This is a genomic window from Massilia sp. UYP34 (assembly GCF_056279385.1).
Genome location: NZ_JBWBRF010000001.1, coordinates 1 through 56,224, shown reverse-complemented (window position 1 = coordinate 56,224; position 56,224 = coordinate 1). Strand labels below are relative to the sequence as shown.

52 protein-coding genes and 1 pseudogene (1 of these 53 cut by a window edge) are annotated in these 56,224 nt (G+C 65.0%); 38 read left to right on the top strand and 15 right to left on the bottom strand.

Translation table 11 applies throughout. The features are described from left to right. The 3 genes from ACZ9AQ_RS00265 to ACZ9AQ_RS00255 all read left to right on the top strand — a co-directional run. Positions 1-1,797, top strand: partial view of a DEAD/DEAH box helicase gene (locus tag ACZ9AQ_RS00265; protein ID WP_429201681.1) — the 3' portion only. The gene continues 1,311 nt to the left of window position 1, outside the view; the window shows 1,797 of its 3,108 coding nt (coding positions 1,312-3,108); its start codon lies beyond the left edge, outside the window; its stop codon occupies positions 1,795-1,797. 103 nt (positions 1,798-1,900) lie between these two features. After that, positions 1,901-2,746 (top strand): MOSC domain-containing protein, encoded by an 846-nt coding sequence (locus ACZ9AQ_RS00260; protein ID WP_429201683.1) that lies wholly within the window; start codon positions 1,901-1,903, stop codon positions 2,744-2,746. Between the two features lie 152 nt (positions 2,747-2,898). Beyond that, positions 2,899-4,041, top strand: a complete 1,143-nt coding sequence (locus tag ACZ9AQ_RS00255) for a DUF484 family protein (protein ID WP_429201685.1) — start codon at positions 2,899-2,901, stop codon at positions 4,039-4,041. 57 nt (positions 4,042-4,098) lie between these two features. Here the strand turns inward: ACZ9AQ_RS00255 and ACZ9AQ_RS00250 are convergent, their stop codons facing one another. Beyond that, complete coding sequence (locus ACZ9AQ_RS00250) at positions 4,099-6,078, bottom strand: monovalent cation:proton antiporter family protein (RefSeq protein WP_429201687.1); 1,980 nt, start codon at positions 6,076-6,078, stop codon at positions 4,099-4,101. Positions 6,079-6,207: 129 nt separating this feature from the next. Here ACZ9AQ_RS00250 and ACZ9AQ_RS00245 point away from each other — a divergent pair, with 129 nt between their 5' ends. The 9 genes from ACZ9AQ_RS00245 to ACZ9AQ_RS00205 all read left to right on the top strand — a co-directional run bounded on the left by ACZ9AQ_RS00245 (position 6,208) and on the right by ACZ9AQ_RS00205 (position 14,045). Beyond that, positions 6,208-7,230, top strand: a complete 1,023-nt coding sequence (locus tag ACZ9AQ_RS00245) for a KpsF/GutQ family sugar-phosphate isomerase (RefSeq protein ID WP_429201689.1) — start codon at positions 6,208-6,210, stop codon at positions 7,228-7,230. Continuing rightward, the gene (locus ACZ9AQ_RS00240) at positions 7,230-7,784 is read left to right on the top strand and encodes a KdsC family phosphatase (RefSeq protein ID WP_429201691.1); all 555 of its coding nucleotides are present in this window, start codon (positions 7,230-7,232) and stop codon (positions 7,782-7,784) included. Before ACZ9AQ_RS00245 ends, ACZ9AQ_RS00240 begins: the two co-directional genes overlap by 1 nt. Before the next feature lie 11 nt (positions 7,785-7,795). Continuing rightward, on the top strand, positions 7,796-8,401 hold the full coding sequence (gene lptC / locus ACZ9AQ_RS00235; RefSeq protein WP_429201693.1) for an LPS export ABC transporter periplasmic protein LptC: 606 nt from the start codon (positions 7,796-7,798) through the stop codon (positions 8,399-8,401). Between the two features lie 46 nt (positions 8,402-8,447). After that, the gene (lptA, locus tag ACZ9AQ_RS00230; RefSeq protein WP_429201695.1) at positions 8,448-8,996 is read left to right on the top strand and encodes a lipopolysaccharide transport periplasmic protein LptA; all 549 of its coding nucleotides are present in this window, start codon (positions 8,448-8,450) and stop codon (positions 8,994-8,996) included. A gap of 11 nt (positions 8,997-9,007) precedes the next feature. Next, positions 9,008-9,760, top strand: coding sequence for an LPS export ABC transporter ATP-binding protein (gene lptB, locus ACZ9AQ_RS00225; protein WP_429201798.1), 753 nt, complete (start codon positions 9,008-9,010; stop codon positions 9,758-9,760). 11 nt (positions 9,761-9,771) lie between these two features. After that, positions 9,772-11,247, top strand: coding sequence for an RNA polymerase factor sigma-54 (locus ACZ9AQ_RS00220; RefSeq protein ID WP_429201697.1), 1,476 nt, complete (start codon positions 9,772-9,774; stop codon positions 11,245-11,247). A gap of 75 nt (positions 11,248-11,322) precedes the next feature. After that, positions 11,323-11,682 (top strand): ribosome hibernation-promoting factor, HPF/YfiA family, encoded by a 360-nt coding sequence (hpf, locus tag ACZ9AQ_RS00215; protein WP_429201699.1) that lies wholly within the window; start codon positions 11,323-11,325, stop codon positions 11,680-11,682. A gap of 123 nt (positions 11,683-11,805) precedes the next feature. Then, positions 11,806-12,891 (top strand): enoyl-CoA hydratase/isomerase family protein, encoded by a 1,086-nt coding sequence (locus tag ACZ9AQ_RS00210; protein ID WP_429201701.1) that lies wholly within the window; start codon positions 11,806-11,808, stop codon positions 12,889-12,891. A gap of 83 nt (positions 12,892-12,974) precedes the next feature. Continuing rightward, complete coding sequence (locus ACZ9AQ_RS00205) at positions 12,975-14,045, top strand: DUF5694 domain-containing protein (protein WP_429201703.1); 1,071 nt, start codon at positions 12,975-12,977, stop codon at positions 14,043-14,045. A gap of 161 nt (positions 14,046-14,206) precedes the next feature. Here the strand turns inward: ACZ9AQ_RS00205 and rapZ are convergent, their stop codons facing one another. From rapZ to ilvA, 5 genes are all read right to left on the bottom strand, one after another. Beyond that, positions 14,207-15,085 carry an RNase adapter RapZ gene (gene rapZ / locus ACZ9AQ_RS00200; protein WP_429201705.1) on the bottom strand — a complete coding sequence of 293 codons (879 nt, stop codon included), beginning with the start codon at positions 15,083-15,085 and terminating at the stop codon, positions 14,207-14,209. Positions 15,086-15,143: 58 nt separating this feature from the next. Beyond that, entirely contained in the window at positions 15,144-16,079 is a 936-nt protein-coding gene (gene hprK / locus ACZ9AQ_RS00195) for an HPr(Ser) kinase/phosphatase (protein ID WP_005663306.1), read from the bottom strand. A 226-nt stretch (positions 16,080-16,305) separates the two neighbouring features. Beyond that, entirely contained in the window at positions 16,306-16,788 is a 483-nt protein-coding gene (locus ACZ9AQ_RS00190; protein ID WP_429201708.1) for a PTS sugar transporter subunit IIA, read from the bottom strand. 366 nt (positions 16,789-17,154) lie between these two features. Next, positions 17,155-17,982, bottom strand: coding sequence for an NADPH-dependent 7-cyano-7-deazaguanine reductase QueF (queF, locus tag ACZ9AQ_RS00185; protein ID WP_429201709.1), 828 nt, complete (start codon positions 17,980-17,982; stop codon positions 17,155-17,157). Positions 17,983-17,994: 12 nt separating this feature from the next. After that, the gene (gene ilvA / locus ACZ9AQ_RS00180) at positions 17,995-19,533 is read right to left on the bottom strand and encodes a threonine ammonia-lyase, biosynthetic (RefSeq protein WP_429201711.1); all 1,539 of its coding nucleotides are present in this window, start codon (positions 19,531-19,533) and stop codon (positions 17,995-17,997) included. A gap of 205 nt (positions 19,534-19,738) precedes the next feature. Between ilvA and ACZ9AQ_RS00175 the strand changes: the two genes are divergently transcribed. The 6 genes from ACZ9AQ_RS00175 to ACZ9AQ_RS00150 all read left to right on the top strand — a co-directional run bounded on the left by ACZ9AQ_RS00175 (position 19,739) and on the right by ACZ9AQ_RS00150 (position 26,353). Continuing rightward, on the top strand, positions 19,739-20,242 hold the full coding sequence (locus ACZ9AQ_RS00175; RefSeq protein ID WP_429201713.1) for a YqaA family protein: 504 nt from the start codon (positions 19,739-19,741) through the stop codon (positions 20,240-20,242). Positions 20,243-20,285: 43 nt separating this feature from the next. Then, positions 20,286-20,594: a DUF1272 domain-containing protein gene (locus tag ACZ9AQ_RS00170; protein ID WP_429201715.1), complete on the top strand. Its 309-nt coding sequence runs from the start codon at positions 20,286-20,288 to the stop codon at positions 20,592-20,594. 64 nt (positions 20,595-20,658) lie between these two features. Beyond that, positions 20,659-21,252, top strand: a complete 594-nt coding sequence (locus tag ACZ9AQ_RS00165) for a flavin reductase family protein (protein ID WP_429201717.1) — start codon at positions 20,659-20,661, stop codon at positions 21,250-21,252. Positions 21,253-21,450: 198 nt separating this feature from the next. Continuing rightward, positions 21,451-25,473 (top strand): DUF3683 domain-containing protein, encoded by a 4,023-nt coding sequence (locus ACZ9AQ_RS00160; protein WP_429201719.1) that lies wholly within the window; start codon positions 21,451-21,453, stop codon positions 25,471-25,473. After that, positions 25,470-25,898 carry an HIT family protein gene (locus tag ACZ9AQ_RS00155; protein WP_429201720.1) on the top strand — a complete coding sequence of 143 codons (429 nt, stop codon included), beginning with the start codon at positions 25,470-25,472 and terminating at the stop codon, positions 25,896-25,898. Before ACZ9AQ_RS00160 ends, ACZ9AQ_RS00155 begins: the two co-directional genes overlap by 4 nt. Positions 25,899-25,912: 14 nt before the next feature. After that, the gene (locus ACZ9AQ_RS00150; RefSeq protein WP_429201722.1) at positions 25,913-26,353 is read left to right on the top strand and encodes a gamma-butyrobetaine hydroxylase family protein; all 441 of its coding nucleotides are present in this window, start codon (positions 25,913-25,915) and stop codon (positions 26,351-26,353) included. Between the two features lie 191 nt (positions 26,354-26,544). Here ACZ9AQ_RS00150 and ACZ9AQ_RS00145 read toward each other — a convergent pair whose 3' ends face one another. The 7 genes from ACZ9AQ_RS00145 to ACZ9AQ_RS00115 all read right to left on the bottom strand — a co-directional run bounded on the left by ACZ9AQ_RS00145 (position 26,545) and on the right by ACZ9AQ_RS00115 (position 34,198). Next, complete coding sequence (locus tag ACZ9AQ_RS00145; RefSeq protein ID WP_109345346.1) at positions 26,545-26,751, bottom strand: cold-shock protein; 207 nt, start codon at positions 26,749-26,751, stop codon at positions 26,545-26,547. 195 nt (positions 26,752-26,946) lie between these two features. Further along, positions 26,947-28,494, bottom strand: coding sequence for a coiled-coil domain-containing protein (locus tag ACZ9AQ_RS00140; RefSeq protein WP_429201724.1), 1,548 nt, complete (start codon positions 28,492-28,494; stop codon positions 26,947-26,949). A gap of 32 nt (positions 28,495-28,526) precedes the next feature. Continuing rightward, complete coding sequence (locus tag ACZ9AQ_RS00135; protein WP_429201726.1) at positions 28,527-29,063, bottom strand: hypothetical protein; 537 nt, start codon at positions 29,061-29,063, stop codon at positions 28,527-28,529. A gap of 15 nt (positions 29,064-29,078) precedes the next feature. Next, positions 29,079-29,753 (bottom strand): C39 family peptidase, encoded by a 675-nt coding sequence (locus tag ACZ9AQ_RS00130; RefSeq protein WP_429201728.1) that lies wholly within the window; start codon positions 29,751-29,753, stop codon positions 29,079-29,081. Positions 29,754-29,760: 7 nt separating this feature from the next. After that, positions 29,761-30,162, bottom strand: coding sequence for a hypothetical protein (locus ACZ9AQ_RS00125; RefSeq protein WP_429201730.1), 402 nt, complete (start codon positions 30,160-30,162; stop codon positions 29,761-29,763). Positions 30,163-30,264: 102 nt separating this feature from the next. Further along, positions 30,265-32,484 carry a hypothetical protein gene (locus ACZ9AQ_RS00120; RefSeq protein WP_429201731.1) on the bottom strand — a complete coding sequence of 740 codons (2,220 nt, stop codon included), beginning with the start codon at positions 32,482-32,484 and terminating at the stop codon, positions 30,265-30,267. A gap of 373 nt (positions 32,485-32,857) precedes the next feature. Beyond that, positions 32,858-34,198 (bottom strand): sigma-54 dependent transcriptional regulator, encoded by a 1,341-nt coding sequence (locus tag ACZ9AQ_RS00115; RefSeq protein ID WP_429201733.1) that lies wholly within the window; start codon positions 34,196-34,198, stop codon positions 32,858-32,860. Positions 34,199-34,680: 482 nt separating this feature from the next. Between ACZ9AQ_RS00115 and ubiE the strand changes: the two genes are divergently transcribed. From ubiE to ACZ9AQ_RS00025, 18 genes are all read left to right on the top strand, one after another. Next, positions 34,681-35,415 (top strand): bifunctional demethylmenaquinone methyltransferase/2-methoxy-6-polyprenyl-1,4-benzoquinol methylase UbiE, encoded by a 735-nt coding sequence (gene ubiE, locus ACZ9AQ_RS00110; protein WP_429201735.1) that lies wholly within the window; start codon positions 34,681-34,683, stop codon positions 35,413-35,415. An 11-nt stretch (positions 35,416-35,426) separates the two neighbouring features. Next, entirely contained in the window at positions 35,427-36,419 is a 993-nt protein-coding gene (locus ACZ9AQ_RS00105) for a Tim44 domain-containing protein (RefSeq protein ID WP_429201737.1), read from the top strand. A 143-nt stretch (positions 36,420-36,562) separates the two neighbouring features. Further along, complete coding sequence (locus tag ACZ9AQ_RS00100; RefSeq protein WP_429201739.1) at positions 36,563-37,264, top strand: ubiquinone biosynthesis accessory factor UbiJ; 702 nt, start codon at positions 36,563-36,565, stop codon at positions 37,262-37,264. Continuing rightward, a complete protein-coding gene (ubiB, locus tag ACZ9AQ_RS00095; protein WP_429201741.1) occupies positions 37,261-38,820 on the top strand; it encodes a ubiquinone biosynthesis regulatory protein kinase UbiB in 1,560 nt (519 codons plus the stop codon). Before ACZ9AQ_RS00100 ends, ubiB begins: the two co-directional genes overlap by 4 nt. 336 nt (positions 38,821-39,156) lie before the next feature. Further along, positions 39,157-39,537 (top strand): FmdB family zinc ribbon protein, encoded by a 381-nt coding sequence (locus ACZ9AQ_RS00090; RefSeq protein WP_429201743.1) that lies wholly within the window; start codon positions 39,157-39,159, stop codon positions 39,535-39,537. Positions 39,538-39,583: 46 nt separating this feature from the next. Then, positions 39,584-40,207: a DUF502 domain-containing protein gene (locus tag ACZ9AQ_RS00085; RefSeq protein ID WP_429201745.1), complete on the top strand. Its 624-nt coding sequence runs from the start codon at positions 39,584-39,586 to the stop codon at positions 40,205-40,207. Between the two features lie 69 nt (positions 40,208-40,276). Then, a complete protein-coding gene (gene aspS, locus ACZ9AQ_RS00080; protein WP_429201746.1) occupies positions 40,277-42,079 on the top strand; it encodes an aspartate--tRNA ligase in 1,803 nt (600 codons plus the stop codon). A gap of 134 nt (positions 42,080-42,213) precedes the next feature. After that, positions 42,214-42,666: a dihydroneopterin triphosphate diphosphatase gene (nudB, locus tag ACZ9AQ_RS00075; protein WP_429201748.1), complete on the top strand. Its 453-nt coding sequence runs from the start codon at positions 42,214-42,216 to the stop codon at positions 42,664-42,666. 360 nt (positions 42,667-43,026) lie between these two features. After that, positions 43,027-43,236, top strand: coding sequence for a hypothetical protein (locus tag ACZ9AQ_RS00070; protein WP_429201750.1), 210 nt, complete (start codon positions 43,027-43,029; stop codon positions 43,234-43,236). A gap of 136 nt (positions 43,237-43,372) precedes the next feature. Beyond that, the gene (locus ACZ9AQ_RS00065; RefSeq protein ID WP_429201751.1) at positions 43,373-44,203 is read left to right on the top strand and encodes an endonuclease/exonuclease/phosphatase family protein; all 831 of its coding nucleotides are present in this window, start codon (positions 43,373-43,375) and stop codon (positions 44,201-44,203) included. Continuing rightward, positions 44,191-45,351 carry a cardiolipin synthase ClsB gene (gene clsB, locus ACZ9AQ_RS00060; RefSeq protein ID WP_429201752.1) on the top strand — a complete coding sequence of 387 codons (1,161 nt, stop codon included), beginning with the start codon at positions 44,191-44,193 and terminating at the stop codon, positions 45,349-45,351. Before ACZ9AQ_RS00065 ends, clsB begins: the two co-directional genes overlap by 13 nt. An 18-nt stretch (positions 45,352-45,369) precedes the next feature. Beyond that, positions 45,370-45,753, top strand: coding sequence for an RNA-binding S4 domain-containing protein (locus tag ACZ9AQ_RS00055; RefSeq protein ID WP_429201754.1), 384 nt, complete (start codon positions 45,370-45,372; stop codon positions 45,751-45,753). A gap of 267 nt (positions 45,754-46,020) precedes the next feature. Then, on the top strand, positions 46,021-46,638 hold the full coding sequence (locus tag ACZ9AQ_RS00050) for a TetR/AcrR family transcriptional regulator (protein WP_429201756.1): 618 nt from the start codon (positions 46,021-46,023) through the stop codon (positions 46,636-46,638). A 47-nt stretch (positions 46,639-46,685) separates the two neighbouring features. Continuing rightward, positions 46,686-48,476 carry an acyl-CoA dehydrogenase C-terminal domain-containing protein gene (locus ACZ9AQ_RS00045; protein ID WP_429201758.1) on the top strand — a complete coding sequence of 597 codons (1,791 nt, stop codon included), beginning with the start codon at positions 46,686-46,688 and terminating at the stop codon, positions 48,474-48,476. A gap of 140 nt (positions 48,477-48,616) precedes the next feature. Then, a complete protein-coding gene (locus ACZ9AQ_RS00040) occupies positions 48,617-51,013 on the top strand; it encodes a 3-hydroxyacyl-CoA dehydrogenase/enoyl-CoA hydratase family protein (protein WP_429201760.1) in 2,397 nt (798 codons plus the stop codon). A gap of 24 nt (positions 51,014-51,037) precedes the next feature. Beyond that, positions 51,038-52,234, top strand: coding sequence for an acetyl-CoA C-acyltransferase (locus ACZ9AQ_RS00035; RefSeq protein ID WP_429201762.1), 1,197 nt, complete (start codon positions 51,038-51,040; stop codon positions 52,232-52,234). A 237-nt stretch (positions 52,235-52,471) separates the two neighbouring features. Then, positions 52,472-53,245 (top strand): enoyl-CoA hydratase, encoded by a 774-nt coding sequence (locus ACZ9AQ_RS00030; protein WP_429201764.1) that lies wholly within the window; start codon positions 52,472-52,474, stop codon positions 53,243-53,245. 20 nt (positions 53,246-53,265) lie between these two features. After that, positions 53,266-54,021: a hypothetical protein gene (locus ACZ9AQ_RS00025; protein WP_429201766.1), complete on the top strand. Its 756-nt coding sequence runs from the start codon at positions 53,266-53,268 to the stop codon at positions 54,019-54,021. Between the two features lie 60 nt (positions 54,022-54,081). On the opposite strand, the gene ACZ9AQ_RS00020 is transcribed toward ACZ9AQ_RS00025, so the two are convergent. After that, positions 54,082-54,423 carry a YdeI/OmpD-associated family protein gene (locus ACZ9AQ_RS00020; RefSeq protein WP_429201767.1) on the bottom strand — a complete coding sequence of 114 codons (342 nt, stop codon included), beginning with the start codon at positions 54,421-54,423 and terminating at the stop codon, positions 54,082-54,084. Positions 54,424-54,799: 376 nt separating this feature from the next. On the opposite strand from ACZ9AQ_RS00020, the gene ACZ9AQ_RS00015 reads away from it, so the two are divergent. Next, positions 54,800-55,399 (top strand): hypothetical protein, encoded by a 600-nt coding sequence (locus ACZ9AQ_RS00015; protein WP_429201769.1) that lies wholly within the window; start codon positions 54,800-54,802, stop codon positions 55,397-55,399. Beyond that, positions 55,393-55,974: a DUF6036 family nucleotidyltransferase gene (locus ACZ9AQ_RS00010; RefSeq protein ID WP_429201770.1), complete on the top strand. Its 582-nt coding sequence runs from the start codon at positions 55,393-55,395 to the stop codon at positions 55,972-55,974. The genes ACZ9AQ_RS00015 and ACZ9AQ_RS00010 overlap by 7 nt, the downstream gene beginning before the upstream one ends. A gap of 5 nt (positions 55,975-55,979) precedes the next feature. Here the strand turns inward: ACZ9AQ_RS00010 and ACZ9AQ_RS00005 are convergent. Continuing rightward, positions 55,980-56,224: pseudogene (locus ACZ9AQ_RS00005) on the bottom strand (hypothetical protein); the annotation flags it as partial.

The window sequence follows — 56,224 nt, the reverse complement described above, 5'->3', positions numbered from 1 at the left end:
CGCCTCGACGCCCTGGTGGCGGCGCGCCATGCGCTGTTCCATGCGCTCGGCCAGGACATCGACGACGGCGCCGTCGCCGCGTACCGGGTCTTGCTGGCGACCTTGAACGAGGGGCTCACGCGTTGCCGCGAGCAGCTGGCGCGGCTGCGCGATCGCCGGAACGAGAGCGATCAGGCCGCCGACGCCGCCTTGCGCGCCTACGAGGCGCGCCGCGACGACATCATGCGCGCCGAGAAGGCGTGGGCGGCCTACCTGGCCGACGCCTCGGTCTGGCTCGATCTCTTCAGTTTCGTGCCGGCAGTGCGCCGGCGCCGCATGGCGCGCGACCGCCAGGTGCTGATGGCGCATCCGCTGACCGCCGACCTCCAGCACCGCGCCGACGGCATGCCGGGACACTTCCATACGCTCAAGAAGGAAGCGCTGCAGCACAAGAACGACACCCTGGCCGAGCTGCTCGCCTTGAACGAGGCGCTCGCGCGCCAGAGCGACGACGTCAAGCAGGAGATGGCGCTGCTGGAGCAGGAGCGTGCCCGCGTCACCGGCGCCTTCGCCGCCTGGCGCGACGTGGCCGGCGACGATCCGGAACTGCTCGACGCCAGCCTGGCCAACCTGAACGACCACCTGGACAAGAAGGTACGCGCGCGCATGTTCGCCGTCGCCGACTGGTACTGGTCGGGCCAGTGGATCCTGGAAGTGCGGCACCGGATCAGGAGCGGCATCAAGGATACCAAGGGACGCCGCAAGCTCGAAGCGAAGTACCGCCGCTTCGCCAAGCTCTCTCCCTGCATGGTGTCGAACTTCCACATGGCGCCGTCGTTCTTCACCGCCTGGGAAGGCGAAGACATGCCGTTCTGGAATACGATCGACCTGCTGGTGGTGGACGAGGCAGGACAGGTCTCGCCCGATATCGGCGCGCCGATGTTCGCCCTGGCGCGGCGCGCTATGGTGGTCGGCGACACGTTCCAGATCGAGCCGGTCTGGAACGGCGGCGAAGCGACCGACCGCGCCAACGCCGTCAAGTTCGGCCTGGCGCCGGCCTTCCACGACCCCGCCTACGAACGCCTGGCGCAGGCCGGGTTTGCGTCGGCCAGCGGCAGCCTGATGCGCATCGCCAACCGCAGCTGCACGGTCCGGCAGTACGAGGACATCGGCGGCCTGATGCTGACCGAACACCGGCGCTGTGTGCCGGAACTGATCGATTACTGCAACCGGCTGATCTACGCCTGCCGCCTCGCGCCGAAACGCGCGTCGCTGCCGCCGGCGGAGCGGATCCTGCCGCCATTCGAGCTGATCCACGTTGGCGGCAGGGATGTGCGGCGCGGCGGCAGCCGCCAGAACGACGCCGAGGCGGCCGCGGTGGTCGATTGGCTCAAGGCCCACCGCGAGGCCATCGAACGGCATTACCTCGATGATGCGGGCAAGCCGACGCCGATCTGGGCCCTGGTGGGCATCGTGACCCCGTTCGCAGCCCAGGCGGGCGCGATCGAGCGGCGCCTGCGCCGCGACATGCCGGACCTGCTGCGCAAGGACAGCCGCCTGACGGTCGGCACCGTGCACGCGCTGCAGGGAGCCGAGCGCGCCATCGTGCTGTTTTCGCCGACCTATGGCGACAGTTTCACTGGCGGCGCCTTCTTCGACCAGAAGCCGAACATGCTCAACGTCGCGGTATCGCGCGCCAGGGACAGCTTCATCGTCATCGGCAACCGCAAGGTGTTCGATGCGGGCCGGCCTGCGCTGCCGTCCGGCCTGCTGGCGACGTATCTGGTGGAACGCAGCCGCGAGACGGTCGAGGGCTAGCGGGCAGGGCGGCCGATGCCATCGGATCCGCCCTTCGGGATCGCGCCGGCAACGCCGATTGCTGCCATACTGATGGCTTCTTTCCGCCTCCCTCAATCACAGCATGGCCATCGTCTCCGAACTCTTCCTTTATCCGATCAAGTCCTGCGCCGGCCTGTCCGTGCTTGACGCGACGCTGGCCCTTGACGGCCTGTCGGCCGGCGGCGTGCACGACCGCGAATGGATGGTGGTGACGCGCGAGGGCCTGTTCCTGACCCAGCGCGAATACCCGCGCATGGCCACCATCGCGCCGCGCGTCGAAGGGGATGCACTGGTGGTCGAGGCGCCCGGCCTGTCTCCGATCCGCCTGCCGCTGGCGCACGCGCCCGAGGCGCCGGCGATCGAGGTGCTGATCTGGGACGACCACGTCCTGGCCGCCGACTGCGGCGAGGATGCCGCGGCATGGTTCACGGACGCCGTCGGCGCGCCATGCCGCCTGGTGCGCTTCCGCCCGGACGTCGTGCGCCCGAAGATCAGCCCATGGACCGGCGGCTTGCCTGCCGCCGCCCGCTTCTCGGACGGCTACCCGATCCTCCTGATCGGCCAGTCCTCGCTCGACGACCTGAACCGCAAGCTGGCGCAGGCCGGCCGCGCCGCGCTGCCCATGAACCGCTTCCGTCCCAACGTGGTCGTGGAAGGCATCGACGCCTTCGAAGAGGATTTCGTGGCCGTTTTCAGCGACGACGACGTCAGCCTGCGCCCGGTCAAGCCCTGCGCGCGTTGTCCGATCCCGTCGGTCGACCAGGCCACCGGCATTCCCGGCCCTGATCCCCTCGACATCCTGCAAACCTACCGCGCCAACGCCCGCATGGATGGCGCGGTGACGCTGGGCATGAACGTCATCGTCCAGGACGGCATCGGCCGCACGGTGCGCGTCGGCCAGGAACTAAACGCCGAGCTCGCTTTCTAAGTAATTCTAAATAAGCACCACGGCAGGCCAAACGCCGGCAGCCCGCGACAGTGTCGCAAAATCGCCTATTCCCTTGTACTGACAGGCGGTTTTTCATATCCAAGCAAGAGTGGATGGCGTAATGTTATGGTTATTGCTGAAAGGAATGCTTCATGCACGAGCCGAGCGCGTCGACGCGAGAACTGATGGCGGAAAACGAGACCCTGCGCGCGCGCATGGCGTACCTGCTCGAGCAGGCCGAACGTAACCACGACATCATGTGCCGCCACCAGGCCTTCGACCTGCAGATCGTGGGCGCCGGCAGCTTTCCGGAACTGGTCGGCACGATCTTTCGCACGCTGCCGGTGATTTCGGAACTGGACACCGTCACCCTGTCGCTGGTCGATCCGGATGCCGACATCTATACCGTCATGCACCGCCTGGGCGTCGATTTCGAGCAGTTCCCCAACCTGATGTTCTGCGAGCATGCGGTCGAGCTCGGCTTCGACATGGCGCCCGAGCGCCGTCCGCGTCCGATCCTGGGCGCCTATGCGCCGGGCCAGCACTGCGCCATGTTCCCGCATCCGCCCGCCGGCCTGCAGAGCGTGGCCCTGGTGCCGCTGCTGCGCAATACGCGCCTGATCGGCAGCCTGAACCTGGGCAGCGCCGATCCGGCCCGCTTCACGCCGAACCTGGGCACCGATTTCGTCGAGCACATGGGCTCGATCATCGCGATCTGCCTCGAAAACGTGATCAGCAACGAGATGCTCAAGTACATCGGCCTCACCGATTCGCTCACCGGCGTCTACAACCGCCGCTACATGGACCGCCGCCTGATCGAAGAGACCGCGCGCGCCCGGCGCCAGGGCTATCGCCTGTCCTGCATGTACATCGACATCGACCACTTCAAGCGTGTCAACGACACGGTCGGCCACCAGGGCGGCGACGAAGTCCTGCGCGAGGTGTGCGGCCGCATCAAGGCCGAGCTGCGCATGTCGGATGCGCTGGGGCGTTTCGGCGGCGAGGAATTCGTGGTGCTGCTGATCGACGCCGACCTGGAAAGCGCGAGCATGGTCGCGCACCGCATCCGCGCCGGCGTCGCCGCCGCGCCGATCAGCCTGAGTGGCGGCGAACGGGTCGACGTGACGGTGTCGATCGGCGTCGCCGTGCTATCGGAGCAGTGGTCCGATTCCGCGCACGACCCTGCGCACGACAACGCGATCGAAGGCATGACGCAGGAACTGGTGGCGGCCGCCGATGCGGCGCTGTACCAGGCCAAGGCCGGCGGCCGCAACAAGGTCGTCGCCTTCGCGTGATTGCACGCGTAACGCCGACCCGACGGTTGTTGGTGAATGTGGTCACACGTAAGGTGGTCACAGCAGCCGATCCTCGGCCCGGCTGACCGCCTCCCCATCCCCCCGTACCACCACCACGTCGCCCGCGGCCAGCACCACGCCAGGCCCCGGCTCCACGTCCTTGCCGCCGCGCCGCAGCGCCGTCACCTCGGCCGCGACGCCGTGCAGCCCCAGTTCCGCCAGGCTGCGGCCGATCGAGCCGGCCTGCGCGTGCAGCCGCACCGAATGCAGGCGCACATGCCCCGGCTCGAGCGTGGCGCCGCTGTCGCTGGCGCCATGGAAGTAGCCGCGCAAGGCCGCATAGCGGTCGTCGCGCGCCGCCTGCACCCGGTGCACCACGCGCCGCAGCGGCACGCCCAGCGTCACCAGCGTGTGCGAGGCCAGCATCAGGCTGCTCTCCAGCGCCTCCGGCACCACCTCGGTGGCGCCGGCGCGTTTGAGCACGTCCATGTCGGCGTCGTCGTGGCTGCGCACGATCACCGGCAGGTTCGGGGCCAGTTCGTGCACCAGGTGCAGCACCTTCAAGGCCTGCCGCGTGTCGGCGAAGGTGATCACCAGCGCGCTGGCGCGGTGGATGCCGGCCGCGATCAGGCTTTCGCGGCGCGCCGCGTCGCCGTACGAGACCGCGGCGCCGGCCGCCTGCGCCTCTTGCACCCGCTCCGGATCCAGGTCCAGCGCGTGCCAGGGCAGCGCCTCTTCCTTGAGCAGGGTCGCCAGGCTCTGGCCGCTGCGCCCGAAGCCGGCGATGACTACGTGGTTCTGGGTCTTCATGGTGCGCGTGGCGAGCTGGGTCAGCTGCAGCGACTGCGTCATCCACTCGTTGGCGGCGAACTTCATCGCGATCCGGTCCATACTGGCGATGACGAAGGGCGCGAGCAGCATCGACAGCACCATCGAGGCCAATACCAGCTGCATCACGAACGGGTCGACCAGCTTCGATCCGGAGGCGTGATTGAGCAGCACGAAGCTGAATTCGCCCGCCTGGGCCAGCGCCAGGCCGGTGCGCAGCGCCGTTCCGGGCGACGCCCCGAAGGCGCGCGCGAGCAGGGCGATCAGGCCGAACTTGAGCAGCACCACCAGCGCGAGCAGGAGCAGCACCAGCCACCAGTGCTTGATCACCATCTGCAGGTCGAGCAGCATGCCGATCGTGATGAAGAACAGCCCCAGCAGCACGTCGCGGAACGGCTTGATGTCTTCTTCCACCTGGTGTTTATAGGGCGTCTCGGAGATCAGCATGCCGGCGACGAAAGCGCCCAGGGCCAGCGACAGGCCGGCCTGCTCGGTGATCCAGGCCGCGCCCAGCGTCACCAGCAAGAGGTTGAGCATGAACAGCTCCTGCGAGCGGCGCTTGGCGACGATGGTGAACCAGCGCCCCATCAACTTCTGGCCGAAGAACAGCAGCAGGGCCAGCACCAGCGCCGCCTTGAGCGCTTCCACTCCAAGGGTGATCGCCAGGTCTTCCGGGTCGCGCGCCAGCGCCGGAATCATGATCAGGAGCGGCACCACCGCCAGGTCCTGGAACAGCAATATGCCGACGATGCGCCGCCCATGCCCGCTGTCGAGCTCGAGCCGCTCGGTGAGCAGCTTGACGACGATGGCGGTCGAGGACATCGCCAGCGCGCCGCCCAGCGCGAAGGCGGCCTGCCAGCCGAGCGGTATGCCGGGCAGGAACCAGGCCGCCAGCAACCCGATCCCCATGGCGGCCAAGATCGTCGCCATCACCTGGGCCAACCCCAGCCCGAACACGATGCGCCGCATCGCGCGCAGCTGCCCGAGCGAGAACTCCAGGCCGATCGAGAACATCAGGAACACGATCCCGAACTCGCCCAGCGCATGGGTGGTGGGGCTGTCCTCGGCCAGGGCCAGGGCGTGCGGGCCGATCAACACGCCGACGGCGAGGTAGCCGAGCATCGGCGGCAGTTGCAGGCTGCGGAAGGCGACCACGCCGAGGACGGCGCAGCCCAGCAGGAGCAGGGTGAGTTCAAGGCCGGAATGCATTGGCGCGATACGCGATGAGCGGTAACTGTTGATCTTATGGCATGCGCCCTATGTGGCGCGGAAGGTGCTTGTCATCGTTTGTTACGACTGGCAAGTTTTTTGCTTTCCCAATTCGTTTATACTTCCAAAATGAGTGTAACCGATGAAAAAATAATGCCGAAAAGTTTTGACGAGACCCTGGCCCGGCGCGTCCTGGCTCTGGGTCGCGACACGCTGTCGATCGAAGCGGACGCCATCCGCGCGCTGCAGGCGCGCCTGGGCGACGACGACAGTTTCGTGAACGCCGCGCAACTAATCATGGCTTGCGACGGTCGCGTGGTGGTGTCCGGAATGGGCAAGTCGGGCCACATCGGCCGCAAGATCGCCGCCACCCTGGCGTCTACCGGCACCCCGGCCTTCTTCATGCACCCGGGCGAAGCCGCGCACGGCGACCTGGGCATGGTCACCAAAAACGACGTCGTGATCGCGATTTCCAATTCGGGCGAATCGTCCGAGATCCTCGATATCCTGCCGGCCGTGAAACGCCTTGGCGCGCGCGTGATCGCCATGACCGGCAAACCCGCCTCGCGCCTGGCCAGGCTGGCCGACGTGCACCTGAACATCGCGGTGGACAAGGAAGCCTGCCCGCTCAACCTGGCGCCGACCACCAGCACCACCGTGACCCTCGCCATGGGCGATGCGCTGGCCGTGGCGCTGCTCGACGCGCGGGGTTTCCGCGAACAGGACTTCGCGCTGTCGCATCCGGGCGGCGCGCTGGGCCGGCGCCTGCTGACGCACGTGCGCGACGTGATGCGCAGCGGCGACGCGGTGCCGAGCGTCACCCCCGACACCCCGCTGGTCGAAGCGCTGCTCGAGGTCACCCGCAAGGGCCTCGGCATGACCGCCGTCGTCGACCCCGAAGGCCGTCCGGTGGGCGTGTTCACCGACGGCGACCTGCGCCGCGTGATCGAGCGCATGCACGACTTTTCGAACATCCAGATCCGCGACGTCATGCACGTCAACCCGCGCCGCGTGCGGCCCGACCAGCTGGCGGTCGACGCCGTCGCCGTGATGGAGGAATTCCGCATCAACCAGATGCTGGTGGTCGACGACGACGACCGCCTGGTCGGCGCGCTGCACATCCACGACCTGACCCGCGCCAAGGTGATCTGATGAGCGACACGTTTATCCCGGCCATCACCCCATTGGCCCACATGGAACGCGCCGCGCGCGTGAAGGTCATGATCTTCGACGTCGACGGCGTGCTGACCGACGGCAGCCTGACCTACGGCCCGGAAGGCGAAGTCACCAAGACCTTCAACGTGCTCGACGGCCTGGGCATCCAGCTGCTCAACAAGACCGGCGTCCAGACCGCGATCATCAGCGCGCGCCTGTCGCCGATCGTCGTCAAGCGCGCGGCCGATCTCGGCATTTCGCACGTCCACCAGGGCATCCATGACAAGCGCATCGGCTTCGCCAAGCTCCTGGCGGCCACGGGCTTCACCGCCGAGCAGTGCGGCTACATCGGCGACGACGTGATCGACCTGCCGCTGTTCGCGCGCGTCGGCTTCGCCGTCGCGGTGCCGTCCGGCCACCCCGAAGTGCAGCACCGCGCGCACTACGTGACGAAAAACGCCGGCGGCCGCGGCGCGGTGCGCGAGGTGTGCGATCTCGTGATGCGCGCCCAGGGCACCTACGACCAGGCGCTCGCGCCGTACTTCGCCTGAGGCCACCCAGCATGGCTACCATCGTCCAGAACAAGCGTACCGCGCACCGCTGGAATCTCCTTGCGATGATCGTGATCGGCACCTTCTTCGCCTTCGGCAGCTTCTGGCTGCTGCAGCTGATGCAGGCCTCCGACATCGATGCCCAGCTGGGAGGGCCGCCGGACGAACCGGACTACATCGTCGAGAACTTTTCCTTCGTGCGCATGACCGAGAACGGCCAGCCGAGCTACCTGGTGTCGGGCAAGCGCCTGGCGCATATTCCGAACGGCGACGTGTCGCACGTCGACGCGCCGGTGCTGCGCGGCGTCGAGCCGGGCCGCCCGCCGATGACGGTGGTGGCGAAGAACGCGCAAATCCATCACCAGGAGCACCGGGTCGAGCTGATCGGCGACGTCGACCTGCAGCGCCCCAAGACCGCGCAGAGCGAATCGCTGCACGTGCGCACCCAGGCGCTTACCGTGCTGCCCGACGAAGAAATCCTGAAGACCGATCTGCCGATCGACATGCAGCTTGGCGCCTCCAACGTCAAGGGCACCGGCATGGTCGCCAATAATGCGACCATGCAGCTGCACCTGTCCAGCCGCGGCCAGATCGTCTATCCGCCACGCCAGCGCTGATTCCCCGCACCAGCGCCGCGTGCCAACCCGAGACCCTTAACCGACCATGAAAAAACTACTTGCCGCCGTTTTCCTTTCCCTGCTGTCGCTGACCGCGGCCGCCGAGCGCGCCGATTCGCTCAAGGAGGCAGTCATCAACTTCGACTCGCTCGACGTCGACGAGGTGACCGGCACCCGCATCCTGACCGGCAACGTGGTCCTGACCCGCGGCACCCTGGTGCTCAAGTCCGACCGCGCCCTGGTCAAGGAAAGCCCGGAAGGCTATATGAGCGTGACCCTCACCGCCGCCGGCGGCAAGGTCGCCACCTTCCGCCAGAAGCGCGACGGTGGTTCCGACCTGTGGGTCGACGGCCAGGCCGAGCGCATCGAGTACGACGAGCGATCGGAACTGGTGCGCCTGTATTCCAACGCCGTCGTGCGCGAACTGGAAGGCGCGCGCATGACCAACCAGATCACCGGCCCGTTCATCTCCTACGACAACCGCAAGGAAGTGGCCACGGTGCGTAACGACACCAGCGGCCAGAGCAAGGTTGGCGGCGGCCGCGGCACCCTGATCCTGGCGCCCAAGCGCGCACCAGGCGGAGGCGCCCAATGACGGCGATTCCGATGGAGCTGGACGATTGCAGCACCCTGGTCGTCAAGGGCCTGCAGAAAAGCTATGGCAAGCGCCTGGTGGTGCGCGACGTGTCGCTGCAGGTCGAGTGCGGCGAGGTGGTCGGCCTGCTGGGCCCGAACGGCGCCGGCAAGACCACGTCGTTCTACATGATCGTGGGCCTGGTGCCGTCGGACGCCGGCTCGATCGACATCAACGGCACCGACATCACCAGCCTGCCGATCCACCGCCGCGCCGTATTGGGCCTGTCCTACCTGCCGCAAGAGGCGTCGGTGTTCCGCAAGCTGACGGTGGAAGAGAACATCCGCGCCGTGCTCGAGCTGCAAAAGGACAATGGCAAGCCGCTGTCGAAAGACCAGATCAACGAGCGCCTCGACACCCTGCTGGCCGACCTGCAGATCGAGAAGCTGCGCGAGAATCCGGCGCTGTCGCTGTCGGGCGGCGAGCGCCGCCGCGTGGAGATCGCGCGCGCGCTGGCGACCAATCCGCGCTTCGTGCTGCTGGACGAACCGTTCGCCGGCGTCGACCCGATCGCCGTGATCGAGATCCAGCGCATCGTGCGCTTCCTGAAAGAGCGCCGGATCGGTGTCTTGATCACCGACCACAACGTGCGCGAGACGCTTGGCATCTGCGACCGCGCCTACATCATCAACCAGGGCGCGGTGCTTGCCTCCGGCCGTCCTGACGACATCATCGCGGACGAGTCGGTGCGCCGCGTGTACCTGGGTGAACACTTCCGCATGTGAGCGACGCCTAGATGAAACAGTCCCTGCAACTTCGCACTTCGCAGCACCTCGCGCTCACGCCGCAACTGCAGCAGTCGATCCGGTTGCTGCAGCTGTCGACGCTCGAACTGCACCAGGAGATCGAGCAGATACTGGGCGATAACCCCTTGCTCGAGCGGCTCGACGATCCGCTCGACCGTTCGGTGCGTTTGCTGGCCGATGGCGCCATCAACAATGCGCCCGCCAATGGCGAAGCGCCGCCGGCGCCCGGCCAGCAGGCCGAGGGCCAGGACGCGCCGGCGCAGGAGGGCGAGAGCCTCGAGAGCGGCGCCGACAACGATCGCGTTGATGCTGACTGGAGCGAGGGCGGCGCGCCGTCGTCCGGCGGCGGCGAGGACGAGGACGGCCGCCCGCAGCTGGAAGCCTGCGCCATCACCCTGCGCGAACACCTGATGGAGCAGGTGCGCGAAGCCACCTTGTCGGTGCGCGACCGTGCGCTCGCCGAGCTGGTGATCGATGCGCTGGACGACAACGGCTATCTCGACGAGCCGCTCGACGAGATCCACGCGCGGCTGCCCGAAGAACTCGAGATCGAGATCGACGAGCTGCGCTGCGCGCTGGCGCTGGTGCAGAGCATGGACCCGGTGGGCGTCGGCGCGCGCAGCGCGTCCGAGTGCCTGGCGCTGCAGATCCGGCGCATGCCGGGCGTGCCAATGGTCACGCGGCGCATGGCCCTGACCATCGTCGAAGGTTACCTGACCTGGTTCGCCCAGCGCGAATACAGCAAGCTGAAAAAAGCGCTCGACTGCGACGACGAAGACTTGCGCGAGGTGCAGGCCGTGGTGCGCCAGTGTAATCCGCATCCGGGTGCGGTCTTCGCCTCGAACGTGTCGGACTACGTGGTGCCGGACGTGATCGTGCGCCGCGCCAAGAGCGGCTGGGCGGTCACCCTGAACCCGGACGTGATGCCGCGCCTGCGCGTGAACAGCCTGTATGCCAGCCTGCTCAAGCAAGGCAAGAGCGAAGCGCAGATGGGCGCGCAGCTGCAGGAAGCGAAGTGGCTCATCAAGAACATGCGCCAGCGGTTCGACACCATCCTGCGCGTGGCGGAGGCGATCGTCGAGCGCCAGCGCAACTTTTTCTCCCACGGCGCGGTTGCCATGCGGCCCCTTGTTTTACGCGAGATAGCTGATACACTAGGCCTACACGAGAGCACAATTTCTCGTGTCACAACCCAGAAATACATGCTGACCCCGCACGGCATGTTTGAGTTGAAGTATTTCTTCGGTAGCCACGTTGCCACCGAGGCGGGAGGCGAAGCATCCTCGACGGCAATCCGTGCGCTCATCGCACAATTGACAGGAGCAGAAGACCCTAGGAACCCATTATCCGACAGCAAGATCGCGGAGATGCTCGGGGAACAAGGCATGGTCATTGCGCGCCGGACGGTTGCAAAATACCGTGAAGCCCTCAAGATACCCCCTGTAAGCCTCCGCAAGTCCTTGTAACTGCGCCGTCCACACCCGTCGTGCCTTGTCGCGTTGGTGTGGTCCACACGGTGCATCATTTTCAAAGGAGTGTGTATGAACCTCACAATCAGTGGCCATCATCTCGAAGTGACCCCCGCCATCCGTGAATACGTTCAGAATAAGCTCGAGCGCATCATTCGCCATTTCGACCAGGTGATCGACACCCATGTCTTCCTGGCCGTCGACAACCTCACTGAAAAAGAAAAAAGGCAGAAAGCAGAGATCAACGTCCAGGTGTCGGGCAAGACCCTGCACGTGGCAAGCGTCGCGCAAGACCTGTACGCGGCGATCGATACGCTGATGGATAAGCTGGACCGACAGATCCTCAAACACAAGCAAATGCTGAAGGACCATAGCCGTACTTCGATCAAGCGCCTGCCGGAGCGTGGCAGCGAAGAGGCCGCTGCCGCCTGACCAGGCGCAGGGCTCACACCAGCTAAGGGCGTCTGAGGGGACGCCCTTTTTGCATCCGCCTTTCCGGTTTTACCCGCAGCGCGTGTTCGGTAAAATGCAGGTCTCTCCATGATGGATCACCCCATGACCGACCATGTCCTGACCCGCATCGCCAACCGCACCGGCATCATCACCCTGGACCGCCCGAAGGCGCTCAATTCGCTGTCGCTCGCGATGGTGCGCGCGCTGACCGTGGCGCTGCGCGCCTGGCAGGATGACGCGCAGGTCGAGGCGGTGGTGCTGACCAGCAGCAGCGAGAAGGCCTTGTGCGCGGGCGGCGACATCCGCTTCTTCCATGAGGTCGGCCATGCGACGCCGATGGGCGGCAGTGCGTTGCTCGAGGATTTCTTCACCGAAGAATACGCGCTGAACCACCTGATCCATTTCTATCCGAAGCCCTACATCGCCGTCATGGACGGCGTGGTAATGGGCGGCGGCATGGGCATCGCCCAGGGCGGCCCGGATTGCGGCCTGCGCATCGTGACCGAGCGCACCAGGATGGCCATGCCCGAGGTGAACATCGGCCTGTTCCCAGACGTCGGCGGCAGCCATTTCCTGTCGCATGCGCCGGGACGGCTCGGCTATTACCTGGGCCTGACCGGGCTGACGATCGGCGCCGCCGACGCGCTGCATATCGGGCTGGCCGACCTGTTCGTGCCCGGCGCCGAACTGCCGGCCCTGCATGCGTTGATCGCGTCCACGCCCGGCGCCGCGCTGCCGGCGGCGATCCGCGCCTTCGCGGCGCCATTTTCCGCGCTGGCGGGCGAGAGCGAATTGCCGTCGCTGCGCACGCGCATCGACGCCCATTTCGGCGCGGCCTCGGTGGCCGCGATCATGGCCTCGCTCGAAGGCGACGCGACGCCGTTCGCGCAGCGGGCCCTGGCGGCGATGCGCCAGCGTTCGCCCCTGATGATGTGCGTGACCCACGAACTGCTGGCGCGTGGCGCGCAGCTGTCCGTGGCCGACTGCCTGCGCATGGAGCGCACGCTGGTGCGCCACAATTTCGAGCATGGCGAAGTGCTCGAAGGCGTGCGCGCGCTCGTCGTCGACAAGGACAATGCGCCGCAATGGAACCCGCCATCGCTCGAACAGGTGACGCCGCAGATGGTGGCACGCTTTTTCGAACCGGTGTGGCCGGCGCATGCGCATCCGCTCAGGCACCTCGCATAATCACGGCGAACATATTCATTTTTGCGTGACAGCGTATCGGCGGGGTGTGAACATCGGGCCTTCATGACCTGAAAGGACACCCGATGCGCCTGACCGCCTTGCTGATCTCGATGACCTTATGCGGCGCCGCCGCTGCCCAGGACTATCAGCCAACTTTCGATCCGAGCCGGCTCAAGGGTCCGGCAGCAGGGCCGGTCAACGAGATCATGGTGCTCGGTTCACCCCACTTGTCGCACTTGCCCAAGACGTTCCAGCCTGCCAGCCTGTCCTTGCTCAACGAGCGGCTGGCGGCGTGGAAGCCGCAGGCGATCGCGGTCGAAGAGCGCTCCGGGCCGCAATGCGATTTTCTGCGCCGTCACGCGGCGCGTTATGCGGAGACGGTCGAGACCTATTGCCCGGATACCGCGGCGGCGAAGGCCGCAACCGGTCTGGACGTTCCCGAAGCGACGGCGCAAGCGGAGAAGCTGCTGGCCGGATGGCCGGCGACGCCGTCGCCTGCCCAGCGGCGACGCCTGGCGGCCTTGTTCCTGGCGGGTGGAGAGCCGGCATCGGCTGCGGTCCAGTGGTTCCATTTGCCGGCCGGGGAGCGCCGCGCCGGCGACGGCCTGGATGCCGCCCTGGTCGAGCAGCTGCGAAAGCTCGCGGTCGATCCCGACGAAAGCGTGATGATCGCGGCGCGCCTGGCGGCCCGGCTGGGTCATGAACGCGTGTATGCGATGGACGATCAATCGGCAGGCCGTCCGTACACCGACCGCAAGGCGGCCGGCGAGGCGATCATGAAGGCCTGGGACAATCCGGCCAACCGCGCGCTCCGGCAGGCGGACAAGATCCTGTATCAGGGCTTGGGCAGCGCCGAAGGCATGCTGGCGCTATACCGCGCCTACAATGCGCCCGATCATGTCTCGACGGTCTTCGAAGCTGACTTCGGCGCGGCGCTGAACGAACCGTCGCCGCAGCGCTTCGGCCGCGCCTACATCGGCTACTGGGAAACGCGCAACCTGCGCATGGCGGCGAACATCCGCGACGTCGTGGGCGTCATGCCGGGCACGCGGCTCCTGGTCATCGTCGGCGCTTCGCACAAGGGCTACCTGGAAGCCTATCTGCACCAGATGCATGATGTGCGGGTGGTGGATACTGCGGCGGTGTTGCGGTAATCCACCGCTAACGCGACCATGCACCACCGCATTTCGCACGTCATTCCCGCGGAGGCGGGAATCCAAGTTCGTGCTTACCCACTACGTTCAACGTCGCCACTATGCTGAGGAATTGGGTTCCCGCCTCCGCGGGAACGACGTGCGAGGGCTGGCGGTAAAAATTACGCAGCCGGATTCTTCGGCTGTTCCCGATGCCGCACGATCACGCGCTCGGTATCGCTGAAATACGCGCCGAGGTGCTCGGCCATGTACACCGAGCGGTGCTGCCCGCCGGTGCAGCCCACGGCCACCGTCAGGTAGCTGCGGTTGTCGGTCTTGAACGAGGGCAGCCACTTGGCCACGAAGGCGCGGATGTCGGCCAGCATCTCGGCGGCGCTAGGCTGGGCGTCGAGGAAGTCGATCACCGGCTGATCCTTGCCGGTGAGGGGGCGCAAGGCCAGGTCGTAATACGGGTTCGGGATCGCGCGCACGTCGAACACGAAGTCGGCGTCGAGCGGCACGCCGACCTTGAACGCGAACGATTCGAAGAACAGGGTCAGCGGCGCATGGTCGACCTCGGCCAGCTCCTTGATCCAGGCGCGCAGTTTATTGGCCGAGAGTTCCGAGGTGTCGATCACGTGGCCCAGGTTCTCGATCGACGACAGGCGCTCGCGCTCTTCGGCGATGCACTCGATCAGGGTGCGGCGCGAGGCCGGGTTCTCGCCCGGGCGCAGCTCGTGCGACAGCGGGTGGCTGCGCCGCGTTTCGGAAAAGCGCGCGACCAGCGAATGGGTGCTCGAGGTCAGGAACATGACCTTGACCGCATGGCCGTCCTCGCGCATGCGGCGCACGCTCACCGGCAGTTCGACCAGCGACTCGGCGCTGCGCGCGTCGACCGCGACCGCGATCTTGCCGGTGCCGGTTTCGTTGACCGTATTGACGAGGGCCGGCAGCAGGGCCGGCGGCAGATTGTCGACGCAGTAGTAACCCGCGTCTTCCAGGACATTCAGGGCCACGGACTTGCCCGAGCCCGAGATGCCGGTGATGAGGACGATGTGCATGCGGCGATGATACCGCAACCTTCACCCGATGGCACGCCGCCGCGCCGCCAATGCCGCTTCAGTCCGCGCTCATGGCCTGGCGCTGGCGTTCCATGAATTCCTGCAGCGTGTCGATGCCGCGCAGTTGCAGGATGGTGTTGCGCACCGCGGCTTCGAGCAGCACCGCGATGTTGCGGCCGGCCGCCACCGGAATGACGACCTTGCGGATCGGCAGGCCCAGCACGTCCTCGGTCGGGAAGTGGAAGGGCAGGCGCTCGACCTCTTCGTCCAGCGCGCCGCGCTTGACCAGGTGCACGATCAGCTTGAGGCGCATCTTGCGCCGCACCGCCGTCTCGCCGAAGATCGCCTTGATGTCCAGCAGGCCCAGGCCGCGCACTTCGAGCAGGTTCTGCAGCAGCGGCGGGCAGCGGCCCTCGATCATGTTCGGCGCGATGCGCGAGAATTCCACGGCGTCGTCGGCCACCAGGCCGTGCGAGCGCGAGATCAGTTCCAGGCCCAGTTCGCTCTTGCCCAGGCCCGAGTCGCCGGTGATCAGGACGCCCACGCCCAGCACGTCCATGAACACGCCGTGCATGATCACGCGCTGGGCCAGCTTTTTCGACAAATACACGCGCAGGAAGTCGATCACCTGCGCCGCCGGCAGCGGCGTGGAGAACAGCGGGATGTTTTGCTCGTCGCAGATGGCCAGGATGTCGGGCGGGGTTTCCAGGCCCTGGGCGATGATCAGGGCGGGCGGGCCGCCGCCGATCAGTTCGCCAACCACATGGCTGCGCGAATTGGCCTTGAGGCGGTGGTAGTAGTCGAGTTCCTGGTGGCCGAACACCTGGATCCGGCCCGGGTGGATCAGGTTCAGGTGGCCGACCTGGTCGGCGGCCGAGGCGGCGTCGCCGGCGATCTGGCGTTCGCCGCCGGGAAAGCCCGCAAACCAGCCGAGTTGCAGGCTGTCGCGGTTGTCGTCGTACAGCCGTTGGATGGTCAGCGGAGACTGCAGCATGGGCATTGTCGTCGTCGCAAAATAAGGCGCGCGCGGCGTGATTGCCGCGCGTTGAGAACCTATCCCGGCAGGTGAGAGTCGTTCCTACCGCGCCTGGCAAGTGTGCGCTGCGTTACTCGTCGTTGCATGGCTCGCCATGCGGCCTCCTCGCGCCTTGCTCACACTCGCCATGCATCGGCATGAACTTCCTCCCACCTACCGGGATAGGTCCTGGCATACGTGCAGTTTAACCCAGAGCCTGCAGGCTGGGTTGCCAGTTGATAATACGGTCATGTACCGACTTCGGATCGGGATCGTTCGCCAGGGCGGTGCGCACCGATTCGTCGGAGAACAGCTCGGCGATCTCGGACAGGATCTCGAGGTGCTGCTGGGTGACGTGGTCGGGGATCAAGAGGAAGAACAGCAGGTTCACCGGCTGGCCGTCGGGCGACTCGAAAGGAATCGGCTCCTTCAGGCGCACGAAGGCGGCCAGCGGCGACTTGAGGCTCTTGCTGCCCTTGATGCGGCCATGCGGGACGGCGACGCCATGGCCCAGGCCCGTCGAGCCCAGGCGTTCGCGCGCGAACAGGTTGTCCGAGACGATCGAGCGGGCGATGCCGCAATTGTTCTCGAAGATCAGGCCGGCCTGCTCGAAAGCCCGTTTTTTGCTCGACACTTCGAGGTCGAGTTGCACGTTCTCGAGCGAGAGGATTTTGCTTAGATTCGTCATAACGTGGGTGCGATGCACGCGTGGAGTGCTTGCGAGCACGGGATTATAGGCCTGTTTAGGGCCCGAGACACTCGAATTCGCGACAGTTTGGCCTTCTCGCCGAACCGCCGCACGATACCCGTCGAAACGGGATAAGCAGTAAGTTGACTTACATCAACACTTTTACGCAATTTCCTCAACGAATCAGCTAGTGACACCAGCAATCGTATGCCGCTCCTCTTGTTTACCGATGATTGCTCGAAGGGCGGCTTCAAAGCAAGGCAGCGCGTCCGGTATCGTATCGCCAAAGAAGGTCTTATGCACGGTGCATGGCTGTCGCCTAAAACGCACAAGCGTGCGAGTAATATCCTGACAGAAATTGGATGTTTACTGGCGCGCGCCACGCAGATTACCTGGCTTGCCGGTGGTGAAATTGGTGCGCCATGGATTGATGTCAAGGCCGCCGCGCCGCGTATAGCGCGCATACACGGCCAGCTTGCTCGGCCGGCACTGGCGCAGCACGTCCACGAAGATGCGCTCCACGCATTGCTCGTGGAATTCATTGTGCTCGCGGAAACCGATCAGGTATTTCAGCAAGCCTTCCTGGTCGATCTGCGGGCCGACGTAACGGATTTGCACCGTGCCCCAGTCCGGCTGCCCGGTGACCAGGCAATTGGACTTGAGCAGGTGCGAGACCAGGGTTTCCTCGACCGGCGCGTCTTCGTGATTGGCCTTGAGCAGTTGCGGGGCCGGCGCGTAAGCGTCGACCTCGATGTCGAGGCGGTCGAGCAGCGTGCCTTCCAGTTCGCCCATCCCGATCTTGCCGAAGTCTTCCGGGTGGGTCAGGGTGACGTGGACCGGCGCGCCGAAGCCGTTCGACAAGTCGTCGCGCAGCAGGGCCAGCAGGGCGTCGGGGCCGGCCAGGCGGGTCTGGTTGAACGAGTTCAGGTAGAGCTTGAACGATTTCGATTCGACGATGTTCGGCGAATCGGCCGGCGCCGTCACGGTCGCGATCGCCACCTGCGGCTTGCCGCGCATGTTCAGCCACGACAGTTCATACGCGTTCCAGATGTCGACTCCGAAGAAGGGCAGCGTGCCCGCCAGGCCCAATTCCTCGCGCTTTTGCTGGCGCGGAATCGGGAACAGCAGTTCGGGGGCGTACTGGCTCTGGTAGGCAGAAGACTTGCCAAGCGGCGATTGATCAGGGGTATTCATAGCGCTGGGGCGTCATGCCCCCAAAAACAATTTATAGACGGGATTCCCGCTCTCGTCCCAATAGCGGTAACCGAGCGAGGCCAGGAACTGCCGGAACTCATCCATCTCGGCCTGCGGCACTTGCAGCCCGACCAGGATGCGCCCCACGTCCCCGCCCTGGTTGCGGTAGTGGAACAACGAGATATTCCAGTTCGGCGCCATGCTGTCCAGGAAGCGCATCAGCGCACCCGGCCGTTCGGGGAACTCGAAACGATACAGCAATTCGTCATGTGCAAGTGAACTTTTCCCGCCCACCAGGTGGCGGATGTGCAGCTTGGCCAGCTCGTCGTAGGTCAGGTCCAGCGTCTTGTAGCCGTGTTCCTCGAAGGTGCGCGCCAGGAGGCCCGACTCGCTGCGGTTGCCCACCTGCACGCCGAGGAACACGTGGGCCTCGCTCTCATCGCTGATGCGGTAATTGAATTCGGTGACGTTGCGCGGACCGACCAGGGAGCAGAAACGGCGGAAGCTGCCGCGCTGCTCGGGCACGGTCACGGCATACACGGCCTCGCGCGATTCGCCCAGCTCGGCGCGCTCGGCCACGAAGCGCAGGCGGTCGAAGTTCATGTTGGCGCCGCAGGCCACCGCCACCAGCGTCTCGTTCCTGATCGGCTCGCGGTTCATCTGCGAGCGCTCGACATAGGCCTTGGCGCCGGCCACCGCCAGCGCGCCGGCTGGTTCGAGGATGCTGCGCGTATCCTGGAACACGTCCTGGATCGCGGCGCAGATGGCGTCGGTGTCGACCAGGATGATCTCGTCGACCACCTGCTGGGCGACGCGGAAGGTTTCCTCGCCCACCAGGCGCACCGCGGTGCCGTCCGAGAACAGGCCGACGTCGGTCAGCGTGACGCGATGGCCGGCCTTCAGGCTGCGCGCCATCGCGTCCGAATCCAGGGTCTGCACGCCGATGATCTTGATGTCGGGGCGAATCTGTTTCACATAGGCGCCGATGCCGGCAATCAGTCCGCCGCCGCCGATGGCGACGAAGATCGCGTGGATCGGGCTCGACAGCTGGCGCAGGATTTCCATGCCGATCGTGCCCTGGCCGGCGATCACGTCCGGATCGTCGAACGGATGCACGAAGGTCAGGCGTTGCTCTTTTTCCAGCAGCAGCGCGTGGTTGTAGGCGTCGGTGTACGAGTCGCCGTGCAGCACGACTTCGACGCTGGCGCCGCCGCGCGCCTTGACCGCCTCGATCTTCACCTGCGGGGTCGTGGTCGGCATCACGATCAGCGCGCGGCAGCCGAGGCGGCAGGCCGACAGCGCCACGCCCTGGGCGTGGTTGCCGGCCGAGGCGCAGATGACGCCGCGCTTGAGTTGCTCGGGCGTCAGGTTCGCCATCTTGTTGTACGCGCCGCGCAGCTTGAAGCTGAACACGCTCTGCATGTCCTCGCGCTTGAAATAGATCCGGTTGCCCAGGCGCTGGGACAGGGTCGGGGCGAGGTCGAGCGGCGTCTGTTCGGCGACGTCGTAGACGCGGGCGGTCAGGATTTTTTTCAGGTAGTCGGTAGTCATGGTCGGATTGCAAAAGTCTTGCCGGCAAGGCCGGCGGGACGGACGACGCGAACTGTTCCGCTAGGGTGGGTGACCGTGGCGCGCAGTACGAAGTGACGGGCTGGGTGGCAGGCTCATCGTATCGTGTCGTGACGAAAGTACCGGACCATTATAATGGACGCTTATCGCCACCACTAGGCTACCGCAAGGGGCCCAATAAGCCCGCATGATCGAATCCGCTGTCCAATGGCTGCTTGACTTCCTGGCTGCCCCGACCGTCGGGCTGACCTCCATCTTCATCGTCAGTTTCGTCTCCGCCACCTTGCTGCCGCTCGGCTCCGAGCCCGCCGTGTTCGCGGTGATCAAGGCCAATCCCGAGATGTTCTGGCCTGCCATCCTGGTCGGGACGATCGGTAATACCCTGGGCGGCGCCTTCGACTATTTCCTTGGCTACCGCGCCAAGGTCGCGTTCGCGAAAGAGCGCCAGAGCCGCTGGTTCGGCTGGCTCAAGCGCTATGGCGCCAAGACCATGCTGCTGTCGTGGCTGCCGGGCATCGGCGACCCGCTGTGCACCCTGGCCGGCTGGCTGCACCTGCCGTTCTGGCCCAGCGTCATGTATATGGCGATCGGCAAGTTTGCGCGCTATGTGACCATGACCCTGGCGCTGCTGTACATCCCGGACAGTTTCTGGACCAATCTCGGTGATATGCTGACCCGTATCACCGGCTGAGCATGTCCTTTCCGACAGCGGCCGGGTCATCAGGAAGAAGCCGATGCTCGAACTGCGACCGAACTGCGAACACTGCCATGCGGCCTTGCCGCCGGCGTCCACCGAGGCGCGCATCTGCTCCTACGAGTGCACGTTCTGCGCCGCCTGCGTCGACGGCATATTGCTGAACGTCTGCCCCAACTGCGGCGGCGGCTTCGTGCCGCGGCCGGTCAGGCCCGCGCGCAACTGGAAGAACGGAAACTATCTGGGCAACGACCCGGCGCGCACCGAGCCGAAGCTGCGGCCGGTGGATCCGGCCGCGCATGCGCGCTTCGCCGCGGCCATCAAGGACATCGCGCCGTCGGATCGCTAGCGTCCTGCACGTTCGCAGGAGGCGGTTCATAATGGGCGTTTCGCTGCCGCCCCAGGATTCGCGCATGACCGACCGCCTCCCCGTTCCCCTCGACAAAGCCTATCGCCTGATGAACCACGGCCCGACGGTGCTGGTATCCGCACGCGATGGCGATGCGATCAACGTGATGGCCGCCGCCTGGTCGATGCCGCTCGACTTCGATCCGCCCAAGGTGGCGGTGGTGCTCGACAAGAGCACGCTCACGCGTCGCATGGTCGAGGCGTCGGGCGAATTCGCCCTGATGGTGCCGTCGCGCGAACTGGCGCAGCTGACCCTGCAGGTCGGCTCGACCACGGGCCGCGAGGTCGACAAGTTCGCCGCCTTCGGCGCCGGCTACTGGACCGGCGCGCAGGTCGGCGCGCCGCTGCTGGACGGCTGCCTGGCCTGGCTCGAATGCCGCCTGCTGCCCGAGCCGCACATCCAGGAAACCTATGACCTGTTCCTCGGCCAGGTGGTCGCCGCCTGGGCCGATCCGGCCGTGTTCCGCGACGGCCACTGGGTCACGAGCGAAGGGAGTCCGAAAAGCATCCATTACGTTGCGGGTGGGCACTTTTTCGAACTCGGCGAGGCCTTCGAGGCGAGCGCGACGCCGCCGCAAGCGTCGGACAACGCCGGATGACATATGCCATCCGGGTCAATCAAGCTGATAAACGTTGCATCACAAGTCGTGCAGGCAAATAAAGTTTGCACTTTAAAAATAGTATAGACATTTTATTTCGTTGAGCGGAATACCGGTCCGGGCATAAGCCGAGCGTGGTGCATCGCAATAAGCTAGAATGAATGTCCTTCGGGCCTGTCCGATCGTCGACCAGAATTCATGAACGCCCCCGCACACATCCATACCCTGCTTGCCGACAACGCACCCGCGCGCCTGCGTGAGATTCCTTATAACTACACCTCGTTCTCGGACCGCGAAATCGTGATCCGCCTGCTCGGTGAGTCGTCGTGGGCGTTGCTCGACAGCCTGCGCGGCGCGCGCCAGACCGGCCGCTCGGCGCGCATGCTGTACGAGGTACTGGGCGACATCTGGGTAGTGCGCCGCAATCCCTACCTGCAGGACGACATGCTGGACAACCCGAAGCGCCGGGCCAAGCTGATCGAAGCGCTGCATCACCGCCTGGGCGAGATCGACAAGCGCCGCACCACGGTCGATGCGCTGGACGCATCGGCGTCGGACAGCGATCCTGCCGTCGTCGCCGCCCGCAGCGCCGCCGTCGAGCAACTGCTCGCCGCCGCGCGCCGCGCCGTGGACGATTTCGGCCGCGAATTCGCCGAGACCTACGACCTGCGCAAGCGCGCCACCAAGGTGCTGGGCGCCTACACCGACAAGCGCAACATCCGCTTCGACGGCATGCACCGCACCTCGCACGTGACCGACGCCACCGACTGGCGCGTCGAGTACCCGTTCCTGGTCCTGCTGCCCGACAGCGAGGACGAGATGGCCGGCCTGGTCAAGGGCTGCATCGAGCTCGGACTGACCATCATCCCGCGCGGCGGCGGCACCGGCTACACCGGCGGCGCGATCCCGCTCACGCCGATGTCGGCCGTGATCAATACCGAAAAGCTGATCGGCATCGGCGAGGTCGAGATGACGACCATGCCGGGCCTGGGACGCGAATACGCGACCATCCATACCTATGCCGGCGTCGTCACGCAGCGGGTGTCGCAGGCGGCCGAGAAGGCAGGCTTCGTGTTCGCGGTCGACCCGACGTCGGCCCACGCGTCCTGCGTGGGCGGCAATATCGCGATGAACGCGGGCGGCAAGAAGGCGGTGTTGTGGGGCACGGCGCTCGACAACCTGGCGTCGTGGCGCATGGTCGACCCCAACGGCGACTGGCTCGACGTCACCCGCATCAACCACAACCTGGGCAAGATCCACGACGCTCCGACGGCCGAATTCCTGCTCGAATGGACGCATCCTTCCGTCAAGGGCGCCCCGAAAGGCCAGCCGTTCCGCACCGAGACGCTCACCATCGAGGGCAAGCGCTTCCGCAAGGAAGGCCTGGGCAAGGACGTCACCGACAAGTTCCTGGCCGGCCTGCCGGGCATCCAGAAAGAAGGCACCGACGGCCTCATCACGTCGGCGCGCTGGATCCTGCACAAGATGCCCAAGTTCACCCGCACGGTGGCGCTGGAATTCTTCGGCCAGGCGCGCGATGCGATCCCGTCGATCGTCGAGATCAAGGATTACCTGGACAGCCTGCCGAAGAACGGCAACCCGGCGTTCGCCACGCTGCGCCTGGCGGGCCTGGAGCACCTGGACGAACGCTACCTGCGCGCGGTCGGCTACGCCACCAAGTCCAAGCGCGGCGTGCTGCCCAAGATGGCGCTGTTCGGCGACATCGTCGGCGACGACGAGAATGCGGTGGCGATCGCCGCCTCGGAAGTGGTGCGCCTGGCGAACACCCGCGTGGGCGAGGGCTTCGTCGCCGTCAGCCCCGATGCGCGCAAGAAGTTCTGGCTCGACCGCGCCCGCACCGCGGCCATCGCGCGCCACACCAACGCCTTCAAGATCAACGAGGACGTGGTCATTCCGCTGAACCGGATGGGCGAGTACACCGACGGCATCGAGCGCATCAACGTCGAGCTGTCGATCAAGAACAAGCTGCAGCTGGTGGGCCAACTGCGCGCCTACCTCGCCAGCGACCACCTGCCGCTGGCCAAGAGCGACGACGCCAGCGCCGACGGGGTCGACCGCGACGAGATCATGGGCGACCGTCCGCTGCAGGCGCGCGCCCTGGTCGACTTGGTCGACAAGCGCTGGACCTTCGTCCTGGCCAATCTCGATGCGCCGCTGGGCGAAGTGCGCGGGCAGCTGCAGACCCTGGGCCTGGACCACCTGGACGAGGCCATCGGGCAGCGCCTGGCGATCCAGCCCGATGCGACCCTGTTCGACGTGGTGCAGGACCACACGGTGCGCGTGTCGTGGAAGGCCGAAGTGCGCGCGCCGCTGCGCCAGATCTTCAATGGCGCCGCCTACCAGTGCATCCTCGACGAAGCGGTCGCGATCCACAAGCGCGTGCTGCGCTCGCGCGTGTTCGTCGCCCTGCACATGCACGCGGGCGATGGCAACGTCCACACCAACCTGCCGGTGAATTCGGACGACTACGCCATGCTGCAGGACGCCCACAAGGCGGTCGAGCGCATCATGAAGCTGGCGCGTTCGCTCGACGGCGTGATCTCGGGCGAGCACGGCATCGGCATCACCAAGCTCGAATTCCTGCTCGATTCCGAGATCCAGGAATTCCGCGACTACAAGGTGCGCGTCGATCCGGAAGGGCGCTTCAACAAGGGCAAGCTGCTCAACCTCGAAGGCGCCCACGCCGACCTGCGCAACGCCTACACGCCGTCGTTCGGCCTGATGGGCCACGAATCGCTGATCATGCAGCAGAGCGATATCGGCGAGATCGCCAACAGCATCAAGGACTGCCTGCGCTGCGGCAAGTGCAAACCGGTGTGCACGACCCACGTGCCGCAGGCGAACCTGCTGTACTCGCCGCGCGACAAGATCCTGGCCACCTCGGCGCTGATCGAGGCCTTCCTGTACGAGGAGCAGACCCGCCGCGGCGTCTCGCTGCGCCACTGGGAAGAGTTCGAGGACGTGTCGGATCACTGCACGGTGTGCCACAAGTGCGTCACGCCCTGTCCGGTCGACATCGACTTCGGCGACGTGTCGATGAACATGCGTAACCTGCTGCGCAAGATGGACAAGCGCAGCTTCAAGCCGGCCAACCGCGCGGCCATGTTCTTCCTCAACGCCACCGACCCGACCACCATCAACGCCACGCGCAAGGCGATGGTCGACCTGGGCTTCAAGGCCCAGCGCATGGGCAACCGCCTGTTGAAAGGCCTGGCCAAGCCGCAAACGGCGTCGCCGCCGCCGACCACGGGCAAGCCGCCGGTGCGCGAGCAGGTGATCCACTTCATCAACAAGAAGATGCCGGGCAACCTGCCGAAGAAGACCGCGCGCGCGCTGCTCGACATCGAGGACGACAAGATCGTCCCGATCATCCGCAATCCAAAGAAAACCACGGCCGACACCGAAGCCGTGTTCTACTTCCCGGGCTGCGGCTCCGAGCGCCTGTTCTCGCAGGTTGGCCTGGCGACCCAGGCGATGCTGTGGGAAGTCGGCGTGCAGACCGTGCTGCCGCCGGGCTACCTGTGCTGCGGCTATCCGCAGCGCGGCGCCGGCCAGTTCGACAAGGCCGACAAGATGATGACGGATAACCGCGTGCTGTTCCACCGCATGGCCAACACGCTGAACTACCTCGACATCAAGACGGTCCTGGTCTCGTGCGGCACCTGCTACGACCAGCTGGCGACCTATGAATTCGAGAAGATCTTCCCGGGCTGCCGCATCATGGACATCCATGAGTACCTGCTGGAGAAGGGCATTAAACTCGAGGGCGTCAGCGGCACCCGCTACATGTACCACGACCCCTGCCACACGCCGATGAAGCTGCAGGATTCGATGAAGACGGTGAACGCGCTGGTCTCGACCATCGATAACGTGAAGATCGAGAAGAACGACCGCTGCTGCGGCGAGTCGGGCACCTTTGCCGTGACCCGTCCCGACATCGCGACCCAGGTGCGTTCGCGCAAGGAAGTCGAGATGGTCAAGGGCGCGGACAAGCTGCGCGCCGACGGCTTCAAGGGCGACGTCAAGATCCTGACCAGCTGCCCATCCTGCCTGCAGGGCTTGAGCCGTTACAACGACGACTCGGGCACCACCGCCGACTACATCGTGGTCGAGATCGCGAAGCACCTGCTGGGCGAGAACTGGCTGCCCGAGTACGTGGCGCGCGCCAACAACGGCGGCATCGAAAGGGTGCTGGTATGACGGCTCCCGTCGCGCTCTGCGAACTGTGCAACCTCAGCGCGCCCGTGGCCTGGCGCGGCGACAAGTTCAGCGTGATCGTCGTCGACGACGCCAGCTACCCCGGCTTTTGCCGCGTGATCTGGCACGACCACGTGCGCGAGATGAGCGACCTTTCGCGCCCGGACCGGCTCCTGGTGAACGAGGCCGTGTTCCTGGTCGAGGAGGCGGTGCGTGAAGTGATGCAGCCGCTGAAGGTCAATGTGGCCAGCCTGGGCAATGTGGTGCCGCATCTGCACTGGCATATCATTCCGCGTTATGCGGACGACGCGCATTTCCCGGCGCCCGTGTGGGCCCAGGCGGTGCGCTCGACCGAACCCGACACCCTGGCCGCGCGCCGCGCGCTGGCCGGACAACTGGGCGCCGCCATCGCGCGCCGTTTCAACTGATAGAGAAGAGACTCATGCCTAATCCAACCGAACTGACCGTCCACCAGAAATCGCGCGTGCTCGACGTCGCCTACGACGACGGCAGCGCCTATTCGATCCCGTTCGAACTGATGCGCGTGTACTCGCCGTCGGCCGAGGTGAAGGGCCATGGTCCCGGCCAGGAAGTCTTGCAGCTCGGCAAGCGCGAAGTCGGCATCGCCGACGTCGAGCAGGTCGGCAACTACGCGATCAAGCCGACCTTCTCGGACGGCCACGACAGCGGCATCTTCAGCTGGGATTACCTGTACGAACTGGGCCGCAGCCAGGAGTCGCTGTGGAAGCAGTACGTGGCGCGCCTGCAGGCGGCCGGCTTCGACGAAGAAACCGGCCGCGCGCCGGGCACCATGCTGCCGGGTTCGGCGCCGGCCAAGTCCGGCGGCGGCGGTTGCGGGTCGGGCAGCTGCGGCTGCAAGTGAGAGGGGACGCCTGCGCTGGTTGAACGCGTCGGCGGCATCGCCGCCAACCCTGCGCAGGGCTGGCGGCCGCCGACGCGGTGATCGCCAGGACCGGCACACCACGCACGTCATCGGCGCCCCAAAACAAAAGAGCACATCCTTGGATGTGCTCTTGTTCTTTGCAGGCCCGCATCGAGCGGGCCAATGCAGCATCAAGCCTGTGGCTGGATGTTTGCAGCTTGCTTGCCTTTAGGGCCGGCGGTGATGTCGAAGGTCACGCGCTGGTTTTCCTGCAGCGATTTGAAGCCGTTGGCGTTGATCGCCGAGAAGTGTGCGAACACGTCTTCGCCACCACCATCAGGGGTGATGAAGCCGAAACCTTTAGCGTCGTTGAACCATTTGACAATGCCAGTAGCCATGTTTATTCCCTCAAATATAAGTTGTTTTGCGTTGTTGCCCTGTTTGCGTACCTAGGACAAGAACCAGGGCCACGCTCTACATTGCAATTCTGATTATAAGGACAAATTCTTAAAACGGAAGCAAGATTTTTCAATCGTGTTCGCATTTACCACAACTCATCCAGATCGCATGTTCCTACGCGATTTTGATCTCAATCAGAACGTCATTGGCACTCGCAGCGTGAGGGTCACGTCCGGGGTATCGCGGGTCACGCCGGCGCCCACCGCGATATTCAGCGTGCGCTTCGGGCTCAGGCGGTAGGAGTAGCCCAGCAGCAGGGTGCCGAGCTGGGTGCGCACCGAGCCCGGCACCGGCTGGCCGTTCTGTTTCATGCGCGCGATGGTGCTGTGGTCGTAGCCGAGGCTGAGCGACGCCTTGTCGTTGAGCGCCAGGCCCATGCCGAAGTTAAAGCCGAGCACGTAGCCTGGTTCCAGCTCGCCCAGCGGCTCGCGCACGCCGTTGCGCACCAGGCGCGTCACGTCCTCGCGCTTGAAGTTGTGCACATAGCTCAGGTTGCCGAAGAAGACGGCCGGGTCGGACGGATACAGCCAGGTCAGCGTGCCTTGCAGCGAATGGAAGCCGGAACCGGTCGGCAAGTCCAGCGGCAGGCCGGTGCCGGTCACGTTCTCGCCGATGCAGCGCCGGTCGCAGTCGGTCACGACCTCGAACGGGTCGCGCCCGGTGCGGCTCTTGTAGCGCAGGCCGGCAATGTAATAGCCCTGGTCCGGGCCGCCGTTGTTGAGCTGGTAGCGGCCGGCGACTTCGACGTCGCCCAGGCCCTTGCCGCTGGTGTCGAACACGCGCTCGACTGCGGTGCCGGTGAACAGCTCGCGGCTGACCGTGGCGTCCGAGCGGTACACATAGGGCACCTTGACCTCGACTTCCATCCGGTTGTTGATGCCGGTACGGCCGGTGATCGCCGTGGTGAAAGTGTTGCGCTTGATCTCGCGCACGTCGACCAGGCCGATCAGGATCGCGGGGATCACGGTGTAGCCGACCAGGGCCACGCGGTTGCTCGACGAGTAGCCGTACTGCACCGATGGCTCGAGCACATAGGTGCCGCGCTGGGTCAGCACGCCGGGCTGGTCGCCGAGCGGCGCGACTTCGGGCGGGCGGTTCGGTTCCTGGCGATTGTTGTTCTGTGCGGTCTGCGGCTGCTGTTGCTGGGCCGGACGCTGGGCCTGCGCCTGCGCCGGGGCCGCCGGTTGGGCCGGGCCCGGCGCCGGCACGCCGGGCTGGTTGGGACGCGGCTGCGGCGGCAGCGGGGCCGCCACGCCGCTTTCGGGCGGCGGCAGCACCGGCGGCTGGGCCACCGGCGCCTGCATCGACATGCCCGCGCCGCGCTGCTGCGACAGCAGGACGCCGTCGGCCAGCGCGGTCGGCACGGCGAACGGGGCGCCGGACAGCGGGGCGTCTTCCACGAGGCGCTCGCGCGCCGCCAGCGCCGGGGCGGTGCTCACGGCAGGGGCGCCCTGGGCCTGCATGCGTTGCAATTGCTCGCGCTGCGCCTGGAGTTCGAGCATCAGACGGTTCACCATTGCCCGCTGTTCGGCCAGTTCGTCCTTGAGTTGGGACAGTTCGGTCTGTCGGTCCTGCGGGCCGCTATCGAGCGGCGCGGCTGCAGGTTGTTGAGCGAGCACGGACGGCGCCAGGAGGGCGGCCGCCAGGCCGGCGGCGCCAAGCCGCGCGACGTGTGAATACATCCAGGTCTCCAATAATTGACAATATTGCAATGCTACAGTGTTCCTGGGGAACGCACTACGGCGTCACGAATCGTGCTGTGGAAATTCATGTCTTTTAGCAAGGACATGCTGTTGACGGCCGAGGTGATGGTGGTGACGGAACTGATCGCCTGGTTGTCGAGGGTGTTCTGTACCAGGGTCGCGCCATTGGGCAGGTTCAGGTCGGCCGCGGCGAAGTTGTTGCCGCCGATCTGGATCATGCGTGCGGCGCCCAGCGCTTCCTGGGTCAGGCGGGCCTGGTCGGCGCTCAGCGCGGCCAGGTCGGGAATAGCGATGTTGGTGCGCGACAGGATTTCGCCGTTGACCGACACCACGCGCTCGATGCCGAGCGCCACCGACAGGCCGCCGGCGATCTCGAAACCGCCGCGGGCGCCGTCCAGCGTCTCGGCCCCGACCGGGGCGCCGAAACCGGCCACGCCGTTCGCGGCGGCATCGGCCGCCCGCACCGGCGCCATCGCGCCGAGCGCCGCGCACAGGGCGCCCGCAAGCACGCCACGTTGCATCATCTTGCTAAAGCTTGGCCAGCGCATATCACATCCTTTACGTCAAAAGTCGCCGGGGCCGAACTTCGGCAGCGAGGCGCTGAGCTGGTCCTGGTGCATGCCGGCGCCCAGCGGGGCGCGCGGAGCGCCGCGCCAGTCGGCCGGCGTGTTGAAGGCGATGCCGTCCTTGTGGCTGTGGATCACGAACAGGATCTTGTTGCGCCAGATTTCCTGGAACCGCTCCATGCTCACGACGCGGTTGCCGGTGGACGGGTCGCCGATCAGGATGCGGCCATCCTCGTAGCCCTTGACGACCACGAAGTGGTTGAAGCCGCGGTCGGTGATCAGGACGATGGCCGGCAGTTTTTCGGTGATCAGCTTTTCGATCGGCAGCTTGAAGCCGTCGGCGCGAAAGCCGCGCGCGGCCAGGAAGCGCTGCATGTCGAGCAGCGAAAAGCCTTCCTTGTGGATCCTGGTCTTGTCCCCTTTTTCGTACATTTCCTGGAACACGTCCTGTTCCGGCGTCGGGGTGCCATAGTGGTGCGACAGCAGGGTCGACACGGCGGCGGCGCCGCAACTGTAGTCGTACTGCTGGCGCGTGGTGCGCTGGAATTTGATGTCCTTGAGGCTGGTGACGGGCACGTTGACGCGCCCGACCACCGCCAGTTCGAGCGCCGGCGCCGGAGCCGGCGCCAGCAGGGTGCCGCACAGGGCGGCGAGGAAGATCCCGTGCTTCATGCTCTTCCTATTGCAGTTGCAGGTTGATGACGGTCGCGTTCTGGATCAGGACGTTCGCGCCGGAGTTCTGGATCACGACAGGCAGGCCCGAGGAGTTCGCGAACGAGCCGTTGTCGATGATGTTGAATCCGGTGGTCACGTTGGTGGCCGTGTTGTTGCCGACGGTGCCGCCGAGCGTCGCCTCGGTGGTCACGAAGTCGGCGCCGCCACGCAGGCCGCCCAGTTCCTCGGCGTCGGTCGTCTTGCCCCAGCCTTTGGTGAAATCATCTTCCCGGCCCGGTGCGACATCCACTTTGGACAGGAAGCCCACCACCACCGGCAGCTTCGCCGGTTCCGACGCCTGGGCCGCCACTGGCAGCGCCATGCAGGCCGCCAGCAGGAGAGAGCCGATCTGGGTAATCCGTTTCATGATGCCTCGCTCGAAAAGCCGCCACGCGGATAGCGCCGCGTGGCGGGTCGCAAGCGTCCGGCCGTGCCGGACGCTTGCGCGGTTGCTGCTCAGACCTCGTGATTACTGGCCGCTTGGGGTGGTGCCGCCGACGTTCATGTTCGACTGAACGTTGACGCTTTGCTGGATCAGCGACGAGAAGCCGTTGTTCTGGCTGATGATCGAGATGCCGGCTGCCGACTGGGCGATGTTGCTCATCGAGTTCGACATGTCGAAGGAACCCGCGGTCACGTTGTTGGTGCCGCCGTTGCCGCCGGTGCCGGCGCCGCCGAAGCCGCCGGTGCCTGCGCCGGCAACCATTTCGCCGGTCGAGCCGCCAGCGCCGCCGGTGCTCGAGCCGCCCGCGCCGCCGTTGCCGCCGGCGCCCGAGGTGGCGTCGCCCGAGGTGGCCGAGCCGCCGGTGGCCGCGCCGCCGGTGGCCGCGCCGCCGGCGCCGCCGGCGCCGGTCGATGCGGTCGCTTCAGCGCCCGAACCGCCCATGCCGCCCGCGCCTGCGGTGCCGCCCTGGCCCGCGCCGCCTGCGCCGCCCATGCCTTCGGCGCCGTTGCCGCCCATGCCAGCCGTGCCGGCCGCGCCCGAACCGCCCGCGCCTGCGGTGCCGGTGGCGCCAGCGCCGCCGGTGCCTGCCAGTGCGGCGCCCGAACCCGCAGTGCCGCCGGTGGCCGCGCCGCCTGCAGCGCCCGCGCCCGAGGTATTGGTGCCGGCCGCGCCAGAACCGCCGGCGCCGCCTGCCGCGCCTGCGCCGCCCGCGCCGGCCATCGCGTCACCCGCGGTGCCCGAGCTGGCGCCGCTGGTCGGGCTGCCTGCGGTCGAGGTGCCGCCGGTGTTGGTGGCCGCGCCGCTGGCGCCGCCGGTGCCGGCCATGTCGGTGCCCGAGCCTGGCATGCCGCCCGAACCCGAGGTCGAGGCGGCGTCGCCGATCGCCGCGCCGCCGCCGCTGGCGCCGTTCGATGCGGTCAGGGTCGAGCCCGACGAGTTGCCGCCCATGGCGCCCGCGCCGCCCATGCCGCCGGCCGCGCCTGCGCCGCCGTTGGATTCGCCGGCGCCGCCCATGCCGCCGGCGCCGGTGCCGATGGCGCCGTTCGCGCCGCCGTTGCCGCCGGCCAGCGAGCCGGTCGCGCCGCCGTTGCCGCCCATGGCTGCGCCGCCTGCCGCGCCCGAGCCGCCGTTGGCCGCGCCGCCCATGGCGCCTGCGCCGCCCATGCCTGCGCCGCCCGCTGCGCCGTTGCCGCCGGCAGCGTAACCGCCAGCCGCACCTGCGGCGCCCGCGCCGCCCATCGAGTGGGCCGCGCCGCTCGCGCCGCCGTTGCCGCCGGCGGCGTTGCCGACGGTCGAGGCGCCGGTCGATGCGGTGCCCGCAGCGGCGTAGCCGCCTGCGCCGCCAGCCGCGCCCGCTGCGCCCGATGCCGAGCCGCCGGCTGCGCCGGTGGCCGAGGTCGAGCCGGCGTAGCCCGCGCCGCCGGTCGAACCGGTGCCGGTCGCGCCGTTGGCGCCGCCGTTGTTCACGGCGTTGTTGCCGATGTTGCTGATGTTGTTGCCCGACACGGTGCCGGTCAGCGAGCTGACCGCGTTGGCCGACGAGGTGTTGAACGAGTTGGCGACCGACGAGTTGGCGCTGCCGCCGTTGTTGGCGGCTGCGGCGCCGGCGGCTGCCGCACGGGCGTCACCCGAGCTGTTGTTCTGGCCCGAGCTGTCCTGGCTGCTGTCGTGGGTGGTCGTGGTGTTGGTCGTGATCGTGTCGTTGCTGTCGATCGTCTCGGTGTTGGTGCGGGTGTCCGACTGGGTGTTCGTGTTGTTGGCGACGCGGTTGTCCGAACGGTCCACCTGGTTGTTGTTGTTGGTCGTGCTGTTGTCGTTCTGCTGGCTGTTGTTGTTTTGCTGGCTGTTGTTGTTGGCCTGGCTGTTGTTGGTGTTGGTCGTGGTGTTGGTGCTGGTCGACTGGTTGTTGCTGTCGGCGGTGTTGGTGCTGCTGTTGTTGGCCTGGCTGTTGTCGGTGCTGGTGTTGGTATTCGTGTTCGTGTTGGTCGCCTGGTTGTTGCTGTTGGCCTGGCTGTTGTCGGTGTTGGTCGCGGTGTTGGTGTTGGTGTTCGTGTCGGTGTTGGTCGACGAGTTGGTCGAGGTATTGCCGCTGTTGCGGGTGTCAGTGACAGTGCTGCTGTCGGTGTTGGTGGTCACCGACGAGGTCTGGGTGTTGCCGCCGCGGACGTCGTTGACGGAATTTTCTTGTGCGTGGGCCATGGTGAATGCCAGGGCGATCGCGGTTGCCAGGATAGTGCGCTTCATTGTTGCTCCCCTAATGTCACTGTTGAGTTCCCGGGGTCCCATGACTCCCGGTCCACTCGTTCAATAGCAGTTCTTATGCCAAGTGAATCCGGAATAGTTAAGTCCTTGATAATGTAGGAATAATTTGATGAGTTGCATCGCGGCGACAAGGGAAAATGAACTTGAACAATAGCTAATAAGCAAAGTGTCTCAGACTCGTGACAAAGTGAACAAAAAGCCCATGAAACTGTATCAATCTGTCACCGCAAGCAGCTGTCACAGAGCGAACACGACCCGCCGTGCGTCGCCGTTTGGCAAGCGCATTGGCGGGAAAAATCTGTCAGATTAGGGGAGGCGCCGTAGGAAAAGGCTGACGGCAGGGAGGGAAGTGTACTTACAGGGAAATCGCGTGCTTGGCCATCAGGCGATACAGTGTCATACGTGAGACACCGAGGTCGCGCGCGGCCTGGCTGATGTTGTTGCCGGTGCGCGCCAGGCTTTCGCCGATCGCGACGCGTTCGGCCGACAGCCGCGAATTGCCGAGCCCTTCCCTGACCGGGCAGATCGGTCCGATGCTGGGCAGGTCGAGGTCTTCCGGCATGATCAGGCGGTGTTCGGCCAGCACCATGGCGCGCCGCACCCGATTGATGAGTTCGCGCACATTGCCCGGCCACTCGTAGCGCGCCATCGCCAGCAGCGCTTCGCGGCTCACGCCTTTCAACTGCGGGCTGCGTTCGGCCGCATACTTGTTGAAGATGAGGTCAGTGAGCAGCGGCAAGTCTTCCTTGCGTTCGCGTAGCGGCGGCACCCGGATCGGGAACACGCTGAGGCGGTAATACAAATCTTCGCGGAAGCGCCCCTCGCTGACGGCCTGGGGCAGGTCGACATGGGTGGCGGTGATCACGCGCGCGTCGACCGCGATGGTGCGGGTGCCGCCGACGCGGTAGATCACGCGCTCCTGCAGGAAGCGCAGCAGGCTGGCCTGCAGGTCGAGCGGCAGGTCGCCGATCTCGTCCAGGAAGATGCTGCCGCCGGACGCCGCTTCGAGCAGGCCCTGCTTGTCGCGGGTGGCGCCGGTGAAGGCGCCGCGCTCGTGGCCGAACAGTTCGGAATGGATCAGGGCCGGCGCCACCGCCGCGCAATTGATGGCGATGAAGGGACCGTTCGCGCGCTGCGAGCGCAGGTGGATTTCCTGGGCCGCGAGTTCCTTGCCGCTGCCGCTCTCGCCCGAGATCAGCACCGGTGCGTCGACCGCGGCGATCTTGTCGATGTGGGCGCGCAGGCGCACGATGGCGCGCGAGGCGCCGTCGATGTGGCTGGCCCGCTCCGTTGCCTGGCGCCGGTGCGGCGGGGTGGCCTTGGCCAGCGTCGCCATGCCGTGGGCGTGGCCAAGCGAGTGCTGCAGGCGCAGCGTGTCGACCGGGCGCGTGTGGAAGTCGACCAGGTGGGCGGCGACCAGTTCGCGCACGGCCGGCTGGTCGATGCGCGGCGCGTCGAACACGCCGATCCAGCGCGTGTGATGGTGCTGGCGCAGGAAGCGCTCGAGCTCCGCATCGCCCGCGGCGCCGCTGCGGTCGAGCAGCAGGCCGACCCCGTAGTGTTGCTGTGACAGGACCTTGCGCGCCGCGGCGATGCTCTCCACCACGCACACATCCCAGCCGGGCAGCTCGCCGTGGCAGGCCCGTGCGTGCGCATTGCCTTCACCCGAAATGCATAAGAGACGTTTTACAGACACCGTTGCCCTCGTTATGACTGGACCTGGCCAGCTGCCTTGTAGTGAGTCCCGGTGCGCATTGGCATCACGCACCGTTGCGTCGGCCGATCCCGGCAAGGGAATTGCTGACGCGAAAAGTATTGTTCAATTAAACCCGAAATGCCGGCGACATGTCGCACAAAAATTATTAGAAATTTAATGACACGTGCAATTGTGAACGAAGTATTTACTTTCCCTAATGTCTATTCGTCCAAATTTATTGGCGACATGCTATTGATCTTACCGAGGTCAAGCGAAGCGGAAAAGGGGTCTCGCAGCGGCGCATCGTTGCCGAGCGCCTTGTTAGCGCTCGATGCGTTGTGCCGCTCCAACAAGGACCGCGAAACGACGCCGGGACGACGCCGTGTCCTGTCCACGCCCGGGCGCCGGCGCCCGGCATCCAATGGCGCGGCCGGGCGCCGGCCTGCTTGTATAATGCGGCAACACCCAACCGTCCCGCACATATGACCAATACCACCCACTTCGGCTACAAGACCGTCGCCGAGGACCAGAAGGTCCAGGAAGTCGCCAAGGTTTTCCACTCGGTCGCCGCGAAGTACGACGTCATGAACGACCTGATGTCGGCCGGCCTGCACCGCGCCTGGAAGATGTTTACGATCGCCCAGGCCGGCGTGCGTCCGGGCTTCAAGGTGCTCGACATCGCCGGCGGCACCGGCGACCTGGCCAAGGCCTTCGCGAAGCAGGCGGGCAAGACCGGCGAGGTCTGGCTCACCGACATCAACGAGTCGATGCTGCGCGTCGGGCGCGATCGCCTCTTGAATAAAGGGCTTGTCACCCCAACCATGTTGTGTGACGCCGAAAAATTGCCGTTCCCGGACAACTATTTTGACCGGGTCAGCGTCGCGTTCGGGCTGCGCAACATGACCCACAAGGATCAGGCCCTGGCCGAGATGCGGCGGGTGCTGAAACCCGGCGGCAAGCTGCTGGTGCTGGAATTTTCGAAGGTGATCGCGCCGCTGCAAAAACCGTACGACGTGTATTCGTTCTCGGTGCTGCCGTGGCTGGGACAGAAAATAGCGGGCGATGCCGACAGCTATCGCTACCTGGCCGAGTCGATCCGCATGCATCCCGACCAGGATACGCTGAAGGGGATGATGGAAGAAGCAGGACTGGAGCGGGTCCAGTATTTCAACCTGACGGCGGGTGTGGCCGCTTTGCACACCGGTATAAAACTCTAAGGATAGAGACAATGAAAAAGTTTTTGGTCACGACGATGTTGGCAGTCACCACGTTCGCGATGGTGGCAGACGCCTTCGCCCGACCAATGGGCGGCAAGCGTTCGGTCGGGCGGCAATCGCAGTCCGTGCAGCAGATGCAGGGTCCGGCGCCGGCGCCGGCCCAGAGCATGCAGCGCCAGACCCCGAATTCGGCCACGCCTGCCGCGGCCGGCGCGACTGGCGCCGCGGGCGCTGCGGCCGCCGCCAAGAAACCGAGCATGATGCGCAACATCCTGGGCGGCGCACTGCTGGGCCTGGGCCTGGGCGCGTTGCTGTCGCACCTGGGCATCGGTGGCGCACTGGCCAGCATCATCTCGACCATCCTGATGGTCGCGCTGATTGGCCTGGCGATCATGTTCATCGTGCGCATGGTGCGCCGCAAGGACACGCCGGCCAATCCGTCGGCGGCCTCGAGCACCGGCTTCAATGGCTTCCAGCCGCAGGCCGCCGGCGCGACCGCCACGCCTGAAATCGGCTCGGGCCTGCGCAACGGACCGTCCGCCTTCCAGGGCAACGTAGCGCTGGACAAGGGCGCCGCGGCGGCCGGCTTCGGCGGCGCTGCCGCCGCGCCAGGCCACCAGCAATGGGGCGTGCCGGGCGACTTCGACAGCGAAAGCTTCCTGCGCCATGCGAAATCGTCGTTCATCCGCATGCAGGCGGCCTGGGACCGCGGCGACACCGACGACCTGCGCGAATTCACCTCGCCCGAAGTGTTCGCCGAGCTCAAGATGCAGATCCAGGAACGCGGCGGCGTGGCCGACTACACCGACGTCGTCAACATCGACGCCCAGCTGCTGGGCATCGAGAAGACCGCGACCGACTACCTGGCGAGCGTGCAGTTCAACGCCATGATCCGCAGCGCCAAGGACGCGCTGCCGGAACCGTTCGTCGAAGTCTGGAACATGTCGAAGCCGCTGTCGGGCTCCGGCGGCTGGGTGCTGGCCGGCATCCAGCAGCCGAATTGAGCGCATTGCTAAGGCGCTTAGTTTTGGTGGAATTATTTTTCCATAAACATTCCGTGCCGCCGGGTTTGCGCCCGGCAAACTGGTAAGATCAAAACCGCCCGCATCAGCCCGGGCGGTTTTGTTTTTTGAGGGTCATCCGCTCCATGTTTTCTAGTCTTTCGTCACTGTCGCCTCAGCACGCGCTCACGCTGCCCGCGGTCGCCGCGATCAACCACTTGCTGGCCCAGGAAGCCTGGGCCAGGGCCGCGCTCATGCGCCATGCCGGCAAGGACGCCTGCATCGACGCTGGGCTGGTTCAATTGCGCATGCGCGTCGGGCGCGACGGCCTGCTCGAAGCCATGCATCAGGGCACTGCGCGCGACACGGCGGGCGAAGCCGCGGCCAGCGTCACGATCCGCGTGAAACCGGCCGACCTGCCGCTGATCGCGCAGGACCGCACCCGTGCGCTGTCATACGTGAAGATCGAAGGCGACGCCGAGTTCGCCAACGTGATCTCGCAGCTGGCCAACGGCCTGCGCTGGGATGCCGAGCACGACCTCGAGCGGGTGGTGGGGCCGCTGGGCGCCCATCGCCTGGTCAAGACCGCGCGCCGCGCCGCCGGTGGCGCGACCGAGACGGGACGGCGCCTGGCCGAGAACCTGGCCGAGTTCCTGGCCGAGGAAAGGCCGGTGCTGGTGCGGCCGGTGCAGCGCGACGCGTTCGCCGCCGACGTGGTGCGCCTGCGCGACGACGTCGAGCGCACCGCCAAGCGCATCGCGCGCCTCGAACAACAGCTGGCCCGGCCGGACGCCGCCACACCCTCCCTCATTCCTACCCGCGCAGACCACCACCCGGATCGTCGATGATATTGAAATTCCTGCGCCTGCTGCGCATCCTCACTGTCTTCACCAAGTACGGCCTGGACGAGATCGCAGTCACCAGCATCAATGCCCCGCGCACCGCGCGCCTGATGAACACCTTCTTTTTCTGGCGCACGATCACCTCGCCGCGCGCGATCCGCCTGCGCCAGGCGCTGGAAGAGCTGGGCCCGATCTTCGTCAAGTTCGGCCAGGTGCTGTCGACCCGGCGCGACCTGGTGCCGCCCGATATCGCCGACGAGCTGGCGCTGCTGCAGGACCGGGTGCCGCCGTTCGGCTCCGACCTGGCGGTGGCCCAGGTCACGCGCTCGCTGGGCGCCCATCCCGACGAGCTGTTCGCCCGCTTCGACCGGGAGCCGGTGGCCTCGGCCTCGATCGCCCAGGTCCACTTCGCCCAGCTCAAGGATGGCAAGGAAGTCGCGGTCAAGGTGCTGCGTCCCGGCATGAAGAAGCTGATCGACGAAGACATGGCCCTGATGAACCTGGCGGCCAGCCTGATCGAACGCGTGTGGAGCGAAGCGCGACGCCTGAAGCCGCGCGAGGTGGTGGCCGAATTCGACAAATACCTGCACGACGAGCTGGACCTGATGCGCGAGGCGGCGAACGCCAGCCAGCTGCGCCGCAACTTCGCCGGCTCCGATTTGCTGATGGTGCCCGAGATGCACTGGGACTACTGCTCGAGCAGCGTGATCGTGATGGAGCGCATGTACGGCATCCCGATCTCGCAGATCGACCGCCTGGCGGCGGCCGGCGTCGACCTCAAGAAGCTGTCGAGCGATGGCGTGGAGATCTTCTTCACCCAGGTCTTCCGTGATGGCTTCTTCCACGCCGATATGCACCCGGGGAACATCCTGGTCTCGACCGCGCCGGAGACCCTGGGCCGCTATATCGCGCTGGACTTCGGCATCGTCGGCACCCTGAACGATTTCGACAAGGATTACCTGTCGCAGAATTTCCTGGCCTTTTTCCGCCGCGACTACAAGCGCGTGGCCGAGGCGCACATCGAATCCGGCTGGGCGCCCGCGACCACGCGCGTGGACGAGCTCGAGGCCGCGGTGCGCGCCTGCTGCGAACCGATCTTCGACCGCCCGCTGAAGGACATCTCGTTCGGCCAGGTGCTGCTGCGCCTGTTCCAGACCTCGCGCCGTTTCAACGTCGAGGTGCAGCCGCAGCTCGTGCTGCTGCAAAAGACCCTGCTCAATATCGAAGGGTTGGGACGCCAGCTCGATCCCGACCTGGACCTGTGGAAGACCGCCAAGCCGCATCTCGAGCGCTGGATGACGGAACAGGTCGGCTGGAAGGGCCTGACCGAACGCCTGCGCGCCGAAGCGCCGCGCTACGCCCAGATCTTCCCGCAGCTGCCGCGCCTGGTATACCAGCTGCTGGAGCGCGAAACGAAAGGGCAGTTGGCGCATCCGTATGTGCCGAATGCCGACATGCTGGCGCTGATGCTGATGGAACAGCGGCGCGCGAACCGGATGCTGGCCTTCCTGATCTGCGTGGCGGCGGGAGGCGCGGTCGGGGTGGCGCTGTACCTGGTCTGACCGCGCCAAGAAAAAAGCCCGCGGACGCGGGCTTGGGAAGCTAGTGTTCTTTTATGGACCATGCTGATGGGGGCATCGCGCAGTCTTCTGTTTCTTCTTTACGGTGAACAGCAAGGATTCCCTGCTGCCAACATTGGGTGAAGAAGCCGTATTAGAGCATCCAATCCGATGGTTGGGCAAACGAAACACCTGTTGACGATGGTGAAAAACAACATCGAACGGTGCGCACTTGCCCATGCGGCGGCTCTATGCCAGCCGAGGTAGTCCGCAAACGGCAAATGCCCGTGCAAAAGCTTTATAATTCAGGGTTTTGAAGATTTTTGCGGAGCACCTAGCATGCCGATTTACGCCTACCGTTGCGAAGACTGCGGTTTTTCCAAAGATGTACTGCAAAAAATTTCGGATCCGGTCCTGACCGTGTGCCCGTCCTGTGCCAAGCCGTCGTTCCAGAAACAAGTGACCGCTGCCGGCTTCCAGCTCAAGGGCACCGGCTGGTACGTGACCGATTTCCGCGGCGGCACGCCGCCTGCCAGCGGCGCAGCCGGCAACGGCGCGTCCGGTACCGGCACGTCCGCTACCGGCATGTCCGCTACTGGCACGTCCGACAATGGCGCGTCCGGCAATGGCGCGGCGCCGGCCGCGGCGACCGGGTCCAGCGCACCGGCAGCCGCGGCGCCGGCCACGCCGGGCACGTCCGGCGACAAGAACGGCGCCTGATCCGGCGCGGCCAGCGCCGCGCGCCAACAAGTACAACGGGAATCCGATGCGCAAATATTTCATCACCGGCCTGCTGGTCCTGGTGCCCCTGGTCATCACGGCCTGGGTGCTGAACCTGATCATCAGCACGCTCGACCAGTCGCTGCTGTTCGTGCCCGACGCCTGGCAACCACGCGTCATGTTCGGCATGGACGTGCCGGGCGTCGGCGCGGTGCTGACCCTGGCCATCGTGTTCATGACTGGCCTGCTCACCAACAACCTGGTCGGCAACTACATCGTGCGCCTGGGCGAGCGCCTGCTCAAGCGCGTGCCGGTGGTCAGCTCGCTGTACGGCAGCGTCAAGCAGGTATCGGACACGCTGTTCTCGCCGTCGGGCAATGCCTTCCGCCAGGCGGTGCTGGTGCCGTATCCGCATGCCGATTCGTACACCATCGCCTTCCTCACCGGCGTGCCGGGCGGCGAAGTGGCGGGGCACCTGGGCGGCGACTTCGTCAGCGTCTACGTGCCGACCACCCCGAACCCGACCTCCGGCTTCTTCCTGATGATGGAGCGCAGCCGCGTGAAAGAGCTGGACATGACGGTCGATGCGGCATTGAAGTACATCGTCTCGATGGGCGTGGTCGCGCCGCCGGGCGCATCGGCCAGCGCGCCGGCCGCGGCGATCAAGTAGCACCGAATCAAAGAATAGTGGCCGCCTGCGATGGCGGCGCGAGCAATCAACCAACCTGGAACGAAAACTATGTCCACCATGCGTACCAACTACTGCGGCCTCGTGACCGAGGAACTGCTGGGCCAAACCGTCAGCCTGTGCGGCTGGGTGCACCGCCGCCGTGACCACGGCGGCGTGATCTTCATCGACCTGCGCGACCGCGAAGGCCTGGTGCAGGTGGTCTGCCATCCGGACAACGCCGCCGTCTTCAAGGCCGCCGAACACGTGCGCAACGAGTACTGCCTGCGCATCGTCGGCACGGTCACCAACCGCCTGGAAGGCACGGCCAATGCCAACCTGAAGTCGGGCAAGATCGAGATCAACGCGACCGAAGTCGAAGTGCTGAACGCCTCGGTGCCGGTGCCGTTCCAGCTGGACGACGACAACCTGTCGGAAACCACCCGCCTGACGCACCGCGTGCTCGACCTGCGCCGCCAGCAGATGCAGCACAACCTGCGCCTGCGCTACAAGGTGTCGATGGAAGTGCGCAAGTACCTGGACAACCTGGGCTTCATCGACATCGAGACCCCGATGCTGACCAAGTCGACCCCGGAAGGCGCGCGCGACTACCTGGTGCCGTCGCGTGTCAACGCCGGCAACTTCTTCGCGCTGCCACAGTCGCCGCAGCTGTTCAAGCAGCTCTTGATGGTCGCCAACTTCGACCGCTACTACCAGATCACCAAGTGCTTCCGCGACGAAGACCTGCGCGCCGACCGCCAGCCTGAATTCACCCAGATCGACTGCGAGACCTCGTTCCTGAGCGAGCAGGAAATCCGCGACCTGTTCGAAGAGATGATGCGCGTCGTGTTCAAGAACACCACCGACGTCGACCTGCCGAACCCGTTCCCGGTGATGGACTTCGCCACTGCCATGGGCAAATATGGTTCGGACAAGCCGGACATGCGCGTCAAGCTCGAGTTCACCGAACTGACCGAACTGATGAAGTCGGTCGAGTTCAAGGTGTTCAACAGCGCGGCCAATCTGCCGAACGGCCGCGTGGTCGGCATGCGCGTGCCGCAGGGCGGTTCGATGCCGCGTTCGGAAATCGACGCCTACACCCAGTTCGTCGCGATCTACGGCGCCAAGGGCCTGGCCTACATCAAGGTGAACGAGAAGGCGAAAGGCCGTGACGGCCTGCAGTCGCCGATCGTCAAGAACCTCTCCGACGACGTGCTGGCGCAGATCCTGGAGTTGACCGGCGCCCAGGACGGCGACCTGATCTTCTTCGGCGCCGACAAGGCGAAAGTCGTCAACGACGCCCTGGGCGCGCTGCGCGTGAAGATCGGCCACTCGGAATTCGGCAAGAAGGCCGGCCTGTTCGACGACGTCTGGGCCCCGCTGTGGGTGGTCGACTTCCCGATGTTCGAGTACGACGAAGACGGCGACCGCTGGACCGCGACCCACCACCCGTTCACCGCGCCGAAGGACGGCCACGAAGACATGCTGGAGTCGAACCCGGGCGCCTGCGTCGCCAAGGCCTACGACATGGTCCTGAACGGCTGGGAACTGGGCGGCGGCTCGATCCGTATCCACCGCGAGGAAGTGCAGAGCAAGGTGTTCCGCGCGCTAAAGATCGATGCCGAGGAAGCGCGGCTCAAGTTCGGCTTCCTGCTCGATGCGCTGCAGTACGGCGCGCCGCCGCACGGTGGCCTTGCCTTCGGCCTGGATCGCCTGATCACCCTGATGACCGGCTCCGAGTCGATCCGCGACGTGATCGCCTTCCCGAAAACCCAGCGCGCGCAAGACCTGTTGACCAACGCGCCGTCGGAAGTCGACGAGAAGCAGCTCAAGGAGCTGCATATCCGTCTGCGCAACGAGCCGAAGGTCGCCTGATCGCGTAGGGTTGGCGGCTTGCCGCCGACGCGGTGATAGTTTGCAGCAAGATCATTCGGCGCCGACAAGGAGCCGATCACGATCGCCGCGTCGGCGGGAGACCCGCTGACCCTACGTTCAGCAACGAGGTTTCCATGAAACCCCACAAGATCCCCGAATCGGTCCTGGTCGTGATCCACACTTCCGACATGGAAGTGCTGTTGCTCGAACGCGCCGATCGCCCGGGCTTCTGGCAATCGGTCACCGGTTCGCTCGACGCGCCCGACGAGCCCTTGATGACGACCGCCGCGCGCGAACTGTTCGAAGAGACCGGCATCGTGGTCGACGGCGGACGTATTCGCCTGCGCGACTGGCAGCTCTCCAACGTCTACGAAATCTATCCCGTCTGGCGCCACCGCTACGCCCCCGGCGTGACCCACAACACCGAGCACGTGTTCTCGGTCTGCGTGCCGCGCGACATCCCCATCCTCCTCAGCCCGCGCGAGCATTTGCGCCATGCCTGGCTGCCGCACCTGGAAGCGGCGGACCGCTGCTTCTCGTCTTCCAACGCCGAAGCCATCCTGCAATTGCCCCGCAAGACAGGCTAAAAATTGCGAACGGCAAATAAAATTGCTTAAAAGCAGCTTATTTGCCGAAAATCATCATTGAAATATGGCATGTGTGCGCAATAAAATGACGTTTTTTAACAAAAGCACGCAGGGTCTTTTTTTAGAAAATGGTCTGTGCGTGACCACGCATATGAGCTCGCGCAAACGTATTCTCTCCTATGAAAATACATTTGATTACAGTTCAATTGACTTTTTCGTGGCAATAGGAAATTTTGTGAAATTGCGTATGCACAAGATATTCCACGTTTGACAACAGTAAATGTGTGGATTAAGGTCAACGGCTCACCCAAGGTGAATTTTTGATGTGCAACTTTTAAGTGGATGATTCTGGGAGAAAAAATGGATAACCTCGAACTGAATGGCGACAAGAAAGTTAAGGCAATCACGCTAGGGGACGACTGCATTTATATCGACCTGTTCGACGGCCTGCGCCTGAGCGGTCCGTTGGCGCCGCGCGCAGAGAAGCAGGGCGCGCAAGAACGCCGTCCGCGCCGCATGATCGTGTCGGGGCATGAAGCGGTCTACGATACGGCGCTGGCGCTTGCCTGACTGTCGGATTCAGATTCAGTGAGGGCGCGACGGCATCAAGCAGGCCGCCGCGCTCCGCGCTCCAGCGTCAGGCTGTGAAGCGCACGATTGGGCCCGTTCCACGAGAACGCTGGTCCGATCCGGGTAGAATGTTCCCATGAAAATCCGTGTAGCCACTTACAACATTCATAAGGGCGTCACCTCGCTGCGCAGCACGCCACGCGTGATCGCGCTCAAGAAGGCCATTGCTGAATTCGATGCCAACGTGGTGTTCCTGCAAGAGGTGCAGGGGCGGCACGACCGCTACCAGGCGCGCTATGGCAAGGAAGACCGCGGCCACCGCCACTGGCCCGAGACGGCCCAGTACGATTACTTCGCCGCCGACGTCCACCATACGGCCTACGGGATGAACACGGTCTATGACCACGGCCACCACGGCAATGCGCTGCTGAGCTGCTGGCCGATCGAGAATTCGCACAACCACGACGTCTCCGACCACGCCTACGAGCAGCGCGGCATCCTGCACTGCATCCTGGGCGCGCCCGAATGCCGCGTGCACTGCTACGTGGTCCACCTGGGCCTGTTCGAAGGCGGCCGTGGCCGCCAGACCGCCTCGCTGATCGATGCCGTCAACGCTTCGGCGCCGAACGGCGAGCCGGTGATCATCGCGGGCGACTTCAACGACTGGCGCAATACCCTCAGCGACAAGTTACGCAACGCCCTGGGCGTCAAGGAAGTGTTCGACGAACTGGGTCCGCGCTCGCCGATGGGCGACATGGTGCGCAGCTGGGCCGGTCGCCAGCCGCGCCTGGCGCCGGCCCGTACCTTCCCGGCCATGCTGCCGTGGTTCAGGCTCGACCGCATCTACGTACGCGGCTTCAAGGTCAACAGCGCCAAGGTGATGCATGGGCCGTTGTGGGCCAAGCTGTCCGATCATGCGCCGATCGTGGCCGAGCTCGAACTCACGCAAGGTCCATGCGCAGTCTGACCTTCGTCGACAACAATGACATCGCGCTGCTGCAGAGCGGCATTGCTTTTTTCCCGGCGCTGATCGAAGCGCTCGACGCCGCCCAGCACGAGGTCTTGTTCGAGACCTATATCTTTGCCGAGGACGAGACCGGCGCCGCCGTGCGCGACGCCCTCGCGCGCGCCGCCCGGCGTGGCGTGAAGGTGAGGGTGCTGGTCGACTGGTTCGGCACCGGCCACCGCTGCTGCGGCCGGCTCGGATCCACCCTGGTCGAGGCCGGCGCCCAATACCGCGTGTTCAATCCCTGGTGCCGGCGCGGCATCGCCCGGTCGCACCGCAAGATCGCCGTGATCGACCGCGAAGTCGCCTTCGTGGGCGGCATCAACGTCAACGACGACTGGCTGTGCGACCACGCCGACGGCCACCGCCTGCCGGCGCCGCGCTGGGACTTCTCGGTGCGCGTGCGCGGGCCGCTGGTGGCCCAGATCCACCAGGAGGCGCAAGTCCAGTGGACCCGCAGCGGCCGCCTGCGGCTGCGCAAGCGCTTCCAGTTGTTCCGAGAGATGCGCAAGCAAGCCATTCCCTCTTGCGAAAGCCCGGCCCGGGCCGCATTTGTGGTGCGTGACAACCTGCGCAACCGCAGCACGATCCAGAAAGCCTATCTGCAAGCATTGGGACGCGCGCGCCACAGCGTGCTGCTGGCGACGCCGTACTTCGCGCCGGGCCGCAAGTTCCGCAAGGCGCTGGCGCATGCCGCGCGGCGCGGCGTGCAGGTGACGCTGCTGATCGGGGTGGGGGAGTTCAAGCTCCAGGATGCGGTCGCGCATTCCTTCTATCCCAAGCTGCTGCTTGACGGCGTGCGGGTGGTCGAGTACCGCAAGACCCAGCTGCATGCGAAGGTGGCGGTGGTCGACGACGACTGGGCCACGGTCGGTTCCAGCAATTGCGACGGCCTGTCGCTGTTCCTGAACCAGGAAGCCAATGTGGTGGTGAGCGATCCGGTGTTCGCCGCCACCATGCGCGCGCACATCGAGCGCGGCATCCTGGACGGCGAGGAAGTCTGTCCGCAGGAGTTCGCCCATATCGGCTGGCTGCGCCGCGCCACCTATGGCATGGCCTACATGATGTACAAGCTGGTGATGCGGGTCGTCACGTTCGGCTATACCTAGGGATAACGGAAAGAGAAGATGGAAAAAGACAACGTACGAATCGACAAATGGCTGTGGGCGGCGCGCTTCTTCAAGACCCGCTCGCTGGCCCAGGACGCGGTGGAGCGCGGCCGGGTGCGCATTGGCGGCGAACCGGTCAAGCCGGCGCGCGCCGTCAAGATCAACGACCGCATCCTGATCGACAACGGTTCCGATCGCTGGGAAGTGATCGTGGCCGCGATTTCGGGCTCGCGCGGGCCGGCGCCGGTGGCGCGCACCCTGTATTTCGAGACCGACGAGAGCATTGCGCGGCGCGAGAACGACAAGACGGCGCGCCGCCTGTACCCCGAGCCGAGCATGGACATCAAGGGCCGTCCGACCAAGCGCGACCGCCGCGCAATGGAGCGCGTGGGCGAGGAATGACGACGGGCGCAATGCCCCTCGTCAACGGGATATCCCGTTGCGCCGAAATGCTGTACCTTTATGGGTGAAACAACAAACTTCCGGTCCTCGCCCACGGCGGCGGACGGAAGCGCTCCATGGCGCCATCTCCCGGCGCCAATCGTTGTCTTGCATCAATAGAACGTCACCTCTAAGTTCCCGTTTGACATTCCTCGGCTGATAGATAATAGTACGAGCGTTCGGATTTTTTTCGATTCAGGGGCAGCCATCAGTACTTCAGCTAAATTCATGCGCAAAGGCGAGCAGACGCGGGCCGCGATCCTCGACGTCGCGCTCGATCTCGCCAGCCGCAACGGTCTCGAAGGCTTGACCATCGGCTTGCTGGCCGACCGGATGAGCATGAGCAAGTCAGGCGTGTTCGCCCATTTCGGTTCGCGCGAAGACCTGCAGCTCGAGGTGGTCAAGCTGTATCACCACCGCTTCGAGCAAGAGGTGTTTTATCCGAGCATCAAGGAAGCGCGCGGCCTGCCGCGCCTGGTGGCGATGTATACCCGCTGGGTCAAGCGCGTTTCGGTCGAGATCGCGTCGGGCTGCATCTATATCAGCGGCGCCGTGGAATACGACGACCGCGAAGGCCCGATCCGCGAGGAGCTGGTGTCGATGGTGCGTGCCTGGCAGGGCGCGCTGCTGCGCAGCGTGCAGCAGGCGGTCGAAGCCAGGCATCTGCGCGCCGATCTCGATCCCGAGCAGCTGGTGTTCGAGATGCACGGCCTGATCCTCGCCCTGCACCACGACGCCCGCTTCCTGCGCAATCCAGGCGCGGTCGAGCGCGCGCGGGCCGCCTTCGAGCGCCTGGTCGAGAATTACCGCAGTCCCCAACTACCGCAAGACCATCAGGCGGCGTAACGCCGCCTGCCACGTCCAACATCTTTACCCTCGTTCAGGAGATAACCATGGGTCAGTACGTCGCGCCAATCCGGGATATGCAGTTCGTTCTGCACGAATTCCTCAACGTCACCGAAGAATTCAAGAATCTGCCGAAGTACTCGGAGATCGATGCCGACATCATCAACCAGGTGCTGGAAGAAGGCGCGAAGTTCACGCAAGAGGTGCTGTTCCCGCTGAACCACTCGGGCGACCGCGAAGGCTGCCACTTCAATGCCCTTGACAAGACCGTGACCACCCCGAAGGGCTTCAAGGAAGCCTACCGGCAGTACGTGGAAGGCGGCTGGGCGGCGCTGGCCTGCGACCCTGAATACGGCGGCCAGGGCCTGCCGATCTCCCTGAACAACTCGTTCTACGAGATGCTGAACTCGTCGAACCAGGCCTGGTCGATGTATCCGGGCCTGTCGCACGGCGCCTACGAGTGCCTGCTGGAGCACGGCACCGACGACCAGAAACGCCTGTACCTGCCAAAACTGGTCTCGGGCGAGTGGACCGGCACCATGTGCCTGACCGAAGCCCACTGCGGCACCGACCTGGGCCTCTTGCGCTCGAAGGCCGAGCCGCAGGCCGACGGCACGTATCTCATCACCGGCTCGAAGATCTTCATCTCGGCGGGTGAGCACGACATGTCCGAGAACATCGTCCACCTGGTGCTGGCGCGCCTGCCGGACGCGCCGGAAGGCTCGAAGGGCATCTCGCTGTTCCTGGTACCGAAGTTCCTGCCGAACGACGACGGCTCGCTGGGCGAGCGCAACGGCATCGCCTGCGGCGCCATCGAAGAAAAGATGGGCATCCACGGTAACTCGACCTGCCAGATGAACCTCGATAACGCGCGCGGCACCCTGATCGGCCAGCCCCATAAGGGCCTGCAGGCGATGTTCGTGTTCATGAACGCCGCCCGCCTGGGCGTGGGCATGCAGTCGCTGGGCCTGACCGAAGTCGCGTACCAGAACGCGCTGGCCTACGCCAAGGACCGCATCCAGATGCGCAGCCTGTCGGGCCCGAAGGCGCCGGACAAACCGGCCGACCCGATCATCGTGCACCCGGACGTGCGGCGCATGCTGCTGACGGCCAAAGCCTATGCCGAAGGCGCGCGCGCCTTCTCGTCCTACGTCGCGCTGCAGATCGACCGCGAGCTGAACCACCCTGACGAAGACGTGCGCAAGGAAGCGGCCGACGAAGTGGCGCTCCTGACCCCGATCATCAAGGCCTTCATCACCGACAACGGCTGGATCGCGACCTCGGAAGCGATGCAGGTGTACGGCGGCCACGGCTACATCGCCGAGTGGGGCATGGAGCAGTACGTGCGCGACGCCCGCATCAACATGATCTACGAAGGCACCAACACCGTGCAGTCGCTGGATCTGTTGGGCCGCAAGATCCTGATGGACAACGGTGCCAAACTGCGCAAGTTCGGCGAGAAGATCAAGGCCTTCGTCGAAGACAACGGCCTGGATGAGCAGCTGTCCGAGTTCGTGACCCCGCTGGGCGAGCTGGGCGAGAAAGTCACCAAGCTGACCATGGAAATCGGCATGAAGGCCTTCCAGAACCCGGACGAAGTGGGCGCCGCCGCCGTGCCTTACCTGCGCGTGGCCGGCCACCTGGTGTACAGCTACCTGTTCGCGCAACAGGCCAAGATCGCCCTGGCCAAGCTCGATTCGGGCGACAAGTTCTACGAGTCCAAGCTGGCGACGATCCGCTTCTATTTCGCCCGCCTGTACCCGGAAACCGCGATGCTGATCCGCCAGGCGCGGTCGGGCGCCGCGAACCTGACGGCGCTGGACGCCGAGCTGTTCTAACACCACGTCACGCTGATCGACCAACGCCGTCGTTCCCGCGAAGGCGGGAACCCAAGTTTGCAAGCGCTGCCACTGAGCTGAAAAACTTGGGTCCCCGCCTTCGCGGGAACGACGAGCCAACTAAGGAATAAGGAACACACATGTCCAATTTCATCGTCAAGAAAGTCGCCGTGCTGGGCGCCGGCGTGATGGGTGCGCAGATCGCCGCGCACTGCGTGAACGCCAAGGTGCCGGTCGTGCTGTTCGACCTGCCAGCCAAGGAAGGTCCAAAGAACGGCATCGTGCTGCGCGCCATCGAGAACCTGAAAAAACTGTCGCCGGCCCCGCTGGGCAACAAGGATGACGCGGCGCTGATCGAAGTGGCCAACTACGAGGACAACCTCGACGTGCTGGCCGGGTGCGACCTGATCATCGAAGCCATCGCCGAGCGCATGGACTGGAAACACGACCTGTACGCCAAGGTCGCGCCGCACATCGCGCCGCACGCGATCTTCGCCTCGAACACCTCGGGCCTGTCGATCAACAAGCTGGCCGAAGGCTTCGACGCCGAGCTGAAGGCGCGCTTCTGCGGCGTGCACTTCTTCAATCCGCCGCGCTACATGCACCTGGTGGAACTGATCCCGACCGAGGCCACCCGCCCGGAGATCCTGGACCAGCTCGAAACCTTCCTGACCTCGACCCTGGGCAAGGGCGTGGTGCGCGCGAAAGACACGCCGAACTTCATCGCCAACCGCGTCGGCATCTTCGGCATGCTGGCCACCATCGTCGAAGCAGAGAAATTCGGTTTGAGCGTGGACGTGGTCGACGACCTGACCGGCGCCAAGCTGGGCCGCGCCAAGTCGGGCACCTTCCGCACCGCGGACGTGGTCGGCCTGGACACCATGGGCCACGTGATCAAGACCATGCAGGATAATCTGAAGGACGACCCGTTCTTCAGCGTGTACAAGACGCCGGACATCCTGGCCAGGCTGATCGAGAAGGGCGCGCTGGGCCAGAAGACCGGCGCCGGCTTCTACAAGAAGGTCGGCAAGGAGATCCAGCGCCTGGACTTCGCCACCGGCGACTACGTGCCGAGCGGCGCGAAAGCCGCCGACATCGTCGGCCGCATCCTGAAAGAGAAAGACCCGGTCAAGAAGTTCAAGGCCATGCGCGATTCGACCAACCCGCAGGCGCAGTTCCTGTGGGCGATCTTCCGCGACGCCTTCCACTATATCGCCGTCCACCTCGACACCATCGCCGACAATGCGCGCGACGTCGATTTCGCGATGCGCTGGGGCTTCGGCTGGAGCGTCGGCCCGTTCGAGACCTGGCAAGCCGCCGGCTGGACCCAGATCGCGCAGTGGGTGAAGGAAGACATCGAAGCGGGCAAGGCCCTGTCCGATGCGCCGCTCCCGGCATGGGTGTTCGAGGGCGCGGTCGCCGAGAAGGGCGTGCACACTCCTGAAGGTTCGTACTCGGTGACCAGGAACGCCTACGTGCCGCTGTCCGACCTGCCGGTCTACCAGCGCCAGCAGTTCCGCGCGCCGGTGGTCGGCTCGACCACGCAGGACGCCAGGACTGCCGGCACCACCGTGTTCGAGGACGACTCGGTGCGCCTGTGGCATTCGGGCGACGAGGTGCTGGTCATCTCGCTCAAGACCAAGATGCACGTGATCGGCGACGGCGTCATCAAGGGCATCCAGCGCGCGCTGAAAGAAGCCGAGCAGGGCTACAAGGGCGTGGTGATCTGGAATACCGACGCGGCCGAAGGCGGCGCGTTCTCGGCCGGCGCCGACCTGCAATCGGCCCTGCCGGCCTTCATGGCCGGCGGCGCGAAGGCGATGGAGCCGATCGTGCGCGAGCTGCAGGACACCTTCATGGCGATGAAGTACTCGAACATCCCGGTCGTGGCGGCCGTGGCCGGCCTGGCGCTGGGCGGCGGCTGCGAGCTGGCGCTGCATGCATCGAAGCGCGTGGCCTCGATCGAGTCGTACATCGGCCTGGTCGAAGTGGGCGTCGGCCTGGTGCCGGCCGGCGGCGGCCTGAAAGAGGCGGCGCTGCGCGCGGCGAACGAAGCCAAGGGCAACGACATCCTGCAATTCCTGAAGAACGGCTTCATGAACGCTGCCACCGCGCAGGTGTCGAAGTCGGCGCTGGAAGCCAAGGCCATGGGCTACCTGAAAGAAGACGATGTCATCGTGTTCAATGCGTATGAACTGCTGCACGTGGCCAAGACCACCGCGCGCGCCATGTTCGACGCGGGTTATCGCGCCCCGGCACGCCGCACCTTCCCGGTCACCGGCCGTTATGGCTGGGGCACCATCCGCGGCCAGATGGTCAATATGCGCGACGGCGGCTTCATCTCGGCCTATGACTACCACCTGGGCGACACCATCGCCGAGATCGTCACCGGCGGCGACATCGACCAGGGCAGCGTGGTGAGCGAACAGTGGATCCTCGACCTGGAACGCAAGGCCTTCGTGGCCCTGCTGAACAATCCGAAGACCCAGGAACGCATCATGGGCATGATGCAGACCGGCAAGCCAGTCCGCAACTAAGCGCCGACAGAACAGGACACTGACATGAGCAAACAACTTCAAGACGCATACATCGTCGCAGCGACCCGCACCCCGATCGGCAAGGCGCCGCGCGGCATGTTCAACAAGACCCGCCCGGACGACCTCCTGGTGCACGCCATCCGCGGCGCCATGGCCGCCGTGCCGAACCTGGACCCGGCCCTGATCGTCGACGCCATCGTCGGCTGCTCGTTCCCCGAGGCCGAGCAGGGCTTCAACGTGGCGCGTAACGCCGTGGTGCTGGCCGGCCTGCCGAACACGGTGGGCGGCGTCACCGTCAACCGCTACTGCGCCTCGGGCATCACCGCGCTGGCGATGGCGGCCGACCGCATCCGCGTGGGCGAAGCCGACGTGATGATCGCCGGCGGCGTCGAATCGATGTCGATGGTGCCGATGATGGGCCACCATCCGTCGATCAATATGGAGACCTTCAAGGACGAGAACGTGGGCCTGGCCTACGGCATGGGTCTGACCGCCGAGAACGTCGCCAACCAGTGGAAGATCTCGCGCGAAGACCAGGACGCCTTCGGCCTGGAATCGCACCGCCGCGCCATCGCCGCCCAGCAGGCCGGCTACTTCAGGGACGAGATCACCCCGGTCGAAGTCATCACCCGCACGCCGAACCTGGCTACCGGTGAAATCAGCGTCAAGAAGCGCCTGGTCGACAGCGACGAAGGCCCGCGCGCCGACGCCAGCCCTGAAGGCATGGCCAAGCTCAAGCCCGTGTTCGCGGCCAAGGGGTCGGTCACCGCCGCGACCTCGTCGCAGATGTCGGACGGCGCCGGCGCGCTGATCGTCGTCAGCGAAAAGATCCTGAAGGAGCACAACCTGACCCCGCTGGCCAGGTTCTCCTCGTTCGCCGTGCGCGGCGTGCCGCCGGAGATCATGGGCATCGGCCCGAAGGTGGCGATCCCCGCCGCGCTGGCCGCCGCCGGCATCACGCAAGACCAGCTGGACTGGATCGAGCTGAACGAAGCCTTCGCCGCCCAGGCGCTGGCCGTGATCCGCGACCTGGGCCTGGACACCAGCAAGGTCAACCCGATGGGCGGCGCGATCGCCCTGGGCCACCCGCTGGGCGCGACCGGCGCGATCCGCGCTGCGACCGTCGTGCACGCGCTGCGCCGCAACAACCTCAAGTACGGCATGGTGACGATGTGCGTCGGCGCCGGCATGGGCGCGGCGGGCATCATCGAGCGCGTCTGAGCCAACATGGCGGCGCTTTACTGCGCCGCCGCATTTCAAGCGTGGGCGGGAAATCCAAGCACCGTACGTCAATGCCGCGAGCGTGACGTGGGGTGGGCGGGTCTCCCGCCCACGCGTCCAACTGACGCATGGACACCCGACACGCGCTGCCCAACGGATGAACACGCGAAATCCGTAGGGTCGGCAGGTTCCCTGCCGACGCGTCCAACCACCTGAAGAACAACCGTGGAGACAGCAATGACCATCCGCCTCACCAACGCCGACGGCATCCTCACCATCGAATTCAACCGCGTCGAACGCAAGAACGCGATCACCGGCGCGATGTACCAGGCCATGGCCGACGCGCTGCAGGACGCCGAGCAGGACGCGTCGGTGCGCGCGATCCTGATCACCGGCCAGCCCGAGATCTTCACCGCCGGGAACGACCTGGACGACTTCTTGAACAACGTCGGCGACGGCGCGATGACGCCGGACCGCCCGGTATTCCAGTTCATGACCGCGCTGGAAGGCGCAACGAAACCGGTGGTGGCGGCCGTCGCCGGCGCCGCGGTCGGCATCGGCACCACGCTCTTGATGCACTGCGACCTGGTCTATTGCTCCGAGAACGCCAGGTTCTCGATGCCGTTCACCCAGCTTGGCCTGTGCCCGGAATTCGCTTCGTCGCTGCTGGTGGCGCAATCGGCCGGCTACACCCGCGCCGCCGAGAAGCTGCTGCTGGGCGAGCCGTTCGTGGCGCAGGAAGCGCTGGAGATGGGCATCGTGGCGCGCGTGCTGCCGGATGCCGAGCTGCTGTTCTTCGCCCAGGGCCAGGCCGCCAAGCTGGCCAAGCTGCCGCCCGCGTCGATCCGCACCACCAAGGCGCTGATGAAGCGCGCGCGGGGCGCGCTGGTGAAGGAGACCATCGCCGCCGAGAACGAGCGCTTCAGCGCCATGCTGACCGGCGCCGAGGCAAAAGAGGCGTTCACCGCCTTCTTCGAGAAGAGGAAGCCGGATTTCAGCAAGTTCGACTGACCTGTCCTAAAGAGGGCAATATGGCCGAGCAAGCAGATTTACTTCAGCAAGATGCAAGGGAAGGAAGGCTGGAGAAGTTCTGGCTGCCCTTGACCCTGGGCGTTGCGGCCCCGCTGTTAAGCGGGGCCGCATATTTGACCGGCGTAGCTTATCACCAAGCATATCTGAACGCATTTCGCATTCCTCTAAATCTTCTAGAAAAGTCGACTGCTGACTACTTTCTGTACGCCTATATGGCCGTAGCGGAATCCGGCATGCGGCTTTTAGGTTCTGGGCTAGTGGTTATTGCTGCCTTTATTTTCGGAGCCTACTTTTGGCAAAGTCTCCGCTGGGTGGATCGCAAGACTACTCAGAGTAGCCAATTGCAGTGGCTCCGCAGTAGGATGCGTATGAATCCGCTGTTGCGCCTGCTGGGAAATCTTGTGCTTGTGCCGACGTTAGTAATTGGATTCAGTTATCTTGCATTCGCTTTATTTGTGCTCTTCATCATGCCAATGATGTTTGGACAGGCGGCAGGAGCACGTCGCGCTGCAGAAGATGCGGAGGTATACACGCTAGGATGCGATAAGGTTCAACCTGGTATTCGATATTGCAATGATGTGTTTGAAGCTGGAAATCCGACTCGGATTGCAAGTGGATTTATTATTGATAGTTCCGAGAAATACGTTGCAATATACGAAAGCGATGCGGTTCGGACTATCCATGTAGAGGGGCTGCGGTTCGTCGCAGTTCACAAGGTAAAGGCGCCGAGACGCGATCGCGACGGTGGAGGCTAGTGGTGCCTGGGATCGCGCCAGCAACAATCAGCTCTGCTCAGATCAATGACGATAGTTGCTTTAGCGCGCCTCGCGTTGCGCTTTATGGCTCTTGCTGTAGTAGCCGGACGGGTCGGAACAGCAGACCCGCTTCTTGCTTGAAGCGAGCATGTTTCCCGTATCGGCCACGCGCTTCAAGCGAGTGTCGGCCTGCTTGGCGTATTCGATCAAGTGGACCCAGTCGAAGCGGGTGGCGTTAATGGCGGCGCCCCTGGTCTCCCCGGCCGGTAGCGATGCGTCGAGCGCCTTGCCCAACTCGGGTGGGACAGGAGGTTCCTGCTTGGTCGGCGCAGGGGCAACGTCGACGATGACGGTATCTCCGATTGTCACGCCCGCCACGGTCGTCAGCGTGGCCGGCACCATTGAACCAGTGGATCAACTGGCTGTCTGGCTCCAGTGTGGCCTGGAGCGGACGGCCGTTGAGCGCGCCTTGCATGCTCGTCCAGCCGCGCCGCGGAAAGACATTAGTGATCGGTTTCGGCAGAACGACGAAGGCCCAGCATCCTTCTCCTATCGTACGGCGGGGCGGCGTAGCGCTGTTTCGAAACGCGACTTGCAGTGGCGTGTGTCATTTTCCTCCATCGGCTTAGCGATCGGTGGAGTGCAGGTAGCAACTGCTGCCACTGTCGTGCTTCAACCATCGATGCAGATTGGGACAATCATGTCGGGGAAGGTAAATCGTGTTGACTGTATCAATAAACGGACTATACTTAATTGAGGTTCGTTAGTGGAGATGATTGTGCGCTATAAGGATTTTCCGAAGCACGATTTCAGGAGGTGTTTGCTGGTACTCGTCACGCTGGAAGAGCTCGGCGCACGAGCCACATTACATTACACCGCACAAGCACTCGAATGCACACGCGCCGAGGTGTTACGCGCTATCAAGCTCGCGCAGCAACAGTTTTTTGTTGGTATCGACAAGAGCGGTCCGGTTTATCGCATCACATCGTGGGGCGTACTCGACAGAGGCGGTGTCGCCGCAGCGCTTCGGCAAGTGCCCGAGGACGATCGCCTTGCGCAGATTTTTGGAAAAGAAAGCATTGTATGGGACAGAGAAACTGAAGCCGATCTGGTCAATTCGCTTGCCGATGCGGTGGCAATGCGCAGACAACCGAAATCGGGGCGGGAAGCCGACGTCTACCGATTGTCTGCACAGTTACTCAAGACAAGACACCGGATGGCGGCTGATTTTCTTGACTCCGCTGCACGTCAGTTTCACTACCAGGCCCATACCGTGCCGCGGCCGTTTCCTGATGTGGTCAAGGACGGCCTGGTCAGAGATATGCCTCGTTTGCGTAATCTTCTTGAGAAGCGCCTGGACGGGGTGAGGTCATGGTGAAACCGATTGAGTTTGCAACCCATACGGATCTGGCGCACGGGCTGCGATCGTTGATCATCGAACTCGAACAGCGGACGAATTTACGTGAGCCGCTGACGATGCTTATTGCTGGTGGAATGGCGATTCACTTGTACACGGCCGCGCGGACCACCACCGATGTCGACGCCGAGTTTTCGAAGCGAATCCTGTTGCCTGCCGACCTGGTTGTCGAGACGAAGGAAGGAAATATGCTGTACCTCGATGCCAGCTATAACAGTACCTTCGCATTGATGCATGAAGACTACCAGCAAGACGCAGTGCCGGTACCTATCGGCACCGACATGATGCGAGTCTACGTGCTGAGCCCTCTCGACCTTATTGTCAGCAAGATCGCCCGATTGTCCGACCCGGATAAAGAAGACATCCAGAATATGGTTCATCGTTTTCATGTCTCTGCTGAAGAGATCGAGAAACGTGCCGAGGAAGCGCTTGGTGGATACGTCGGCAACACGGATTACTTGCGGATGAATCTCCGCGAGGTTCTGGCGATGGCCCGGCGAAACGATTCGACAGGTCATAGTCCGACAGATGCCTGAGTACCTCAGGCGCGTGACTGCTGAGCTGCATTTATTTCCCGACGCGTGCGATACGTAACGCAGCCATATGCGGCAAAGCGGCCCAGCATGAATGCAACTTCATCGTGTGTCAGGAAAGCCTGTAAATCGGCGTCTGCAGTTTGTAGTGAACTTAAGGCCACCTCTAAAAACCTCGGCCGAGACGCCTGCGGCTGGGTAAAATCCTGACATCGAACCAAGCCAGCGAGTGCCGTCATGATGAAACCCCGTA

What these genes read in the sequence shown, in the direction of transcription:
- ACZ9AQ_RS00135 (WP_429201726.1), bottom strand. Translation starts at nt 29,063, where the DNA reads ATGCGCTGGCCAAGCTTTAGCAAGATGATGCAACGTGGCGTGCTTGCG.
- ACZ9AQ_RS00205 (WP_429201703.1), top strand. Translation starts at nt 12,975, where the DNA reads ATGCGCCTGACCGCCTTGCTGATCTCGATGACCTTATGCGGCGCCGCC.
- ACZ9AQ_RS00100 (WP_429201739.1), top strand. Translation starts at nt 36,563, where the DNA reads ATGTTTTCTAGTCTTTCGTCACTGTCGCCTCAGCACGCGCTCACGCTG.
- lptA (WP_429201695.1), top strand. Translation starts at nt 8,448, where the DNA reads ATGAAAAAACTACTTGCCGCCGTTTTCCTTTCCCTGCTGTCGCTGACC.
- ACZ9AQ_RS00210 (WP_429201701.1), top strand. Translation starts at nt 11,806, where the DNA reads ATGACCGACCATGTCCTGACCCGCATCGCCAACCGCACCGGCATCATC.
- ACZ9AQ_RS00070 (WP_429201750.1), top strand. Translation starts at nt 43,027, where the DNA reads ATGGATAACCTCGAACTGAATGGCGACAAGAAAGTTAAGGCAATCACG.
- ACZ9AQ_RS00065 (WP_429201751.1), top strand. Translation starts at nt 43,373, where the DNA reads ATGAAAATCCGTGTAGCCACTTACAACATTCATAAGGGCGTCACCTCG.
- ACZ9AQ_RS00125 (WP_429201730.1), bottom strand. Translation starts at nt 30,162, where the DNA reads ATGAAACGGATTACCCAGATCGGCTCTCTCCTGCTGGCGGCCTGCATG.
- ubiB (WP_429201741.1), top strand. Translation starts at nt 37,261, where the DNA reads ATGATATTGAAATTCCTGCGCCTGCTGCGCATCCTCACTGTCTTCACC.
- ACZ9AQ_RS00020 (WP_429201767.1), bottom strand. Translation starts at nt 54,423, where the DNA reads ATGGTGCCGGCCACGCTGACGACCGTGGCGGGCGTGACAATCGGAGAT.
- ACZ9AQ_RS00090 (WP_429201743.1), top strand. Translation starts at nt 39,157, where the DNA reads ATGCCGATTTACGCCTACCGTTGCGAAGACTGCGGTTTTTCCAAAGAT.
- lptB (WP_429201798.1), top strand. Translation starts at nt 9,008, where the DNA reads ATGGAGCTGGACGATTGCAGCACCCTGGTCGTCAAGGGCCTGCAGAAA.
- ACZ9AQ_RS00245 (WP_429201689.1), top strand. Translation starts at nt 6,208, where the DNA reads ATGAGTGTAACCGATGAAAAAATAATGCCGAAAAGTTTTGACGAGACC.
- ACZ9AQ_RS00045 (WP_429201758.1), top strand. Translation starts at nt 46,686, where the DNA reads ATGGGTCAGTACGTCGCGCCAATCCGGGATATGCAGTTCGTTCTGCAC.
- nudB (WP_429201748.1), top strand. Translation starts at nt 42,214, where the DNA reads ATGAAACCCCACAAGATCCCCGAATCGGTCCTGGTCGTGATCCACACT.
- queF (WP_429201709.1), bottom strand. Translation starts at nt 17,982, where the DNA reads ATGAATACCCCTGATCAATCGCCGCTTGGCAAGTCTTCTGCCTACCAG.
- ubiE (WP_429201735.1), top strand. Translation starts at nt 34,681, where the DNA reads ATGACCAATACCACCCACTTCGGCTACAAGACCGTCGCCGAGGACCAG.
- ACZ9AQ_RS00155 (WP_429201720.1), top strand. Translation starts at nt 25,470, where the DNA reads ATGACGGCTCCCGTCGCGCTCTGCGAACTGTGCAACCTCAGCGCGCCC.
- ACZ9AQ_RS00050 (WP_429201756.1), top strand. Translation starts at nt 46,021, where the DNA reads ATGCGCAAAGGCGAGCAGACGCGGGCCGCGATCCTCGACGTCGCGCTC.
- ACZ9AQ_RS00130 (WP_429201728.1), bottom strand. Translation starts at nt 29,753, where the DNA reads ATGAAGCACGGGATCTTCCTCGCCGCCCTGTGCGGCACCCTGCTGGCG.
- ACZ9AQ_RS00250 (WP_429201687.1), bottom strand. Translation starts at nt 6,078, where the DNA reads ATGCATTCCGGCCTTGAACTCACCCTGCTCCTGCTGGGCTGCGCCGTC.
- ACZ9AQ_RS00190 (WP_429201708.1), bottom strand. Translation starts at nt 16,788, where the DNA reads ATGACGAATCTAAGCAAAATCCTCTCGCTCGAGAACGTGCAACTCGAC.
- hprK (WP_005663306.1), bottom strand. Translation starts at nt 16,079, where the DNA reads ATGCTGCAGTCTCCGCTGACCATCCAACGGCTGTACGACGACAACCGC.
- ACZ9AQ_RS00240 (WP_429201691.1), top strand. Translation starts at nt 7,230, where the DNA reads ATGAGCGACACGTTTATCCCGGCCATCACCCCATTGGCCCACATGGAA.
- hpf (WP_429201699.1), top strand. Translation starts at nt 11,323, where the DNA reads ATGAACCTCACAATCAGTGGCCATCATCTCGAAGTGACCCCCGCCATC.
- ACZ9AQ_RS00025 (WP_429201766.1), top strand. Translation starts at nt 53,266, where the DNA reads ATGGCCGAGCAAGCAGATTTACTTCAGCAAGATGCAAGGGAAGGAAGG.
- clsB (WP_429201752.1), top strand. Translation starts at nt 44,191, where the DNA reads ATGCGCAGTCTGACCTTCGTCGACAACAATGACATCGCGCTGCTGCAG.
- ACZ9AQ_RS00030 (WP_429201764.1), top strand. Translation starts at nt 52,472, where the DNA reads ATGACCATCCGCCTCACCAACGCCGACGGCATCCTCACCATCGAATTC.
- ACZ9AQ_RS00260 (WP_429201683.1), top strand. Translation starts at nt 1,901, where the DNA reads ATGGCCATCGTCTCCGAACTCTTCCTTTATCCGATCAAGTCCTGCGCC.
- ACZ9AQ_RS00085 (WP_429201745.1), top strand. Translation starts at nt 39,584, where the DNA reads ATGCGCAAATATTTCATCACCGGCCTGCTGGTCCTGGTGCCCCTGGTC.
- rapZ (WP_429201705.1), bottom strand. Translation starts at nt 15,085, where the DNA reads ATGCACATCGTCCTCATCACCGGCATCTCGGGCTCGGGCAAGTCCGTG.
- ACZ9AQ_RS00140 (WP_429201724.1), bottom strand. Translation starts at nt 28,494, where the DNA reads ATGTATTCACACGTCGCGCGGCTTGGCGCCGCCGGCCTGGCGGCCGCC.
- ACZ9AQ_RS00160 (WP_429201719.1), top strand. Translation starts at nt 21,451, where the DNA reads ATGAACGCCCCCGCACACATCCATACCCTGCTTGCCGACAACGCACCC.
- ACZ9AQ_RS00255 (WP_429201685.1), top strand. Translation starts at nt 2,899, where the DNA reads ATGCACGAGCCGAGCGCGTCGACGCGAGAACTGATGGCGGAAAACGAG.
- aspS (WP_429201746.1), top strand. Translation starts at nt 40,277, where the DNA reads ATGTCCACCATGCGTACCAACTACTGCGGCCTCGTGACCGAGGAACTG.
- ACZ9AQ_RS00035 (WP_429201762.1), top strand. Translation starts at nt 51,038, where the DNA reads ATGAGCAAACAACTTCAAGACGCATACATCGTCGCAGCGACCCGCACC.
- ACZ9AQ_RS00175 (WP_429201713.1), top strand. Translation starts at nt 19,739, where the DNA reads ATGATCGAATCCGCTGTCCAATGGCTGCTTGACTTCCTGGCTGCCCCG.
- ACZ9AQ_RS00150 (WP_429201722.1), top strand. Translation starts at nt 25,913, where the DNA reads ATGCCTAATCCAACCGAACTGACCGTCCACCAGAAATCGCGCGTGCTC.
- ilvA (WP_429201711.1), bottom strand. Translation starts at nt 19,533, where the DNA reads ATGACTACCGACTACCTGAAAAAAATCCTGACCGCCCGCGTCTACGAC.
- ACZ9AQ_RS00145 (WP_109345346.1), bottom strand. Translation starts at nt 26,751, where the DNA reads ATGGCTACTGGCATTGTCAAATGGTTCAACGACGCTAAAGGTTTCGGC.
- ACZ9AQ_RS00040 (WP_429201760.1), top strand. Translation starts at nt 48,617, where the DNA reads ATGTCCAATTTCATCGTCAAGAAAGTCGCCGTGCTGGGCGCCGGCGTG.
- ACZ9AQ_RS00170 (WP_429201715.1), top strand. Translation starts at nt 20,286, where the DNA reads ATGCTCGAACTGCGACCGAACTGCGAACACTGCCATGCGGCCTTGCCG.
- ACZ9AQ_RS00105 (WP_429201737.1), top strand. Translation starts at nt 35,427, where the DNA reads ATGAAAAAGTTTTTGGTCACGACGATGTTGGCAGTCACCACGTTCGCG.
- ACZ9AQ_RS00010 (WP_429201770.1), top strand. Translation starts at nt 55,393, where the DNA reads ATGGTGAAACCGATTGAGTTTGCAACCCATACGGATCTGGCGCACGGG.
- ACZ9AQ_RS00220 (WP_429201697.1), top strand. Translation starts at nt 9,772, where the DNA reads ATGAAACAGTCCCTGCAACTTCGCACTTCGCAGCACCTCGCGCTCACG.
- ACZ9AQ_RS00055 (WP_429201754.1), top strand. Translation starts at nt 45,370, where the DNA reads ATGGAAAAAGACAACGTACGAATCGACAAATGGCTGTGGGCGGCGCGC.
- ACZ9AQ_RS00120 (WP_429201731.1), bottom strand. Translation starts at nt 32,484, where the DNA reads ATGAAGCGCACTATCCTGGCAACCGCGATCGCCCTGGCATTCACCATG.
- ACZ9AQ_RS00165 (WP_429201717.1), top strand. Translation starts at nt 20,659, where the DNA reads ATGACCGACCGCCTCCCCGTTCCCCTCGACAAAGCCTATCGCCTGATG.
- lptC (WP_429201693.1), top strand. Translation starts at nt 7,796, where the DNA reads ATGGCTACCATCGTCCAGAACAAGCGTACCGCGCACCGCTGGAATCTC.